The following is a 57044-nucleotide window of genomic DNA, read 5'->3' on the forward strand; positions in this document are numbered from 1 at the left end:
CCGGCAATTTTTATACAATCGGGCAATGACCCTGTAGGAAAGCAACGCCGGCCCCACTTCATGGATAGACCGAACGAAGGAATGTATGCGCGAAGACGCTGTGAGATGTGGGAGGGTTTGTCACCATGAGTATTGTGGGATGAGAAGGTGCGATCATAGCAGTGAAAATTCCCATTTTTTTCAAAAAGAGAAGGATGGCTTATTAAGTGCACCCTTCTACATTAAAATTATGCTTACACGGTCTTAAATATCGTTAATGAGTAAAAAATAAAATGAAATTCTAAGAAAAACAAAGAAAACAAGAGAAAACGTTAGTATATAGAGGGAGTTTAAAGGTTTATACTATAAGAAAAAATACGCTATTCGCCATAAGACTTGGCGACAAGCCAAGTTTTTCTAAGGATAATACTGTTTCTCGTACTAACAAGACTTTTGACGTGAAGCTCCATTCATAGAAGGTTTCTTTTATTATGTTTTTTATGAGTTATTTTTGTCTACAATAAACATAGTATTGTATTTGCATCTTCTTTAAATTCCCGTATAATAAAAGTATAGTCAAAGATAGTCAAAGTCAAAATCGTTACTCTGTACAAAAGGGGGTGGGCATATGAGTAATATATCAGATATAATTGAGAGTTATTTGAAGCAAATCCTTCAATCAAAAGGGAAGAATGTAATCGAAATTAAACGAAGTGAGATAGCTGACCAATTTCAATGTGTCCCCTCACAAATTAATTATGTAATTAATACGCGCTTTACTGCTGAAAAAGGTTATATTGTGGAAAGTAAGCGTGGTGGCGGTGGTTTTATTCGAATTATGCGGGTTATTCATCAAGAAGAGTCCAAGTTAATTGATGAAATTATTGAAATGATTAATCCATCTGTATCTCAGCAAAAAGCAGTCGGTATATTAGAAAGATTACTTGAAGAAGAGTTAATTACGGAACGCGAGGCTAAGATTATGTTAAGCGCTATTGAAAGAACGACGCTTCCATTCCAATTGCCTTTACGAGATGAAATTCGTGCACGCGTATTAACATCCATGCTTACAACGCTTAAGTATCTAAATAAATAAAGGGGAGTGTGAACATGCAATGCCAAGAATGTCACAAACGTCCTGCAACACTTCATTTCACACAAGTGATTCAAGGGCAAAAAATGGAGGTTCATGTTTGTAATGTATGTGCAAAGGAAAAAGGGTATATGAACTATTCAGAAGACGGATATTCGTTACATCATTTACTTTCTGGGTTATTTAATTTTGACACCTCCAGCTTGTCAAATCCACATACGGAAAGTTATCATCAGACAAAGGACTTACAATGCCCAAAATGCGAAATGACTTTTTCACAATTTAAGCAAGTAGGAAAATTCGGTTGTGCTATATGTTATGAAACTTTTAACGATCGTTTAGATTCAATATTTCGAAGAGTTCATGCGGGGAATGTAAAGCATAATGGGAAAATTCCTAAACGACAAGGTGGAGATTTGCATAAGAAAAAACAGCTAGAAGATTTAAAACTGCATTTGAAAAAATTAATTGAGAATGAAGAATTTGAAGAAGCAGCAAAAGTTAGAGATCAAATTAAAGCTTTAAATCAAGAAGACGGTCAGGCAGAGGCAGGTGATCAATCATGACTTTGCGGCAATTTATGAATGAAGCGATTAGCCCGTGGATGCGGAAAGACGGTCCAGATAGCGATATTGTTTTAAGTAGCCGCATTCGCCTTGCTCGAAATTTTGCTAATATACCTTATCCAATAGCTGCTGATCCAAAAGATTTAGAGGAAATAAGGAGTTTTTTTCAAGAAAAGTATGAAGGGCAAACTTATGGAGTGTATAAAGATTTAGCATTTGTATCCATTCGTGATCTATCCGCTATTGAAAAACGAGTATTAGTCGAAAAACATTTAATTAGTCCGTTGTTAGCAAAGCAATCTGAAGTTGCAGCTGTGCTTATTTCAGAAAATGAGCAAGTATCTCTTATGATCAATGAAGAAGATCATATTCGCTTGCAACTTTATTTCCCAGGCTTTCAAATAACGGAGGCTCTGCAACAAGCATTCGAATTTGATGATTGGCTAGAAGAAAAAATCAATTACGCTTTTGATGAAAAACGAGGTTACTTGACGAGTTGCCCGACGAATGTAGGAACTGGAATGCGTGCTTCTGTTATGATGCATTTGCCCGCCTTAGTTTTAACAAAACAAATCAATCGCATGATACCAGCAATTAACCAGTTAGGTCTCGTTGTACGAGGTATTTATGGCGAAGGTAGTGAAGCGCAAGGAAACATTTTTCAAATATCTAACCAGATTACGCTTGGAAAATCAGAAGAGGATATCGTTGCTGATTTGCAAAGTGTTGTAAAGCAATTAATTGAACAGGAACGTTATGCGAGACAGCGGATAATGGAGCAATCGAAAGACCAGTTGGAAGATCGAATTTTTCGTTCTTATGGTGTATTGGCATATGCAAGAATTTTAGAATCAAAAGAGGCTGCAACGTGCTTATCCAATGTAAGGTTAGGTATTGACGTAGGTTTATTGAAAAATGTATCAAGAAATATTTTAAATGAACTAATGATTTTGACTCAACCAGGATTTTTACAGCACTATGCCAAAAAAACATTAGCAGCTAGCGAACGTGACCAATTGCGAGCTTCTCTTATTCGTCAACGGTTGCAATTAGAGGAATAGATAGGAGGAAAAGGATATATGATGTCTGGACGTTTTACCGAAAGAGCACAAAAAGTTCTCGCACTCTCCCAAGAGGAGGCTGTAAGGTTAGGGCATAATAATATCGGGACAGAACATATTTTACTAGGGCTTGTCCGTGAAGGAGAAGGTATTGCTGCAAAAGCATTACAATCACTTGGGTTAGAAATATCAAAAATTCAAGAAGAAGTGGAAAAGCTGATTGGCGTAGGGAAACAGCCAATGCAGACAATTCACTATACACCACGTGCAAAAAAAGTGGTAGAACTTTGCCAAGATGAAGCACGTAAGCTTGGACATTCGTATGTTGGTACAGAGCACATACTATTAGGGCTTATCCGCGAGGGAGAGGGCGTTGCTGCTAGGGTTTTAAATAATTTAGGGGTTAGCCTAAACAAGGCTCGACAGCAAGTTTTACAGCTTTTAGGTAGTAATGAATCGCAAACAAATCGTCAGGGACGTGCGCAACAATCCAATGCGAATACCCCAACACTCGATTCCTTAGCACGTGATTTAACGGTGAGTGCAAAAGAAGGGAATATTGACCCCGTTATTGGACGTAGTAAGGAAATCGAACGGGTTATTCAAGTGTTAAGTCGCCGTACGAAAAACAACCCTGTTTTAATTGGTGAGCCGGGTGTAGGAAAAACAGCGGTTGCAGAAGGGCTTGCACAACAAATTATTCAAAATGAAGTACCAGAAACATTACGAGATAAACGCGTGATGACGCTAGATATGGGAACGGTTGTGGCAGGAACAAAATATCGTGGTGAGTTTGAAGATCGTCTGAAAAAGGTAATGGAAGAAATTCGTCAAGCTGGTAACATTATCTTATTTATTGATGAATTGCACACTTTAATTGGCGCCGGTGGGGCAGAAGGTGCAATTGATGCGTCAAATATTTTGAAGCCATCACTTGCCCGTGGTGAGTTACAGTGTATTGGTGCTACGACATTAGATGAGTATCGTAAATATATTGAAAAAGATGCAGCGCTTGAGCGAAGATTCCAGCCTATTCAAGTTGATGAACCAACGTTGGAAGAAACGATCCAAATTTTAAAAGGCTTACGTGATCGTTACGAAGCACATCATCGTGTTACGATAACAGATGAAGCAATTGAAGCAGCTGCTAATCTATCGGATCGCTATATAACTGACCGGTTCTTACCAGATAAGGCGATTGATTTAATTGATGAAGCAGGATCGAAGGTGCGTTTAAAATCCTATACTGTACCACCAAACCTGAAGAAATTAGAACATAAGTTAGAAGAGGTTCGTAAGGAAAAGGATGCAGCTGTACAAAGTCAAGAGTTTGAAAAAGCCGCATCGCTTCGTGATTCCGAGCAACGGTTACGTGAAGAAGTAGCGGAGACGAAGACAAAATGGAAAGAAAAGCAAGGACAAACCGATACGGAGGTTACAGTAGAAGACATTGCAAGTGTTGTATCTATCTGGACAGGTGTCCCTGTAGCGAAGCTAACGAAGGATGAGAGCGATCGTTTGCTTAACATGGAGGAGACCCTTCACAATCGAGTAATCGGCCAAGAAGAAGCTGTAAATGCCGTTTCTAAAGCAATCCGTAGAGCTCGAGCAGGGTTGAAAGATCCGAAACGCCCAATTGGTTCGTTTATATTTTTAGGACCAACAGGGGTTGGGAAAACGGAATTAGCTCGTGCCTTAGCGGAAGCTATGTTTGCGGATGAAGATGCCATGATTCGAATTGATATGTCGGAGTATATGGAAAAGCATGCTACTTCTCGTTTAGTCGGCTCACCTCCTGGCTATGTCGGATATGAAGAAGGCGGTCAACTAACTGAAAAAGTCCGCAGAAAGCCGTATTCCGTTGTGCTTTTGGATGAAGTAGAAAAGGCTCACCCGGAAGTGTTTAATATCTTATTACAAGTTCTTGAAGATGGTCGTTTAACCGACTCCAAAGGTCGCGTGGTAGATTTTCGTAATACGGTATTAATTATGACATCGAATGTTGGTGCAAGCGAATTAAAGCGAAATAAATATGTTGGCTTTAATTTAGGGGAAGAAGATCATGATTATAAAAATATGAAATCAAAAGTAACGGAAGAGCTAAAAAAAGCATTTCGACCAGAATTTTTAAACCGAATCGATGAAACAATCGTTTTTCATTCCTTAGAGAAAAAACATATGAAGCAGATTGTAACGCTAATGATTCAACAACTGCAAAAACGTTTAAAAGATCAAGATATCGAGTTCTCACTAACAGATAAGGCAATTGAAAAGATTGCCAATGAAGGTTTCGATCCTGAATATGGAGCAAGACCCCTTCGTCGTTCGATTCAAAAGAATGTAGAGGATTTATTGTCTGAAGAGCTTTTAAAAGGAACAATTGAAAAAGGCCAAAAAGTAAAAATTGGTTTAAACAATAAGGGAGAATTTATTATACTTCCTTAGTCTTATCTATAAGATGATAAGTAGTAACGGAAATCGGCAGCCATGGTCATGGCCAAAAAGAAGACTTGTTATAGCCAAGTTTTTCTGACAAACAATCCTTTCGTGAGGAGGTAACTTCACGAAAGGATTGTTTATTTAGAACCAAATTGATGGAGCTTTAAGAAATGTATTTATGAAAAAGAAAAGAAGTATAAGAAACAAATATGACCTAATTTGTACTGTAGGAAAGTTTAAGATTGTAAAGTTTTACCGTATAAGAAAAACGACGGCTTATGCGTAAAGACTTGCCGATAAGTAAATTAATAAAATAGATAGGTTTAGGGAAAACGTCCTGCTATGTTGCAATAATATAGATGATGAGAATCATTCTTTTAACGCCAAAATATGTTAAACTGATAAAAATAAGCAATAGAGAGCATAAAATTTTAAGGTTTATCGTATAAGAAAAACGAATGCATTTTATTTAAAAACTTGGCGATAACCAAGTTTTTCGAATAACCAAAACACTAGCTTTTACGTAAAGCGAAGCAACAAGAAGCGCTTTTCGAAAAAAGTGAAACTATTTTTAGCTTTAAGCAGTATGTAATAGGTAAGATTTGTGGCACGACTATGGAATTCCTATTCAAATTGATAGGAACCTGTAACTTTATCATTGTTAAAATCGTATATAATAGATAAGTGAAGGGGTAGTGGTAGGTTGGCGAAGCGTAAAACGAAATTTGTTTGTCAGGAATGTGGGTATGAAGTAGCAAAATGGCTTGGGAAGTGTCCCGGTTGTAACAATTGGAATACGTTTGTAGAAGAGATTGAAATTACTGGTGGGAGACAAAAGCAGTCCTTTCAAACAGGTAATAGGTCAGTAGGAAAGCCTGAAAAAATTACAGCAATTAAATCACAACAAGAACCGAGAGTGACAACAGATATGAAAGAGTTTAACCGTGTGCTCGGCGGCGGCATTGTACCAGGCTCTCTCGTTCTAGTTGGTGGGGATCCAGGTATTGGAAAGTCTACCCTATTATTGCAAATATCATCTCAATTGGCAGATAAAAGTTTGTCTGTTTTATATATTTCCGGAGAAGAATCAACGAGACAGACGAAGTTGCGTGCTGATCGTTTAGGTGTAACTTCCGACGAGTTATATGTGTTAGCAGAAACAAATTTACTTGATATAGCAAATCAAATTGAAGCAATAAAACCATCATTTGTCGTTATTGATTCTATTCAAACGGTCTATCGTGAAGAGATTACGAGTGCACCGGGCAGTGTTTCTCAAGTAAGAGAATGTACATCTGAATTAATGAAAATCGCTAAAACGAATGGAATACCCATCTTTATTGTGGGACACGTGACGAAAGAGGGGACGATTGCTGGCCCAAGACTCCTAGAGCATATGGTGGACGCTGTGCTATATTTTGAAGGGGAGCGTCATCATACGTACCGCATTTTAAGAGGTGTGAAAAATCGGTTTGGTAGTACGAATGAAATGGGCATCTTTGAGATGAAGGAGGCAGGGCTACGCGAAGTTTTAAATCCTTCAGAAATATTTTTGGAAGAACGTTCACAAGGAGCTTCGGGGTCTACCGTCGTAGCTTCTATGGAGGGAACAAGACCAGTATTGGTAGAGATACAGGCATTAATCTCTCCTACAGCGTTTGGTAACCCTCGTAGAATGGCGACAGGAGTAGATCAGAACCGTGTTCCACTACTGATGGCAGTGTTAGAAAAGCGTGTCGGTTTAATGCTGCAAAACCAAGATGCATATATTAAAGTTGCTGGTGGTGTTAGACTTGATGAACCTGCCATTGACTTAGCAATTGCTGTTAGTATTGCTTCTAGCTTCCGTGATCAACCAACAAAGCCGGAAGATATTTTTATTGGGGAAGTTGGACTGACGGGAGAGATAAGACGGGTATCTCGCATTGAACAACGTGTTCAAGAAGCTGCCAAACTAGGATTTAAACGCGTTATCTGTCCTAAAAATAATTTAGGAGGTTGGACAACGCCAAATAACATCGAAATTATCGGTGTAAACACGGTACAAGAAGCATTACAAATCGGGGTAAGTAGATAAGTTTTGTTTTTATTTCATTAGTAAGAAGTATAAATGAAAGGTTTGTAGGATAAGGGCGTTTGAAAATGCTTATTTACTCCAACGTTTAAAGGATTGTTCATTACTTGGAAGTTTATAAACTATCATATGGAAATTATTTCATTATAAATATTATTCAAGGATTATTTTTTTTCATCTTAGGCAATAATATAAGTTAGGAGGTGGCATTGCTGATGAAAAAGATTGTGCATTTGTTTTTCATTATTTTAGGAGGAACTATAGGTTATCTTTATGTTCCTTTGTTTTTAGCTTTATTAAATATTGCCGATGCTAATTGGATGTTCTCTCCCTATATAGGAATGGCGATCGGTGCTATTATTTTCTTTCTCATATCATATTGGCTTGTCGATTATATTGTAGGGTTTTTAAAATGGATAGAGGAAGCACTTATTCGTCTACCTGCTGGTGATTTATTTTCAGGGACGTTAGGTTTGATGGCTGGTTTAATTATCGCGTATTTAATCACCATACCTTTGGGAGATCTTAATGTATTAGTTTCACAAGTTCTTCCATTATTTATAACGATTATATTAGGGTATCTAGGTTTTCAAGTCGGTTTTCGCCGTCGTGAAGATATTGTCAATTTATTTAATATGAATCGTAAGGAAAAAGAAAAGCGAAAAATCCCAGAAAGTGATGTAACAAATACAACCATACAACCTAAAGCAAAGATATTGGATACAAGTGTCATTATTGATGGACGGATCGCTGACATTTGCCAGACGAACTTCTTGGAAGGAACGGTTGTTATTCCGCAATTCGTACTTGGCGAGCTGCAACATATTGCTGATTCCTCTGATGTATTAAAGAGAAACCGTGGACGTAGAGGTTTAGACGTGTTAAATCGGATTCAGAAAGATTTGCCTGTAAAAGTGGAAATCTATGAAGGCGACTTCGAAGATATTCATGAGGTGGATAGCAAATTAATCAAATTGGCTAAAGTAATTGACGGGATCGTTGTAACCAATGACTTTAACTTGAATAAAGTTTGTGACTTGCAAAGTGTGTCTGTATTAAACATTAATGATTTGGCGAATGCTGTGAAGCCTGTTGTCTTGCCTGGCGAAGAATTAACCGTACATGTTATAAAAGATGGGAAAGAACATAATCAAGGGGTCGCTTACCTTGATGATGGAACCATGATTGTTGTGGAAGAAGGTAGAGACTATATCGGCAAAACAATCGAAGTGTTAATTACGAGTGTCTTGCAAACGTCTGCTGGACGAATGATATTTGCAAAACCAAAATTACTTGAAAAAGCTCTATAAAAAGGTATAACATATAAAGGATGAACAAAAGTGATAACAATCATTGTTATCACTTTTGTTATACGAGCAAGAACCGTATAATTTAATATAGAATTTTAAAAGCAAGCCTTAGTCATACAGGAAATATCCTGTATCACATTTTAAGTTTCTAAAACATAGGAGTATGATTCATTTTCTTTTACCTTAGGAAAGTATAAAGTTTTAAGGTTTATAGTATAAGAAAAACAACAGCGTTTTTCCGCCATAAAGAGTTGGCGGTAAGCTAAATTTATCTAATTCATGTTTAATTGTAGAAAGGGGAAGGACCATGACGAATCAGGTTCGAGTACGTTATGCACCAAGTCCAACAGGTCATTTGCATATCGGAAACGCACGTACAGCATTATTTAATTACTTATATGCGAAACATTTTAATGGAAAGATGATTATTCGCATTGAAGACACAGATGATAAACGAAACGTAGAAGGCGGCGAAGAAAGTCAGCTAAAGTTTTTAAATTGGTTAGGGGTTGAATGGGATGAAGGCGCTGATGTAGGTGGGGATTACGGTCCGTACCGTCAGATGGAACGTCTTGATATTTATCAAAAATATGTGGACGAGCTGTTAGAAAGAGGCTTAGCATACAAGTGCTATATGACAGAGGAGGAGCTTGAAGCGGAAAGAGAGCAACAGCGCGCTAACGGCCAAGTTCCAAAATATTCCGGAGCCCATCGTGATTTAACGGAAGCACAAATCGCAGCCTTTGAACAGGAAGGTCGTTTACCAAGTATCCGTATGCGAGTTCCTGAAAATAAAACATATACATTTAATGATATTGTAAGAGGCGATATTACTTTTGAATCTAGTGATTTTGGTGATTGGGTTATTGTAAAGAAAAACGGTATTCCCACGTACAACTTTGCTGTAGCTATTGATGACCATCTAATGGAAATTACACACGTATTGCGGGGAGAAGAACATATTTCCAATACTCCAAAACAATTGATGATATATGATGCATTTGGTTGGCAGCCGCCAAAATTTGGCCATATGACACTGATTCTTAATGAAGAACGGAAAAAATTAAGCAAGCGTGACCAGCATATTATTCAATTTATTGAACAGTACCATGACTTAGGCTATTTGCCAGAAGCTTTGTTTAATTTTATTACGTTACTAGGTTGGTCTCCGGTTGGGGAAGAGGAAATTTTTGATAAGCCAACTTTAATTGATATCTTTGATCCAAATCGATTATCTACGTCTGCGGCCATCTTTGACCGTCATAAATTGAAATGGATGAATAATGCGTATATAAAATCTGCAGATCTTTCAGAAGTGATTGACTTGGCGCTACCACATTTAGTAAAGGCTGAAAAGCTGCCGACCGATATGGACGAAGAGACAAGAGTTTGGGTTGAGAAGGTCATTGCATTATACAAAGAGCAATTGCGTTATGGTGCAGAAATTGTAGAATTAACGGAGATGTTTTTCTCTAAAGAGCTCAGCTTTGATGACGCTGCTTGGGAAGTTCTTGAAGGAGAGCAAGTTCCAGAGGTATTACAAGTCTTCACAGATAAGCTTCTTCATTTGGATGAATTTACAGCCGATTCAATTAAAGCTCAGATTAAAGCAACACAAAAAGAAACGGGGCATCGAGGTAAGAAACTATTTATGCCGATCCGTGTAGCTACTACGGGACAAACTCATGGTCCAGAATTACCGATGGCAATTGAACTACTCGGAAAAGATACCGTCATTAGCCATTTAGACGCTGTATTAAAGAAACTTAAAGCGTAATGATTCACAACTTACGTAAAATGTAATATAGTAATATTACATAAATAAGGAACGATGACGAGGGAAAGTAAAAAGCAATAAACTAACACAGAGAGAATCACCTTGGCTGGAAGTGATTTTTAGGATTGCTTTTGAAGTGCTCCTCTGAAGTCCGTTATGGAATAGTAGTACATAACGGCGGCGCTTACCGTTATAAGTTTAAGTTGGAAGGAATTTATTTATCCTTCAAACAGAGTGGAACCGCGCATGAAAGCGTCTCTGAGTATGCATACCCAGAGGCGCTTTTTAGTTTGTTTAATTATAAAATTTAGCAGCTGTGGATAAACTTACTAAGTTATTTAGCCACGTCCGGTTCCGGCGCCAGCAACTAGGCGACTTCACTCCATTGTCCTAAGCTAAGTCATCATCGGTTCGTTCTAAATAGGAAGGCCGACTAAAGACGGGCTTGCCGGAGGGCGCCGGCATACTCCTGTTGCAGGAGCATGATTTCTAAAACTTTCGTTGATTCGTTCCAGTCGCTACGTTGCTAACCGGGCGCCCCGAGCCTTTGTTCTGGTTCATTGTTATCAATCCTTTGCTATACACCGTGAATGTAAGCCGCAACCAATGACCGTGTTATTTAGCACGAAAGGAGCTACTATTGTTAATGAAAGTAGATGTCTAACAAAGGAGATTTTGCAGAAAAAGCTTTACGGCTAAGAATGAAGCTAAATATATCGATAAGTTTTACATCCATTATGTATTACATTAATCATGGGGAAGGAGGCTGGAGGATGGGCATTTGGAAACGAATGAAAGATGATATGGATGCTGTATTCGAGCAGGACCCAGCTGCACGCTCTTATTTTGAAGTTTTCTTAACGTATTCAGGTCTTCATGCTGTTTGGTCGCACCGTATTGCCCACGCGTTATATAAGCGTAAAATGTTTTTTATTGCCCGTGTCATCTCACAAATGAACCGTTTTTTTACTGGAATTGAAATTCACCCAGGTGCGATAATTGGTAGACGTTTATTTATTGACCATGGAATGGGGGTCGTTATTGGTGAAACATGTGAAATTGGCGATAATGTAACGATTTTTCAAGGGGTAACGTTAGGCGGTACTGGAAAAGAAAAGGGGAAGCGGCATCCGACGATAAAAGATAATGTGCTAATTGCAACAGGAGCCAAAGTGCTTGGATCCATAACAATTGGGGAAAGCGCAAAAGTAGGTGGCGGGTCTGTTGTTTTAAAGGATGTGCCCGATCATGCTACCGTTGTCGGTATCCCGGGAAAAATTGTAAAGCACCGCGGGGAAAAGGTTACTAAAGACTTAAATCATCACAAACTTCCTGATCCAGTAGCAAATCGATGTGAATATTTACAGCGGGAAATTGATGCTTTAAAGGAAGAAATAGTTAAATTAAAGGAAGGGAAAAAACACGATGTCCATTAAAATATACAATACGTTAACACGTGAAAAAGAAGTGTTTAAACCAATAGAACCGGGCAAAGTGAGCATGTATGTTTGCGGACCGACTGTATATAACTATATTCATATTGGTAATGCAAGACCTGCAATTGTCTTTGATACAGTGAGACGTTATTTAGAGTACAAGGGTTTTGAAGTAGATTATGTGCTCAATTTTACGGATGTGGACGATAAGTTAATTAAAGTTGCCAATGAGCTCGGTAAGGAAGTGCCAGAGGTAGCTAACCGATTTATTTCCGCTTATTTAGAAGATGTTGGTGCTTTAGGGGTAAAAGAAGCTACGCATAACCCTCGAGTAACAGAAACAATGGCTGATATTATCGCCTTTATTGAGAAGCTTATTGAAACAGGTGTTGCTTATGAAGTACAAGGTGATGTCTATTTTAAACCTCGGGAGTTTAAAGGATATGGAAAGTTATCTCATCAATCTGTCGATGAGCTAAGGTCTGGAGCTCGAATTCAAGTTGGTGAAAAGAAAACAGATCCACTCGACTTTGCTTTATGGAAAAAGGCAAAGGATGGAGAAATTGCTTGGGATTCGCCGTGGGGAAAAGGGCGCCCCGGATGGCATATTGAGTGCTCTGCCATGGTAAAAAAATACCTTGGCGAGACAATTGATATTCATGCAGGAGGGCAAGATCTTGCTTTTCCACACCATGAGAACGAAATAGCACAATCGGAAGCTCTGACGGGAAAAACATTTGCTAACTATTGGATGCATAATGGTTATATTAATATTGATAATGAAAAAATGTCCAAATCACTAGGCAACTTTTTATTAGCTCGCGATTTAATCCAACAGTATGATCCACAAGTCATTCGTTTCTTTATGCTTAGTGTTCATTATCGTCACCCGATTAACTTTTCTGAGGAGTTATTACAAAGCGCAGAAAACAGTTTAGAGCGAATAAAAACAGCTTATTTTAATTTAGAGCACCGCAAATCTTCTAGCATGGATCTTGTAGATCATAAAGAGGATTGGTTGCAAAAGCTAGCTCAATGGAGCCAGCAATTTGAGGCGGAGATGGATGATGACTTTCATACTGCCAATGCAATTTCGGTTCTTTTTGAAGTAGCGAAAGAAGCGAATGTCTACTTGCAACAAAAACAGACATCAAGCGAGGTAATTGCAGCTTTCCAACAAGTCATACGCGCTTTCTTAAAGGTGCTTGGAATTGAATTAGAGGTGAACCAGCAGCTACTAGATGCAGAGATTGAGGCATTAATTGAAGAACGTAATACCGCAAGAAAAGCTCGTAATTTCGCTCGCGCTGATGAAATTAGAGATATACTAAAAGAAAAAAATATTGTTTTGGAAGATACGCCTCAAGGAGTACGATGGAAAAGAGGATAACCATGGAGCAAGATGTAAAACAAATGAAGAGCCTTGCCCTTGCCTATATGGGAGATGCTGTCTATGAATTGTATGTAAGAGAGCACCTCCTTCAACAAGGTCAAGTAAAACCACAGCAATTACATCAACGAGCAATCCGTTATGTGTCAGGAAAAGCGCAAGCAACTGTTGTTCGTCACTGGCTAAAGGTAGACAAGTTAACCGCAGAAGAAGTACGAGTAGTGACGAGAGGAAGAAATGCAAAGTCGGGATCTATTCCCAAAAACATACGCGTTCAAACGTATCGCTACAGTACAGCCTTTGAAGCATTAATCGGTTATCTTTATTTAGGAAATGATAAAGAACGGTTAGAACAACTTATTGATGAAGCGATACAGTTAACAGAAAGGAGTGGAACCGAATATGGATCAGGAGCTGATAATTGGTAAGAATCCTGTTATAGAAGCGATGAAGTCTGGAAGGTCGATAAATAAAGTGTTTATATCCGAACAGTTAAATTCTTCCGTACAAACAAAGTTTTTTCAATTAGGAAAAACGGCACATACTGTCGTCCAAAAAGTTCCCAAACATAAATTAGATCAGTTAGCTAAAGGAGGAAACCATCAAGGGGTGGTCGCATATGTCGCATCGTATACATATGCAACGCTAGATGACCTATTTCACCAAGCTGAAAAACGAAATGAAGCAGCATTCTTTTTGATTTTAGATGAATTAGAAGACCCGCATAATTTAGGTTCTATTTTACGGACGGCAGATGCTGTAGGGGCACACGGTGTCATTATTCCAAAGCGTCGTTCCGTAGGTTTAACTGCAACTGTAGCCAAAACAGCAGCTGGGGCAATGGAGCATGTTCCGGTTGTTCGCGTAACGAATATTGCTAATACTATTGAAGCCTTAAAGGAACGCAATATTTGGGTAGTTGGTACAGAAGCGGATGCATCAGAGGATTATCGGCAATTAGAAGGTACGCTGCCGCTTGCTATTGTAGTGGGAAACGAAGGGAAAGGGATGAGCCGTCTAGTAAAGAAAAAATGTGATTGGACAGTAAGCTTACCCATGAAGGGGAAGGTATCCTCTCTTAACGCTTCCGTTGCTTGTAGCCTTTTATTATATGAGGTGTATCGGAAAAGGAATCCTTATGGTGATTAAGCGATGATTGTTGTCATTGTAGATGGATATAACATCATTGGGGCATGGGATGAACTTCAGCGGTTAAAAGAAAAAGATATTGGGCAAGCCCGAGATCGTTTAATTGAATGGATGGCTGAATACCAAGCGTATTCAGGTTTTCGTGTTATTGTTGTATTTGATGCTTATTATGTACACGGGGTAGAAACAAAAACAACTGCATATAACGTAGAAGTTATTTATACAAAAGAAAAAGAAACAGCCGATGAATGTATTGAAAAATTAGTCAAAGAGGTAAAAGATATTCGTACGCAAGTTTATGTAGCAACATCTGATTTTGCAGAGCAACGAACAATTTTTGGAAGTGGAGCTTTAAGGAAATCGGCTCGAGAGCTCTGGATAGAAACGAATAATATACAACAGAACATTGAAAAAACGATAGAAAAGCATTATAAGAAACAAGCAAATTCAAAAATTATATTAGATGCGAAAACGTTAGAGACTTTTGAAAAATGGAGAAGAGGGAAGATATAGAACTGCTAACACTCTCACTTCTCTAATATTGACTACTTTAAAGCGCTTCCTGTATAATAAGCTTTAAATGGACTGTGTGTAGTCGGGGGGGCATCTTGGTGAATGTCAATCAAATAGAGATGAGCGATCAACGCTTAAATAAGCTGGACGATGAGAGTATTGTGCAGCTTATTCATCAGGGGAACAGTCACGCTTTAAATTATTTGATACAGAAGTATCGTAATTTTGTACGTGCAAAAGCACGGACGTATTTTTTAATTGGCGCGGATAAAGAGGACATTGTTCAAGAAGGAATGATCGGCTTATATAAGGCTATTCGCGATTATGATGGGAAAAAGCTATCCTCATTTAAAGCTTTTGCTGAATTATGTGTAACAAGGCAAATCATTACAGCGATTAAGACAGCGACAAGACAAAAACACATTCCGCTAAATTCGTATGTGTCTTTGGACAAGCCGATTTATGATGAGGAGACAGATCGCACTTTATTAGATGTCATCGCAGGATCAAAAGATATTGATCCGCAAGAACTGCTTGTAAACCAGGAAAAATATGGAGACGTCGAAGCGAAATTATCAGAATTGTTGAGCGGATTAGAGAAGAAAGTACTGCAACTTTATTTAGATGGAAGGACGTACCATGAAATATCTGTTGCACTTAATCGTCATGTTAAGTCGATCGATAATGCACTACAACGAGTAAAGCGTAAATTGGAGCAGTTAATTGCAGAGGCGGAAATTACTTCATAGGGAGGATTGACACATTTTTGCAACCATGCTAGAGTAAAATAGTATTAGAAACTCTCCGCTCGAGGTGAGGGAATGAATAAGAAAATCACTTTAGCGTGTGCAGTTTGTGCTAGTAGAAATTATACAACGAATAAAAATGTATCCACACAACCTGTACGGCTTGAAGTAAATAAGTATTGTAAACATTGTGGTAAACATACATTGCATCGGGAAACAAAATAGATTTTCGCGATGTAATGTGCGAAATAATAGCATGACTATAACAAAGTCGTCATTTTCAGGTGTAGGGGGTACAAGCATGTTTCGTTTTTTTAAAAACGTTTCAAGAGAAATGAAGAAAGTTAGCTGGCCGAATCGCAAAGAGTTAACAAGCTATACCATAACGGTTATTACAACGGTTGCTTTTATAGCATTATTCTTCTTTTTAATTGACCTTGGAATCACGCAAATTTTAAACTTACTTTGATTTTACTAATGATTGAATATTTGTGTTGGTTTTATGCTATAATGATAAGGAAATAAATAATGAGTTTCTGTGGAACCCGGTATCAATCGGGTTTTTTAGGTTGGAGCAAAAAAGCCTAACATATATAGTTTATTCGTGATATGAATTTAAAAACGTTGCATGTCTGGTGCAGAAATAAATTGGAATGAAATTCTGTATTGTATAAAAAAGGGAGGGAAGGACAAGAACTGTTGTCCAAATAAATGGAAAAAAATTGGTATGTCGTACATACGTATTCTGGTTATGAAAATAAAGTGAAAACGAACTTAGAAAAGCGTGTGGAGTCCATGGGGATGGAAGATAAAATATTTCGCGTTATTGTTCCCGAGGATGAAGAGACAGAAATAAAAAACGGCAAGAAAAAGGTAACGAAGAAGAAATTCTTCCCAGGATACGTGCTCACAGAGATGATTATGACAGATGATTCATGGTATGTCGTTCGAAATACTCCTGGAGTAACAGGGTTTATTGGTTCAAGTGGTGGTGGAACGAAGCCAACGCCGTTATTGCCAGAAGAAGTAGAAACAGTATTAAAACGTATGGGTGTTGCGGAAAATCCTGTACAATTTAATTTTGAAATTAAAGAGAATGTTCGTGTGACCGATGGGCCGTTTACTGATTTCACTGGTACTGTTGAAAGCATAGACACAGATAAGCAAAAGGTTAAAGTTCACGTAAATATGTTCGGAAGAGAAACCCCTGTAGAATTAGATTTCTCGCAAATAGAGAAGCTCAATTAGCTGAGTAAGATTTTTTGATAATACCCTGCTTTTTTCTAATAGCAGAACAGCAAGCGATAGCGCGGTTGTTGTGGGAGTTACCATTCCTGAGAAGTGGGAGTCTACAATGCATATAGCGTTAGAGGTATCATGAAATTAGTAAAGGAAAATCACGAAGTCCCTTAGAAAATGATTGCAATATCCTTGCATTTTTCTGATATTCATGCTAAAATTCTTTTGTTATTCTTGTGACTAGCCATTCGGTTAGAACAATAGGAGTGGGAGGGGAAAAACGAGTGTCCCCTATTACCACATCACGGACTTTAAGGAGGTGTGTCTCGTGGCTAAAAAAGTGATTAAACTTGTAAAATTACAAATCCCAGCTGGTAAAGCGAACCCGGCACCACCAGTAGGACCAGCACTTGGTCAAGCAGGTGTTAATATCATGGGCTTTTGTAAAGAATTTAACGCACGTACGCAAGATCAAGCGGGTATGATTATCCCTGTTGAGATAACAGTGTTTGAAGACCGTTCGTTTACGTTTATTACAAAAACTCCACCAGCAGCTGTTTTGCTTAAAAAAGCAGCAGGCATTGAAACTGCTTCTGGTGAACCAAATCGTAATAAAGTAGCAACAGTTAAGCGCGATAAAGTAAAAGAAATTGCAGAAACAAAAATGCCTGACTTAAATGCTGCTGATGTAGAAGCAGCGATGCGCATGGTTGAAGGAACAGCGCGTAGTATGGGTATTACCATCGAAGACTAATTGCGCTTCGCTTTCGTGATGTTTGTTGTGAATGATTGTATTATTTGATTTTTTGAAGTCACTAGTACGGTATAGGTTGCGGTTGGATTCCCTACGCAACCTTTTTCGTGAAGTGGATGACTTCTCTATAGTTCGTCATCCACTTTGCCTTTATAAAAGCGTGTTTGCTTTTATAAGTGGGAGGTAATACCGTTATAACCACATTTGAGGAGGAAATAAAATGGCTAAAAAAGGAAAAAAACATCAAGAAGCATTGAAGCTTGTTGATCGTTCGAAAGCGTATGAAGTATCAGAAGCAATTGCGCTTGTAAAAGAAGCTGCCAAAGCTAATTTCGATGAAACAGTTGAAGCTGCTTTTCGTTTAGGCGTTGATCCTAAGAAAGCAGATCAGCAAATCAGAGGAGCGATGGTTTTACCACATGGTACCGGTAAAACACAGCGTGTGCTTGTTTTCGCAAAAGGTGAAAAGGCGAAAGAAGCGGAAGCTGCTGGAGCTGACTATGTAGGAGATACAGATTACATTAACAAAATCAACCAAGGTTGGTTCGACTTCGATGTAGTTGTTGCAACTCCGGACATGATGGCAGAAGTAGGTAAATTAGGGCGGGTATTAGGTCCAAAAGGTCTTATGCCAAACCCTAAGACTGGAACAGTTACATTTGATGTAGAAAAGGCTATCAACGATGTCAAAGCTGGTAAAGTAGAATATCGTGTCGATAAGTCTTCCAATGTGCATGTTCCAATTGGTAAAGTTTCATTCGATAACGAGAAGTTAATTGAAAACTTTGTTGCTATTACAGAAACACTTGTAAAAGTGAAGCCGCAAGCTGCTAAAGGAACGTATATGAAGAATGCGTCTGTGTCTTCTACAATGGGACCAGGAATTCGCGTTGATGTTTCTAGCATGGTGCGCTAATAAAAAGTGTTGACTTTATCAGTATGTTTCGCTATACTGTAATCTGTATTTAATAGAATAGGATGTACCGTAGACAGTAGGAGCGTCTTTGCGCTTAATTATCCTGCCGAGGTGTTTATAGATAAATTGGATATATACGGTTTATATTCCAATCGATGAATAAGCTCTCATGTCTACGTGAGGGCTTTTTATTTGCGCTTATGTGCCAAATCGATACGGTATAATCACGATTTTTTAGGAGGTGGAAGAATGTCTAGTATTATTGAGCAAAAGAAACAATTAGTAGAAGAAATTAAAGATAAGCTTGTTTCTAGTGAAACGGTCGTAGTAGTGGATTATCGTGGTTTAGATGTTGCTGCAGTAACCGAACTACGTAAACAACTACGTGAAGAAGGTGTTGATTTCAAAGTCTACAAAAACACCATGACTCGTCGTGCAGTAGAAGCTGCTGAACTAAACGAGCTAAGTGATGTTTTAGTTGGCCCTTCTGCGCTTGCATTTAGCAAAGATGATGCTGTAGCTCCAGCTCGCATTATTAAAAAATTCGCTAAAGAAAATGAGGCACTTGAAATCAAAGGTGGCGTGATTCAAGGTAGTGTTGCTACAATCGACCAATTGCAAGAGCTTGCCGATCTTCCGAATTACGAAGGTATGGTCTCTATGCTTCTTAGCGTGCTTCAAGCACCGATCCGTAATCTTGCATATGCAGCAAAAGCGGTGGCAGAACAAAAAGAAGAACAAGGCGCATAATTTGCGTGTAGCGGTATAAAAAAACAATTTTTAGGAGGAAAAAATCATGACGAAAGAACAAATCATTGAAGCAGTAAAAGAAATGACTGTACTAGAACTAAATGATTTAGTAAAAGCAATTGAAGAAGAATTTGGAGTAACAGCTGCAGCACCTGTAGCGGTAGCTGGTGCTGCTGGTGGCGCTGAAGCTGCTGAAGAGCAAACAGAATTTGACGTTGTTCTTAACGACGCTGGTGCATCAAAAATCAAAGTTGTTAAAGCAGTACGTGAAATCACTGGTCTAGGATTAAAAGATGCGAAAGAATTAGTTGACAATGCTCCAAAACCTGTAAAAGAAGGCGTGTCTAAAGAGGATGCTGAAGAAGTTAAAGGTAAGTTAGAAGAAGCAGGCGCAACTGTAGAAGTGAAGTAATTTTGTTCAAAATGAGCTCGTCGTAATGATTGCGGCGGGCTTTCTATATACCTCAGTCTTATTTCATGGAATCATCAGTTTGCTTGAGCGTGCATACGTAGCTGATGAGCGTCTTCAATAAAAACAAAGTAGGTGCTGGAATGAGTGAGCATTACTTTTCACAAAAACCCCAAACGATAAGTTCACCAAAAACATGGCTATACAATGCGAATGGAAAAAAATACATCTTTACAAGTGATGTAGGTGTGTTCTCGAAAAATGAAGTCGATTTCGGAAGTCGCTTTTTATTGGAACAGTTTACTCCTCCTGATATAATAGGAGATTTCTTGGATCTTGGTTGTGGATATGGACCGATCGGTATAACGGTAGCAGACCGATATAAAGATCGACATATTGTAATGGTTGATATTAATGAGCGAGCATTGGAACTAGCGAAAAAAAATGCAGCGCAAAATACGGTGGAAAATATTACGTGTTTGCAAAGTGATAAATTATCAGCTGTTATGGATCGAAAGTTTGCAGCTATAATTACAAACCCGCCAATTCGAGCTGGTAAGTTGGTTGTGCATGAGATGTTTGAGCAAGCAGAGCAAGTATTATTTCAAGGTGGGGCTTTATGGGTGGTAATCCAAAAAAAGCAAGGAGCGCCTTCAGCGAAGAAAAAATTGGAGCAATTGTTCGCAGAAGTAGATACCGTCGCTAAGCGTAAAGGTTATTATATATTTCGAGCAGTTAAGGTTTGACCAAGAGGATGTCTTGTGGTAAGATAGGAAAATGCTAACATGGCGCTTATTATGTCAAGCGAATAAAGAAATAAGGCACTAGTATATTTTTAGATTGTTGGGAAACAATGGTAAAATAGGTGTTTTATTTGTTTTTTGCTAGTGTAAAGCGCAGAGTTTTTTATGTAATGTAACTTTGCATGATTATACTAATTTTGTTGATATTCGAAAAACCAAGGGGGCTTTTCGCTTCTTTAAGCATGTGTTCAAAAAGTCGTGATGTCGATCTAGATAGCATGGTCGCTTTATCGAATTTTTAGCTAGCCTGTTTTGCTTGGTTTTTCTTATTATAATAAATTTTACGTAGAATGACAATCTACGAATAAATGGATGATTTAAGGGGTGAAGCAGTTGACAGGACAACTAGTTCAATATGGGCGGCACCGCCAGCGCAGAAGCTACGCACGAATCAGCGAAGTGCTAGAATTGCCGAATTTAATTGAAATCCAAACAGCTTCTTATGATTGGTTTTTAGAGGAAGGGCTTCGAGAAATGTTTAAAGATATTTCTCCAATCGAAGACTTTACAGGCAATTTATCACTAGAGTTTGTTGACTACAGTTTAGGAGAGCCCAAATATCCTGTGGATGAATCGAAAGAGCGAGATGTTACGTATAATGCTCCGCTTCGTGTGAAGGTTCGTTTAATTAATAATGAAACCGGTGAAGTGAAAGAACAGGAAGTGTTTATGGGCGATTTTCCTTTAATGACAGATACAGGAACGTTTGTTATTAATGGAGCAGAACGTGTCATTGTATCTCAGCTCGTAAGGTCGCCAAGCGTGTATTACAATGAAAAAATTGATAAAAATGGTAAACGAGGCGTAGCTGCAACCGTTATTCCAAATCGTGGTGCATGGTTGGAATTTGAAACGGACGCAAAGGATGTTGTCCATGTCCGAATTGATCGTACACGTAAATTGCCAATCACCGTATTATTGCGAGCGCTTGGTTTTGGTGATGATCAGGAAATCATTGAACTCATTGGGGAGAATGAATACCTGAAAAACACGCTTGAAAAGGATAATACGGAAACAACAGAAAAGGCATTATTGGAAATTTATGAGCGTTTACGTCCTGGTGAGCCTCCTACCGTTGAAAATGCAAAAAGCTTGCTCGTATCTCGCTTTTTTGACCCAAAGCGTTATGACTTAGCGCATGTAGGTCGTTATAAAATGAATAAAAAGCTGCATATAAAAAACCGCTTGTTTAACCAAGTATTAGCTGAAACTATTGTCGATCCTGAAACTGGGGAAGTGTTAGCTGAAAAAGGTGATAAGCTGGAAAGAAAGCTATTAGATAAATTAATTCCTTATCTAGAACGCGAAGAAGATAAGTTAGGTTATAAGGAATTACAACCAAAAGAAGGCGTGTTGGATGAGTCCATTCATTTGCAGTCTGTAAAAATTGTTGACCCTACAGACCCAAGTGGAGAAAGAGTGTTAAATATAATCGGAAATGCTGGTGTTGATGCAAGTGTGAAAAATATTACGCCTGCTGACATATTAGCATCCATTAGTTATTTCTTTAACTTGTTGCATCAAGTAGGAGGGACAGATGATATTGATCATCTAGGTAACCGTAGACTTCGTTCTGTAGGAGAACTTTTACAGAATCAATTTCGTATCGGGTTATCTCGAATGGAGCGTGTGGTACGTGAAAGAATGTCCATTCAAGACACGTCTAGCATAACGCCACAGCAATTAATTAATATTCGTCCCGTCATTGCGTCCATCAAGGAGTTCTTTGGTAGCTCCCAATTGTCACAGTTTATGGATCAAACGAATCCGCTCGCTGAATTAACGCATAAACGACGTTTATCCGCACTAGGCCCGGGTGGTTTAACAAGAGAGCGTGCAGGGTTTGAAGTTCGTGACGTTCACTACTCTCACTATGGCCGTATGTGCCCAATTGAGACACCAGAAGGACCGAACATCGGATTAATCAACTCACTTTCCAGCTATGCGAAAGTGAATAAATTCGGATTTATTGAAACGCCTTACCGACGTGTGGACCCAGAGACAGGCAAAGTAACTGCCCACATTGATTATCTAACTGCTGACGAAGAGGATAACTATATCGTTGCGCAAGCTAACGCAAAATTGGATGATGATGGCACGTTTGCTGAAGACGAGGTAATCGCGCGTTTCCGTGGGGAAAACACGATTGTCGCTAGAGAAAAACTCGATTATATGGATGTATCACCAAAGCAGGTCGTATCTGCCGCAACAGCATGTATTCCTTTCCTTGAGAATGATGACTCTAACCGTGCATTGATGGGTGCGAACATGCAACGTCAAGCTGTTCCATTAATGCAACCAGAAGCGCCAATTGTTGGAACAGGGATGGAATATGTGAACGGGAAGGACTCTGGAGCTGCTGTTATTTGTCGCCATGAAGGTGTTGTAGAGCGTGTAGAAGCCAAACAGGTACTTGTACGCCGAACGTCCGTTGTTGATGGGCGCGAAGTAAAAGGTGACCTCGATCAGTATAAGTTACAAAAATATATACGTTCTAACCAAGGAACTTGCTATAACCAACGCCCGATTGTAAGCGAAGGCGACCGCGTTATGAAAGGAGAAATCCTTGCTGATGGCCCTTCTATGGAAGACGGAGAATTAGCACTTGGCCGAAACGTACTCGTCGGTTTTATGACGTGGGAAGGTTATAACTACGAGGATGCTATTATCATGAGTGAACGCCTTGTGAAAGATGATGTGTATACATCGATCCATATTGAAGAATATGAATCGGAGGCGCGTGATACGAAATTAGGTCCAGAAGAAATTACAAGAGATATTCCTAATGTTGGTGAAGATGCATTAAAGAACCTCAATGAGTATGGAATTATTCGCGTTGGTGCTGAAGTAACAGATGGAGATATTTTGGTTGGGAAAGTAACGCCAAAAGGTGTAACGGAGCTATCCGCTGAAGAGCGTTTGTTGCATGCTATCTTTGGTGAAAAAGCACGAGAAGTTCGTGATACTTCCCTGCGTGTGCCGCATGGTGCTGGAGGTATTGTGCTTGATGTGAAAATCTTTAACCGCGAGGATGGCGATGAACTTCCACCAGGAGTTAATGAGCTTGTACGTGTATATATCGTACAGAAACGGAAGATTCACGAAGGCGATAAGATGGCAGGACGTCACGGAAATAAGGGTGTTATCTCTAAAATTCTTCCTGAAGAAGATATGCCTTTCTTGCCTAATGGAACGCCAATTGACATTATGTTAAACCCATTAGGGGTACCATCTCGTATGAATATCGGACAGGTGTTTGAGCTCCATTTAGGAATGGCGGCGCGTGCACTAGGCATTCATGTTGCCACACCAGTATTTGATGGAGCGACAGAAGACGATGTTTGGGAAACATTAGAAGAAGCTGGTATGCCTCGTGATGCGAAAACGATTCTTTATGACGGGAGATCTGGAGAGCCATTTGACAATCGAGTATCTGTTGGTGTTATGTATATGATTAAGCTTGCTCATATGGTAGACGATAAATTACATGCTCGTTCTACTGGACCATACTCCCTTGTAACGCAACAGCCATTGGGTGGTAAAGCGCAATTTGGTGGTCAGCGTTTTGGAGAGATGGAAGTGTGGGCTTTAGAAGCTTACGGTGCAGCATATACCCTACAGGAAATTCTAACGGTTAAATCAGATGATGTAGTGGGACGTGTGAAAGCATACGAATCCATTGTCAAAGGGGATAATGTACCTGAACCAGGAGTCCCTGAATCCTTCAAGGTACTTATCAAAGAGCTGCAAAGTCTAGGTATGGATGTAAAAATGTTATCCAGTGATGAAAAAGAGATTGACATGATGGAACTAGAAGAAGAAGATACACAACAAGCTAGTAAGCTAAATATAGAAGTGGAAGAAAGCTAAATAAAGGATAAGGGCAGCTTTACATTGTAAGGCTGACCTTCAAATTCTCTTATAAATACGAGGCGACAAGTCAAGTATTTTTAATAATTTGCACCAAAAGTATTGATTACAAGAATAGTTGTTAGTTGCAGTGAACAGTAGCTTAGAGGAAATAATATAGTAGCTGTGTTTTCTTAAAGTAACCGTTGATAGCTTGGTAAAATCGGACACTAAGAGGGAGGTTGACCCCTTGCTAGATGTAAATAACTTTGAGTATATGAAAATTGGTTTAGCTTCACCAGAGAAAATTCGCTCTTGGTCACATGGTGAGGTAAAAAAACCAGAAACGATTAATTATCGAACATTGAAGCCTGAAAAAGACGGATTGTTCTGTGAGCGGATTTTTGGTCCACAAAAAGATTGGGAATGTCACTGTGGAAAATATAAGCGCGTGCGCTATAAAGGCGTGGTTTGTGATCGCTGTGGTGTTGAAGTGACAAAAGCAAAAGTTCGTCGTGAGCGGATGGGGCATATTGAACTTGCTGCACCTGTATCTCACATATGGTACTTTAAAGGTATTCCAAGTCGTATGGGGCTTGTCTTAGATATGTCACCTCGTGCGTTAGAGGAAGTCATTTACTTCGCTGCTTATATTGTTACGGAAGCAGGTGACACACCGTTAGAGAAAAAACAACTCCTATCAGAAAAAGAATACCGTGCATACTACGATAAATATGGTAAGTCTTTTAAAGCACAAATGGGAGCTGAAGCAATCCGTAAATTGCTTCAGGATATAGACTTAGAAAAAGAAGCAGGTATTTTAAAAGAAGAACTAAAAACAGCACAAGGACAACGTAGAACACGTGCGATCAAGCGTTTAGAAGTATTAGAATCGTTCCGTCATTCCGGAAACGAAACATCTTGGATGGTTTTAGACGTGTTACCAGTCATCCCACCTGAAATTCGCCCAATGGTGCAGCTCGATGGGGGGCGTTTTGCTACTTCTGACTTAAATGATTTATACCGTCGTGTAATTAATCGAAACAATCGGTTAAAACGTTTATTAGATCTTGGAGCGCCAAGCATTATCGTGCAAAACGAAAAGCGTATGCTTCAGGAAGCTGTAGATGCCCTAATTGACAATGGTCGTCGTGGCCGTCCAGTAACTGGACCAGGTAACCGTCCATTGAAATCCTTGTCTCATATGTTGAAAGGGAAGCAAGGACGTTTCCGTCAAAACCTACTAGGTAAACGTGTGGATTACTCCGGCCGTTCGGTTATCGTAGTTGGGCCGCATTTGAAAATGTACCAATGTGGACTACCAAAAGAAATGGCCTTAGAGCTATTTAAGCCATTTGTGATGAGAGAGCTAGTGGAAAAAGGAATTGCACATAATATCAAGTCTGCCAAGCGGAAAATTGAGCGTGTGCACCCTGAAGTGTGGGATGTCTTAGAAGAAGTTATTAAAGAGCATCCTGTATTGCTTAACCGTGCACCAACATTACACAGACTTGGAATCCAAGCTTTTGAACCGACACTTGTAGAAGGTCGTGCAATTCGTTTGCACCCATTAGTTTGTACGGCGTATAATGCCGACTTTGATGGGGACCAAATGGCTGTGCACGTACCGTTGTCTGGAGAAGCTCAAGCGGAAGCAAGAATTTTAATGCTTGCAGCTCAAAATATTTTAAATCCTAAAGATGGAAAACCAGTTGTAACACCATCTCAGGATATGGTATTAGGAAACTATTATCTTACTTTAGAACGAGAAAATGCTATCGGAGAAGGATCTGTCTTTAACGATACGAATGAAGCGGTGTTGGCTTATCGGAATGGGTATGTACATCTACACACTCGTGTTGCTGTACACGCATCAGGTTTAAATAACCAAACATTTACGGAAAAGCAAAAATCACAATTGCTTATTACAACAGTTGGGAAGCTGATTTTCAACGAAATCTTATCAGACTCCTTCCCTTATATAAATGAGCCAACAAAAGAGAACTTAGAGTATCATACACCAGAAAAGTATTTTGTGGAAAAGGGTGCGAATATCCCTGAGCTTATTAAGTCATTTGAGTTGGTAAAACCATTTAAGAAAGGCTTCTTAGGAGATATTATCGCTGAAGTCTTTAAACGGTTTAAAATTAGTGAAACATCTAAAATGCTTGATAGAATGAAGGATCTTGGCTTTAGCTATTCCACAAAAGCAGGTATGACAGTCGGTGTTTCTGATATTGTTGTACTTAAAGAAAAAGAAACGATCCTTGAAGAAGCACAAAATAAAGTAGATAAAGTACTAAAACAATTCCGTAGAGGATTAATTACGGATGATGAAAGGTACGACCGCGTTATTGCAATTTGGTCACAAGCCAAAGATACGATACAGGATAAGTTGATGTTATCCCTTAGCGAAAGAAACCCGATTTATATGATGAGTGATTCTGGTGCTCGTGGTAACGCCTCAAACTTTACGCAGCTTGCAGGTATGCGTGGTTTAATGGCTAACCCGGCTGGTAAGATTATTGAATTACCGATTAAATCAAGCTTCCGTGAAGGTTTAACCGTATTAGAGTACTTTATATCTACGCACGGTGCTCGTAAAGGTCTTGCGGATACAGCATTGAAAACAGCTGACTCAGGATACCTAACACGTCGTCTTGTTGATGTGGCGCAAGACGTTATCATACGAGAAGATGATTGTGGGACAGATCGTGGCTTGGCTGTAACTGCCTTACAAGATGGTACGGAAATGATCGAACCATTAGTTGATCGCTTAATCGGGCGTACGGCATTCTATGATATTAAGCATCCAGAAACGAATGAAGTCATTGTTGAAGCAAATGAAATTATTAGTGAGGACCAAGCAAAAGAAATTACCAATGCTGGTATTGAAAAAGTAACCATACGTAGTGCATTCACTTGTAATACGAAGCATGGTGTATGTCAAAAATGTTATGGAAGAAACTTGGCAACTGGTGCTGATGTAGAAGTTGGGGAAGCAGTAGGAATTATTGCAGCTCAATCCATTGGTGAGCCAGGAACACAGCTAACGATGCGTACTTTCCATACTGGTGGGGTAGCCGGGGACGATATTACACAAGGTTTGCCACGTATTCAAGAGTTGTTTGAAGCTCGTAATCCGAAAGGGCAAGCAGTTATTAGTGAAATATACGGAACCGTACTAGAAATTAAAGAAGTGAAAGATAAACAAGAGATTGTCGTTCAAGGCGATGTTGAGCAACGCTCTTACGCAGTGCCTTACAATGCTCGCATGAAGGTGAACGTTGGTGACAAGGTTATTGCTGGTCAAGAACTAACGGAAGGTTCTATTGATCCTAAGGATTTATTACGCGTTCAAGGTGTAGAAGGTGTACAAAACTACCTGTTGCGTGAAGTTCAACGCGTATACCGTATGCAAGGTGTTGAAATTGGCGATAAACACGTAGAAGTTATGGTTCGCCAAATGCTTCGTAAGATTCGCGTAATTGACTCTGGAGATACAGATGTTCTGCCAGGTTCTTTATTAGAGTTGCACCAGTTCCGTGACGCAAACCGTAAAGTACTACAAGATGGACAGCAACCAGCTATAGGTAAACCTGTGTTACTCGGTATTACAAAAGCATCACTTGAGACAGATTCCTTCTTATCTGCTGCATCTTTCCAAGAAACAACGAGAGTATTAACGGATGCAGCTATTAAAGGAAAACGGGATGAGCTTCTTGGTTTGAAAGAAAATGTTATCATTGGTAAACTTGTACCTGCTGGAACAGGTATGCAGCGTTACCGTCGTATCAAACCTGCTACATCTGAACCAATTACAACTGAGCCAATTGAAGAAACAGAAACAGTTCAGTAACTGGATGAAGTAGTTTCCCATATCAATTTTGGTGTGGGAGACTCACCAGTTCTATACAAAATAGAATAAGTTTTTAAGCGGAAGCGTAAAAAATATGTAAATCATGTTGACATAGAAAATGCAGAGTGGTAGAATATTCAAGGTGCTTCCGGTTATACTTGGTGCTTTGGAGGATATGAGATGTCTTATGAAAAAGTAATGCAAGTGAAATCTAGTGTAATTATCGGAACGAAACAAACGCTCAAAGCCATGAAAAATGGGCATATTAGTGAAGTGTTTGTTGCTGTTGATGCAGATCAACATATGGTACAAAAGGTTACACATTTAGCTGAAGAATTGGGCATTCCTTGTCATCATGTTGATTCTAAAAAGAAATTAGGAGTAGCATGTGGTATCGAGGTCGGTGCAGCCGCTGTTGGTATAAAACAGGATTAGAGTTATTATAAAAACTGTTTTTTTACCCAAAGATGAACCACCTGGATGTGTGGGATTACAAAACTCAAGCTGAATTAGTGATATATTCATGACGGAAAGGAGGAAATAGTTATGCCAACAATTAACCAATTAGTGCGTAAAGGTCGCGTGAGCAAACCAAAAAAGTCTGACTCTCCAGCTCTAAACAAGGGGTATAACAGCTTTAAGAAGACATTTACAGACCAAAATTCTCCACAAAAGCGTGGTGTATGTACACGTGTTGGAACATTAACACCGAAGAAACCAAACTCAGCACTTCGTAAATACGCTCGTGTACGTTTGTCTAACAACATGGAAGTAACAGCATACATTCCTGGAATTGGTCACAATCTTCAGGAACACAGCGTTGTACTTCTTCGTGGTGGTCGTGTAAAAGACTTACCTGGTGTTCGTTATCACATTGTTCGTGGTGCGTTGGATACAGCAGGTGTAGAAGGTAGAATGCAAGGTCGTTCTAAGTACGGTACGAAAAGACCGAAGAAGTAAGCATATATTAAAAAAGCCCAATAGGAAAGGAGGAAGGACATATGCCACGTAAAGGCCCAGTACCTAAACGGGATGTCTTACCAGATCCGCTTTACAACTCAAAACTTGTGACTCGTTTAATCAATCAAATTATGGTTGATGGAAAAAGAGGAAAAGCACAAAAAATTCTTTATAAAGCATTTGAATTGGTTGCTGAGAGAAGCGGCCAAAATGCAATGGAAGTATTTGAACAAGCGATGAAAAATGTTATGCCTGTTCTTGAAGTACGTGCACGTCGTGTTGGTGGATCAAACTACCAAGTACCAATGGAAGTACGTCCAGAACGTCGTCAAGCGCTAGGACTACGTTATATTGTTAACTACTCTCGTTTACGCGGAGAAAAAACAATGGAAGAACGTCTTGCTAATGAAATTTTAGATGCTTCTAACAATACAGGTGCTTCTGTGAAGAAACGCGAAGAACTGCATAAAATGGCAGAAGCTAACAAAGCATTTGCTCATTACCGCTGGTAAAATAATAAATCAAATTCAAGCTAGAAAGGAGAAGAATACATGGCTAGAGAGTTCTCCTTGGAAAAGACGCGAAATATTGGTATTATGGCACACATTGATGCAGGTAAAACTACTACTACGGAGCGTATTCTTTTCTATACAGGACGCATTCATAAAATTGGTGAAACGCATGAAGGTGCTTCACAGATGGACTGGATGGAGCAAGAGCAGGAAAGAGGTATTACTATTACTTCAGCTGCAACAACTGCTCAATGGAAAAACCATCGAATTAACATTATTGACACACCAGGACACGTAGATTTCACTGTTGAAGTTGAACGTTCATTACGTGTGTTAGACGGCGCCGTAACCGTTCTTGATGCGCAGTCAGGTGTGGAACCACAAACGGAAACAGTATGGCGCCAAGCTACAACATACGGTGTACCACGTATTGTTTTCATTAACAAAATGGATAAAATTGGTGCTGATTTTCTTTATGCGACAAAAACGTTAAAAGATCGTCTAGGCGCTAATGCACATCCGGTTCAACTTCCGGTAGGTGCAGAAGATAACTTTGAAGGAATTATCGACCTCATTGACATGCAAGCATTCTTCTATGAAGATGATCTTGGAACTCGTGCAGAGACTCGTGAAATTCCGGCTGATTTAATGGATAAAGCTCAAGAATGGCGTAATAGCTTAATTGAAGCTGTTGCTGAACTTGACGAAGACTTAATGATGAAATACTTAGAGGGTGAAGAAATCTCTAAGGATGAGTTAAGAGTCGCTATCCGTAAAGCTACCCTAGATGTTGAATTCTACCCAGTATATTGTGGGTCAGCATTCAAAAATAAAGGTGTACAATTAATGCTTGATGGTGTTATTGATTATCTTCCAGCACCTACGGATGTTGCTGATATTGAAGGGATTGTCCCTGGTACAGAGGAAAAAGTAACTCGTCCATCTACAGACAATGCACCATTCTCAGCATTGGCGTTTAAAGTAATGACAGATCCATATGTTGGTAAGCTTACTTTCTTCCGAGTATATTCAGGAACATTAGATGCTGGTTCTTATGTGAAAAACTCTGTAAAAGATAAGCGTGAGCGTGTTGGACGTATCCTACAAATGCATGCAAATTCAAGACAAGAGATTTCCACTGTATATGCTGGTGAAATTGCAGCTGCTGTTGGTTTAAAAGATACATCTACTGGTGATACGCTTTGTGATGAAAAGAATTTAGTTATTCTTGAATCTATGGATTTCCCAGAGCCGGTAATCGGAGTAGCTATTGAACCAAAAACAAAAGCCGATCAAGATAAGATGGGTATTGCTTTAGGGAAACTAGCTGAAGAAGATCCAACCTTTAAAACAGAAACAAATGAAGAAACAGGCCAAACGATTATTTCAGGTATGGGTGAACTTCATCTTGACGTTATCGTTGACCGCTTGAAGCGTGAATTCAAAGTAGAAGCAAACGTTGGAGCGCCACAGGTTGCATATCGTGAGACATTCCGCTCTGCTGCTGAAGTAGAAGGTAAATTTGTTCGCCAATCTGGTGGTCGTGGACAATACGGACACGTTTGGGTTAAATTTGAACCTAACGAAGAAGGCGCTGGCTTTGAATTTGTGAACAAGATTGTCGGTGGGGTTGTACCACGTGAATACATTCCATCTGTTCAAGCTGGTATTGAAGAATCAATGGAAAATGGTGTATTAGCTGGATATCCACTAATTGATATTAAAGCAACATTGTATGATGGAAGCTATCATGATGTAGACTCTAACGAAATGGCATTTAAAGTAGCGGCTTCTATGGCACTAAAAGCTGCTAAAAATAAGTGTAACCCAGTTCTTCTTGAGCCGATTGCTAAAGTAGAAATTGTTATCCCAGAAGAATATATGGGAGACATTATGGGTGATATTACTTCTCGTCGCGGACGTGTAGAAGGTATGGAAGCTAGAGGTCCTGCTCAAGTGGTAAAAGGCTTCGTTCCACTTTCTGAAATGTTCGGTTACGCTACAGCATTGCGTTCTAACACACAAGGTCGTGGTACATTTACGATGTACTTTGATCACTACGAAGAAGTACCAAAGAGTATTTCTGAAGAAATTATTAAGAAAAATGCTGGTCAATAATTGATTTTTTCATAAATCTAAAGTATAACTTGTATTAAAGGCTAAGAAGTGATGTTGACCCATTGTTTCTTGCTACTTAAACATTCTAAAATAAACTATTTCATTTATTTAAAGGAGGAACTATAAATGGCTAAAGAAAAGTTCGACCGCTCGAAAAGTCACGTTAACATTGGAACAATTGGACACGTTGACCATGGTAAAACAACGTTAACTGCTGCAATTACAATTGTAATGCATAAGAAATCTGGTAAAGGTACGCAAATGGCGTATGACCAAATTGATAATGCACCAGAAGAAAAAGAGCGTGGAATTACTATCGCTACTTCACACGTAGAATATGAAACAGATACGCGTCACTATGCACACGTTGACTGCCCAGGTCACGCTGACTATGTTAAAAACATGATCACAGGTGCTGCACAAATGGACGGAGCTATCCTAGTAGTATCTGCTGCTGATGGCCCAATGCCACAAACTCGTGAGCACATCCTATTATCTCGTAACGTTGGTGTACCTTCTATTGTAGTATTCCTTAACAAAGTAGATATGGTAGACGACGAAGAGCTATTAGAATTAGTAGAAATGGAAGTTCGCGATCTATTAACTGAGTACGACTTCCCAGGTGATGATGTTCCTGTAATTGCTGGCTCTGCTTTGAAAGCAATTGAAGGAGTAGAAGAATACGAAGCAAAAATCGTTGAATTAATGGAAGCTGTTGACGAGTACATTCCAACTCCAGACCGCGATAAAGACAAACCATTCATGATGCCTGTAGAGGACGTATTCTCTATTACAGGTCGTGGTACTGTTGCAACTGGTCGTGTTGAGCGTGGAGAAGTACGTGTTGGTGATGAAGTAGAAATCATCGGCTTAAACGAAGCAGCACAAAAAACTACAGTTACTGGTGTAGAAATGTTCCGTAAGCTTCTTGACTATGCAGAAGCTGGCGACAACATCGGTGCACTACTTCGTGGTGTAGCACGTGAAGACATTAACCGTGGTCAAGTACTAGCAAAACCAGGTTCAATCACACCTCACACAAAGTTTAAAGCTGAAGTTTATGTTCTATCTAAAGAAGAAGGTGGACGTCATACGCCATTCTTTGCTAACTATCGTCCACAGTTTTACTTCCGTACAACGGATGTAACTGGTGTTATCCAACTTCCAGAAGGAACAGAAATGGTAATGCCTGGCGATAACATTGAAATGACAGTTGAGCTTATTTCACCAATTGCAATTGAAGACGGTACTCGCTTCTCTATCCGTGAAGGTGGCCGTACAGTTGGATCTGGTGTTGTATCAGAAATTATTGAGTAAGCACCAAGTTTAGAAACACAGGTTACGTGACGACGTAACCTGTGTTTTTTACAATATAGAAAAATAAAACAAAGGCGTTTTATCAGCATGCTACTTGTTGCTAGACCCAATTTTTCTAACGCTTTTTGTAAGTTAGTCAACACGATAGCGTATCACCGTACCTCTAAACAAGAATAAAAGATAAACCTCTGTTTTTCTTTTCATCTCTATTAAGTTTGGCGATACATAGTAGCAATTGCCTTTGTATTAAAAGTCACCTAACCGTATCCCCTAAACCCTTCTTTTAACTTAAAAAAATCTCGTCCTATAAATATGGTATTATACCTTGCCACTTAAAAATCTCAATCGAAAGTTTTTAAAACTATTTACTATGATTAAAAGCAGTCTGTTTTGACTAAACTTATTAATAATTTTTTGTAAAACCCCTTGCAATCAAGTAGTAAAGTACGTATAATATGTAGATGTGCAATCATTATCCATAAAAAAGATTGCAGAAACAAATGACATTCTATATAATAAGAATGTTGCTTGCTAAAGGCGATGAAGCAGAAGGTTGTTGGCACACCCGGCCCCTTTGCCATGGCGGGAGTTACCAAGAAATTTCTGCAGAGTATGTCTATTATAAATGGGCGAATAAAGGAGGGAAAATAATGGCAAAAGAAAAGATTAGAATCCGTTTGAAAGCTTATGATCACCGTATTTTAGATCAATCAGCTGAAAAAATTGTAGATACAGCGAAACGTTCTGGTGCTAATGTATCTGGACCAATCCCACTACCTACGGAAAAATCAGTCTACACGGTTTTACGTGCGGTTCATAAATATAAGGATTCACGTGAGCAGTTTGAGATGCGTACACATAAACGTCTCATCGACATTGTTAACCCTACACCGCAAACTGTTGATTCACTAATGCGTTTAGATTTACCGTCTGGTGTAGACATTGAAATTAAACTATAAATGAAAGTTTTAAATAGGAGGTGTAACGGATGACGAAAGGAATCTTAGGTCGTAAAATCGGCATGACTCAGCTATTCTCTGAAACAGGAGAACTAATGCCTGTAACTGTAATTGAAGCTGAGCCAAACGTCGTATTACAAAAGAGAACATTAGAAAATGATGGTTATGAAGCAATCCAACTAGGTGTTGCTGACGTAAAGGAATCACGTACGAATAAAGCGGAAAAAGGTCATGCTGAAAAAGCAAACACAAACCCTAAGCGCTACGTTCGTGAAATCCGTAACGCGAAGCTTGACGAATATGAAGTTGGTCAGGAAGTGAGCGTAAACGTATTTGCTTCTGGTGATAAAATTGATGTGACAGGAACTACAAAAGGTAAAGGATTCCAAGGTTCGATTAAGCGTCACAATCAACAACGTGGACCAGAAACTCATGGTTCTCACTATCATAGAGCACCAGGTTCGTTAGGTGCGGTTGACCCAATGCGTGTATTTAAAGGAAGACCACTTCCAGGACGCATGGGTGGAGAACAAGTAACGATCCAAAACCTTGAAGTAGTAAAAGTAGACGAAGAACGTAATCTACTATTAGTAAAAGGCAATGTGCCAGGTGCAAAGAAATCATTCGTAAAAATAACGAGTGCAGTCAAGGCTAACTAATCATACAGACGAAGGGAGGATATGTCATGCCTAAAGTAGCACTACTAAAACAAGATGGAGCTCAAGCTGGTGAGTTGGAATTAAACGAAGCTGTATTTGGAATTGAACCAAATGAGCATGTATTACATGAAGCAGTAGTTATGCAACGTGCGTCTTTACGTCAAGGTACGCATGCGGTAAAAAACCGTTCTGAAGTACGCGGTGGTGGTCGTAAACCATGGCGTCAGAAAGGAACTGGTCGTGCACGTCAAGGTTCTATTCGTTCCCCACAGTGGGTTGGCGGAGGTACTGTATTTGGACCAACACCACGCAGCTATAGCTATAAATTGCCAAAGAAAGTCCGTCGCTTAGCACTTAAATCTGCGCTTTCTTCCAAAACAAAAGAAAATAATCTTGTTGTCTTGGAAAGTCTTACTTTTGCTGAACCAAAAACAAAAGAAGCAGTAAAAATGCTAGCAGCATTAAATGTAGATGCAAAAGCTTTAATTGTTGTAACTGAAAAAGAAGAGAACGTTGTTCGTTCCGTAAATAATCTTCCGGCTGTCTCTATTTTAACAGTGGAAGAAATGAATGTATTAGACTTGCTTGGCCATGACAAGCTGATCTTAACAAAAGAGGCAGCTGAAAAAGCAGGGGAGGTGCTTGCATAATGAAAGATCCACGTGATATTATAAAGCGCCCTGTCATTACAGAACACTCAGCTGATTTAATGGCAGAAAAAAAGTACACGTTTGAAGTAACTCCTCAAGCGAATAAAACAGAGATAAAAAACGCTGTAGAACAAGTTTTTGGAGTGAAAGTAATCAAAGTGAACACGTTAAACGTAAAAGGTAAGTTCAAGCGTATGGGTCGTTACGGTGGCTACCGTTCAGATCGTAAAAAAGCTGTTGTTCAGCTTTCTGAAGACAGTAAAGAATTAGATTTCTTTGAAGCATAAATTATAAAGTTCGTGAAGGAGGGAAATAAAGATGGCGATTAAAAAATTCAGACCAACGTCCAACGGTAGACGTAATATGTCCGTATCTGATTTTGCAGAAATCACTACAGATACGCCTGAGAAATCCCTTTTAGCTCCACTACACAAACGTGGTGGTCGTAACCATCAAGGGAAGTTAACCGTTCGTCATCAAGGTGGCGGTCACAAGCGTCAATACCGTATCATCGATTTCAAGCGTGATAAAGATGGTATACCAGGACGCGTTGCTACTATTGAGTATGATCCAAACCGTTCAGCAAACATCGCATTAATTCATTATGTTGATGGTGAAAAACGTTATATATTAGCTCCAAAAGGTATAAAAGTGGGGCAAGAAATTATTTCTGGTGAAGATGCGGATATTAAAATGGGAAATGCATTACCATTAGTAAATATCCCAGTAGGTACAGTTATTCATAATGTTGAGTTGAAGCCAGGACGTGGCGGACAGCTTGTTCGTTCAGCCGGTGCAGAAGCACAAGTCCTTGGTCGTGACGGTAAATATACGTTAGTTCGTTTATCTTCAGGAGAAGTTCGTTTGATTCTTTCTTCTTGTCGTGCAACTGTCGGTCAAGTCGGTAATATCGAACATGAGCTTATCCGTGTAGGTAAAGCAGGTCGTTCTCGTTGGTTAGGCATTCGCCCAACTGTTCGTGGGTCTGTTATGAACCCGAATGATCACCCACACGGTGGTGGTGAAGGACGCGCACCAATCGGTCGTAAATCACCAATGTCACCTTGGGGTAAGCCAACTCTTGGTTACAAGACACGTCAACGCAACAAGCCATCTGATAAGTATATCGTTCGTAAACGTAAAAAATAACCAAAAATAGTGGCGGGAAGATAAGCCCGTCTCTCCAATGCGAAAGGAGGTTTATCCATGGGTCGTAGTTTGAAAAAAGGACCTTTTGCAGATGACCATCTTATGTCAAAAATCGAAGCATTAAACGAAAGTGATAAAAAACAAGTAATTAAAACTTGGTCACGTCGTTCAACTATATTTCCTAATTTTGTAGGACATACAATAGCGGTATATGACGGACGTAAGCATGTACCAGTCTACGTTACAGAAGACATGGTCGGACATAAATTAGGTGAATTCGCGCCAACACGTACCTTTAAAGGGCACGGTGGCGATGATAAGAAAACAAAACGCTAATAGGAGAGGAGGCACACAACATGCAAGCTAAAGCCGTTGCAAAATCGGTTCGTATTGCTCCTCGTAAAGTACGATTAGTCGTTGATCTTATTCGAGGAAAAAATGTAGGTGAAGCAATTGCGATTTTACGCCATACACAACGCGGTGCTTCTCCAGTCGTAGAAAAAGTATTAAACTCTGCGATTGCTAATGCAGAGCACAATTATGAAATGGATACAGATAACCTGGTCATTTCAGAAGCATATGTAAACGAAGGCGCTACTTTGAAACGTTTCCGTCCACGTGCACAAGGTCGTGCAAGTAGAATTAATAAACGCACAAGCCACATTACAGTAGTGGTAACAGAAAAAAAGGAGGGTTAGTCAGTGGGTCAAAAAGTAAATCCAACTGGTCTTCGCGTTGGCATCATTAAAGACTGGGAGTCAAAATGGTATGCCGGCAAGGACTATGCAGACTTATTACATGAAGACATTAAGATTAGAGAATACTTGGAAAACCGCTTGAAAATAGCTGCTGTTTCATCTATTGATATTGAGCGTGCAGCAAACCGAGTGAATATTACGATTCACACTGGAAAACCAGGTATGGTTATCGGTAAAGGCGGTTCTGAAGTGGAATCTTTGCGTAAAGCTTTAAATAGCTTAACTGGCAAGCGAGTTCACATCAATATTGTAGAAATTAAAAAAGTAGATCTTGATGCAACATTAGTTGCTGAAAATATTGCTCGTCAATTAGAAAATCGTATTTCTTTCCGTCGTGCACAAAAGCAATCCATTCAACGTGCGATGCGTGCTGGCGCAAAAGGAATTAAAACACAAGTATCCGGACGTCTTGGTGGCGCAGACATCGCTCGTGCGGAACATTATAGTGAAGGGACAGTACCACTACACACATTAAGAGCTGATATCGATTATGGTACAGCAGAAGCAGACACTACGTATGGTAAGTTAGGTGTCAAAGTGTGGGTATACCGTGGAGAAGTCCTTCCAACGAAAACTGACAAATAAGGAAGGGGGCACTGCATTATGTTAATGCCTAAACGTGTGAAATATCGTAGACAACATCGTGGTAAAATGAGAGGCCAAGCCAAAGGTGGCACAAGTGTTGCTTTCGGTGAATATGGTCTACAAGCAGTAGAAGCGTCGTGGATTACTAGCCGTCAAATCGAGGCTGCTCGTATTGCAATGACTCGTTACATGAAACGTGGCGGTAAAGTTTGGATAAAAATCTTTCCTGACAAACCATATACTGCAAAACCCCTAGAGGTTCGTATGGGTTCTGGTAAAGGTGCTCCAGAAGGATGGGTAGCAGTAGTAAAACCAGGAAAAATTATGTTTGAAATCGCTGGTGTACCAGAAGAAGTTGCTCGTGAAGCGTTACGTCTTGCTTCTCACAAACTTCCGATTAAAACAAAATTTGTAAAACGTGAAGAAATTGGTGGTGAAAGCAATGAAGGCTAATGAGATTAGAGAACTAACCACTGCCGAAATTGAACAAAAAGTAAAAGACTTAAAAGAAGAGCTATTCAACTTACGCTTCCAGCTTGCAACTGGCCAACTAGAAAACACTGCACGTATTCGTCAGGTAAGAAAGTCAATTGCTCGCATGAAAACTGTTGTTCGTCAACGTGAATTAAGCGTAAATAACTAGAATCTCGAGAGGAGGTAAACCTCAAAATGACAGAACGTAATGATCGTAAAGTTTACACTGGACGTGTTGTCTCTGACAAAATGGATAAAACCATTTCTGTTCTAGTGGAAACATATAAATTCCACAAGCTATACGGCAAGCGTGTTAAATATTCAAAAAAATTCAAAGCACATGATGAGAATAACCAAGCAAAAGTTGGCGATATCGTAAGCATCATGGAAACTCGTCCGCTATCAGCTACAAAACATTTTCGCCTCGTTGAGATTGTTGAAGAAGCGGTAATTATATAATAAAGTTCGCTCGGAAGGTATCCGAAGGGAGGTTACAGCGATATGATTCAACAGGAAACACGTTTAAAAGTTGCAGATAACTCTGGTGCACGTGAACTATTAACTATTAAAGTATTGGGCGGATCCGGACGAAAAACCGCTAATATTGGCGACGTTGTTGTTTGTACGGTAAAAGAAGCAACACCAGGCGGCGTTGTCAAAAAAGGTGATGTTGTAAGAGCTGTTATTGTACGTTCGAAATCTGGTGCACGTCGTAAAGATGGTTCATATATTCGTTTTGATGAAAATGCAGCGGTAATTGTTCGTGATGATAAGAGTCCAAGAGGAACTCGTATTTTTGGACCAGTTGCACGTGAATTGCGTGATGCAAAATTCATGAAAATCGTATCTCTTGCTCCAGAAGTATTATAAGTGTGTGTTCAAAAAGAGGATGATTGAATTTTGATTTTCAACAGGCTTTTAAAGTCAACCAGAATTTCAAGATGCCTTCTTCCTATAAATTTTGAACAGCCTTTATAAGCTAAAATTTAGCCTTGTTAGGAGGTGCGTTAAGCATGCATGTAAAAAAAGGTGATAAAGTAAAAGTTATTTCCGGCAAAGACCGCGGAAAAGAAGGCACTATCTTAGAAGCATACCCGAAAAAAGAGCGTGTGCTTGTAGAAGGAATTAACATGATTAAAAAACATGCCAAACCTTCCCAAGAAAATCCACAAGGTGGAATTCTTAATCAGGAGGCACCAATTCATGTTTCTAACGTGATGCCAATAGATCGTAAAACCGGAGAGCCAACCCGTGTTGGTTACGAAGTACGTGATGGAAAGAAAGTCCGTATCGCTAAGAAATCCGGAGAAGCGTTAGATAAATAGGTTCAGCGAAAGGAGGGCGACATGATGAATCAATTAAAGAAAAAATATCAAGATGAAGTACTACCATCTTTAATGAATAAATTTAACTATGAGTCTGTAATGCAAGTACCAGCTATTGAAAAAATAGTAGTGAACATGGGTGTTGGTGATGCTGTTCAGAACTCAAAAGCTTTAGATAATGCTGTCGAAGAGTTGGCGTTAATTTCTGGACAAAAGCCAATGATTACTCGTGCAAAAAAATCAATTGCTGGATTCCGCCTACGTGAAGGAATGCCGATTGGTGCTAAAGTAACCCTTCGCGGTGAGCGTATGTACGAATTTTTACAAAAACTAGTAGCTGTATCACTTCCGCGTGTACGTGACTTCCGTGGTGTGTCTAAAAAGGCATTTGATGGTCGTGGAAACTACACTTTAGGAGTGAAAGAACAGCTTATTTTCCCAGAAATTAACTATGATAAAGTGAGTAAGATTCGTGGAATGGACATTGTTATCGTAACAACATCTAACACGGATGAAGAAGCTCGTGAACTTCTTACTCAGTTAGGCATGCCTTTCCAAAAGTAAGCAAAAGAGCGAATACAAGGAGGGAAAATAGTGGCTAAAAAATCAATGATTGCAAAGCAAAAACGTCCGCAAAAATACCAAGTACGTGAATATACACGCTGTGAGCGCTGTGGACGTCCGCATTCTGTAATCCGTAAATTTAAACTTTGCCGTATTTGTTTCCGTGAACTTGCCTATAAAGGTCAAATTCCTGGTGTCAAAAAAGCAAGCTGGTAAAACCCGATTTTGGGAAGGAGGTAATGATGAATGGTTATGACAGATCCAATTGCAGATATGCTTACTCGCATTCGTAATGCGAATATGGTAAGACATGAAAAGTTAGAGCTTCCAGCATCAAAGATGAAAAAAGAGATCGCTGATATTCTTAAACGAGAAGGTTTCGTTACAGATTATGAGCTTGTAGAAGATAACAAGCAAGGTGTTCTTCGCATCTTCCTTAAATATGGAGCAAACGAAGAGCGTGTAATTACAGGTATTAAACGTATAAGTAAACCAGGATTACGTGTTTATGCGAAAGCTGATGAAGTACCACGTGTACTTAACGGTTTAGGAATTGCTATCGTTTCAACTTCAAAAGGTGTGCTTTCTGACAAAGAAGCGCGTTCTCAAGCTGTTGGCGGCGAAGTATTAGCATACGTGTGGTAATAGAGTAGTTAAAGAAGAGGAGGTGCATGAAATGTCTCGTATAGGACTGAAGCCAATCGAAGTTCCTGAAGGAGTAGAAGTCAAATTCGATGGAACTGTCGTTACAGTTAAAGGACCTAAAGGTGAATTAACAAGAAATTTACATCAAGATATTAAAGTTAACATGGAAGGCAACGTGATTAAGCTAGAGCGCCCAAGCGATCATAAGGATCATCGCGCATTACACGGTACGACACGTAGCCTCATTAACAATATGGTTGAAGGTGTAAGTAAAGGGTTTGAAAAAACGCTCGAAATCATCGGTGTTGGTTACCGTGCGCAGAAGCAGGGAAATAAAGTAATCGTCAACGCTGGTTACTCACACCCTGTAGAAATCGATCCAATTGACGGGATTGAAATTGACGTACCAAAAAACACACAACTTATTGTTAAAGGTATTGATAAGGAGCTTGTTGGAGCTGTTGCCTCTAAAATTAGAGCAATTCGCCCACCAGAGCCTTATAAAGGTAAAGGAATCCGTTACGAAGGTGAATATGTACGTCGTAAAGAAGGTAAAACTGCCAAGTAAGATTAGGTAGCAGAAAGGAGTGACCTAAGTGATTACAAAACCTGATAAAAATATGGTGCGTAAGAGAAGGCACGCTCGTGTACGTAAAACCGTTCACGGAACAGCACAGCGTCCTCGTCTAAACGTCTACCGTTCAAATAAACACATCTATGTACAGCTTATTGATGATACAAGTGGAAACACAGTGGTTAGTGCCTCTACAAAAGATAACGAGTTGAACTTAACAGGTGCAACTGGTAATGTAGAAGCAGCAAGACAAGTCGGAGAAGCAATAGCTAAACGTGCTCAGGATAAAGGTTACAAATCGGTTGTCTTTGACCGCGGTGGCTACCTTTATCATGGACGTGTGAAAGCTTTAGCAGAGGCTGCAAGAGAAGCAGGTCTTGAATTTTAAACGATAAAGGAGGGACATACATGAATAAAAACATTGATCCGAACAAATTAGATCTTGAAGAACGTGTTGTTGCGGTAAACCGTGTTGCAAAAGTTGTTAAAGGTGGTCGTAATTTCCGCTTTGCAGCTCTAGTTGTTGTCGGAGACAAGAATGGTCATGTAGGTTTTGGTACAGGAAAAGCACAAGAAGTACCAGAAGCAATTAAAAAAGCAGTAGATGATGCGAAGAAAAATTTAATTACAGTACCTATTGTTGGAACTACCATCCCACATGCAATTCATGGTCGATTCGGCTCAGGTAATGTATTGTTGAAACCAGCTACGGAAGGTACAGGAGTTATCTCTGGTGGCCCAGTACGTGCGATTTTAGAGCTTGCTGGTGTTGGTGATATACTAACAAAATCATTAGGTTCTAATACGCCGATTAATATGATTCGTGCAACAATCAATGGTTTAACAAACTTAAAGCGCGCAGAAGATGTAGCAAAACTACGTGGAAAGTCTGTAGAAGAACTGTTAGGATAAGGAGGGAACTGTTATGTCTAAAAAACTAGAAATAACCCTCACGCGCAGTGTTATTGGTGGAACAGAAGTTCAAAGAAAAACTGTTCAAGCATTGGGATTAAAGAAAATTCGTCAATCGGTTGTTCATGAAGATACTCCAGCTCTTCGCGGCATGGTCAATAAAGTATCTCATTTACTAACGGTTAAAGAGGTTTAAATAAGAAATAAGCGTAAGAGGAGGTGCTCGCATGAAACTTCATGAATTGAAGGCTGCAGAAGGTACACGTAAAAACCGTAATCGTGTAGGTCGTGGAATGTCATCTGGCAACGGGAAAACATCAGGACGTGGACATAAAGGTCAAAAAGCGCGCTCTGGTGGCGGTACTCGTCCAGGGTTTGAAGGTGGTCAGTTACCACTATTCCAACGCTTACCAAAACGTGGGTTTACAAACATTCATCGTAAAGAGTTTGCTATTGTAAATGTAGAAACGTTAAATCGGTTTGAAGAAGGCACAGAAATAACACCTGAGCTATTACTGGAAGAAGGCGTAGTTAGCAAGTTGAAAGCAGGTATTAAAGTACTTGGCAACGGCTCGATCGAGAAAAAACTAACAGTAAAAGCTCACAAGTTCTCTGCTTCCGCTAAAGAAGCAATCGAGGCAGCGGGCGGTCAAACAGAGGTGATTTAATGTTCCGTACAATCTCCAATTTTATGCGCGTAGGTGATATAAGACGGAAAATAATTTTCACGTTATTAATGTTGGTTGTCTTCCGTCTTGGCACATTTATACCTGTGCCATTTACTGATAAACAGGCAATTGACTTTATGAATTCCCAAAATGTGTTTGGCTTTTTAAACACATTTGGTGGTGGCGCATTGCAAAATTTCTCCATCTTTGCGATGGGGATTATGCCTTATATTACGGCGTCTATTATTATGCAATTGCTACAAATGGATGTCGTACCTAAATTTGCTGAGTGGAAAAAACAAGGTGATGCAGGTAGGAAAAAGCTTGCCCAAGTTACGCGTTATGGTACCATTGTCCTTGCCTTTATCCAAGCGATTGCTATGTCAGTAGGATTTAATGCTATGGCTGGTGGTATGTTAATTGCTGATCCTGGTCCCATGAAATTTATTGTTATTGCCATTGTTTTAACGAGTGGGACAGCATTTTTAATGTGGCTTGGAGAACAAATTACTGCGAATGGAGTCGGTAATGGAATTTCGATTATCATTTTTGCAGGTATTGTTGCAGCAGTACCAAATGGCGTACAACAGCTATACAGCCAGTATTTTATTAACCCTGGCGATGAACTGTTCATTAATATTGTTATTGTTGCGTTGATTGCTTTGGTTGTGGTTGCCGTAACCGTTGGAGTTATTTTTATTCAACAAGCGTTACGTAAAATACCCGTTCAATATGCAAAAAAACTTGTCAATCGTTCTCCAGTAGGTGGTCAGTCAACACACTTACCTTTAAAAGTGAACGCTGCTGGTGTTATTCCAGTTATCTTTGCCATAGCGTTTATTATGGCGCCAAGTACAATTGCGACATTCTTTGAAGGAAACGATATTGCTGCAACCATCCAACGTATCTTTGATTATACACAGCCAATAGGTATGGTTATCTATGTTGCGTTAATTATCGCTTTTACGTACTTCTATACGTTTGTTCAAGTAAACCCAGAGCAAATGGCTGAGAATTTACAAAAACAAGGTGGTTATGTACCTGGGATTCGTCCAGGTAAAAACACAGAGGCCTATTTGACTAGAGTACTGTACCGTCTCACATTCGTAGGTGCACTATTCTTAGCTGCTGTATCTGTCTTACCGCTTGCTTTAAGCGGAGTTGCTAACTTGCCGCAGTCCATACAAATTGGCGGAACTAGTTTACTGATTGTTGTTGGAGTAGCACTTCAGACGATGAAGCAATTGGAAAGTCAATTGGTAAAACGTCACTATAAAGGATTTATTAAGTAATTTTGCTGAAGACGAGAGCGAGGAGAAATCTGTTGAACTTAATTTTAATGGGCCTGCCCGGTGCTGGAAAAGGCACACAGGCAGAGAAAATAAACGAAAAATATGATATCCCTCATATTTCAACAGGAGATATGTTCCGTTTAGCTATTAAAGAGGGAACAGACTTAGGTAAAAAAGCAAAAGCGTACATGGACCGAGGAGAACTTGTTCCAGATGAAGTTACGAATGGTATTGTTAAAGAACGCTTGAGTAAAAATGATTGTAAACATGGATTTTTATTGGATGGTTTCCCAAGGACTATTGCTCAAGCAGAAGCATTACAAAGTCTATTGCAGGATATCAATCAATCCATTGATTACGTCATTCATGTAGATGTACCAGAAGAAAAATTAGTGGAGCGTCTAACTGGTCGTAGAATTTGTCCAACATGCGGAACAACGTACCATGTAGTTTATAATCCGCCAAAAGAAGACGGGGTCTGTGATAAAGATGGCTCAACCTTAATCCAACGTGATGACGATAAGCCAGCTACGGTGAAAAAGCGTCTATCTGTAAATATAGAACAGACGAAGCCGTTATTAGACTTTTATAATGAAAAAGGATATCTAGTAACAGTTAATGGCGATCAGGATATTGATCAAGTGTTTCAAGATATTCAAGCTAAAGTACAATAATAGCCTTAGAATTGTATGAAGTGCATTTCTAGTAATGAAAAGTTATAATAAGTCGTGAAGTACAGTGCGGCATATTTCTATATAGATAATAAGGTGACACAGGATAAAAGTGAGTAATTCTTTTCAATAAACAGGCATTGATATAAACTATAGCCTAAGTGAAGGTGATCGTTGTTGAACGAAGATGATTCGATACCGCGGATAGGTCAAGTTGTTCGAATTATGCAAGGTCGTGAAGCGGGTCAATATGCAGTCGTTATTAAATCTGTCGATGATAAGTATGTCTTGCTTGCAGATGGGGAAAAACGTAAATATGATCGACCAAAGAAAAAGAATCTTCATCATATCGAGTTAATGGATTATATTTCTCCAGAAGTCCAAAACAGCCTTCTAGAAACTGGTCGTGTCACAAATGGTAAACTGCGGTTTGCCATAGCTAAATTTATCAATGAAGTTGTGACTGATTTGAAGAAGGGAGATCAACACGATGGCGAAAGACGATGTAATTGAAGTGGAAGGAACCGTAACGGAAACATTGCCGAATGCGATGTTTAAAGTCGAATTGGAAAACGGTCATACTGTATTAGCCCACGTATCCGGGAAAATTCGTATGCACTTTATTCGCATTCTTCCTGGCGACAAAGTAACGGTTGAACTTTCTCCGTATGATTTAACTAGAGGACGAATTACGTACCGTTATAAATAAGTGAGCTCCGATATTAAAGGAGGTAAAGATGATGAAAGTAAGAGCATCTGTAAAACCCATTTGCGAAAAATGTAAAGTCATTAAACGAAATGGTAAAGTAATGGTTATTTGTGAAAATCCAAAGCATAAACAAAAACAAGGATAACAAACAGGAGGTGTTAAAGCTTTATGGCACGTATTGCAGGTATTGATGTCCCACGTGATAAACGCGTAGTCATTTCCCTAACGTATATTTACGGTATTGGAAAAACTACTGCTCAAAAAATCCTTAAAGAAGCAGGCGTTTCTGAAGACACTCGTGTACGCGACCTTACTGAGGACGAATTAGGAAGAATTCGTAAAGCTACAGACGAGTATACCATTGAAGGAGACCTTCGTCGTGAAGTATCTCTAAATATTAAACGTCTTATCGAGATCGGCTCATATCGCGGAATCCGCCATCGTCGTGGACTTCCTCTTCGTGGACAAAAAACAAAAAATAATTCACGTACTCGTAAAGGGCCGCGTCGCGCGATCGCTGGAAAGAAAAAATAAATGTTAAAGGAGGTTAAAAGGTAATGGCACAAAAGTCAAGCGCACGTAAACGTCGTGTGAAAAAAAATATTGAGTCAGGTATATCCCATATCCGTTCAACATTTAATAACACCATCGTTACGATTACAGATACGCAAGGAAATGTTCTTGGATGGAGTTCTGCTGGTGCATTGGGCTTTAAAGGTTCAAAGAAATCTACTCCATTTGCTGCCCAAATGGCAGCTGAAACTGCTGCTAAATCTGCAATTGACCATGGTATGAAAACTCTTGAAGTAACCGTTAAAGGACCAGGAGCCGGCCGTGAAGCAGCTATTCGTTCTCTTCAGGCAGCAGGTTTGGAAGTTACAGCTATTCGTGATGTAACGCCAGTACCACATAACGGTTGCCGCCCACCAAAACGTCGTCGTGTATAATTATACCGTATATAATTTGTCACCCTGTCTATAATGGGTTATGATAGCTAAAAGTCTAAAGGTTGGTTTTCCTTTAGGAATAGAGCTTCCAGAAGACAAGAACGTACGAAAGATTTACAAGTAGTGCAGAAACGCCAACTGCATTTTTGAGGAATTTCGGTTAGACCGCTGTCTAACCGGGGTTTCGACGTTTTAAAGGAGGGTTTTATGGAATGATCGAAATTGAAAAACCAAAAATTGAGACGGTAGAAATCAGCGATGATGCTACATTTGGAAAATTCGTAGTCGAACCGCTTGAACGTGGATATGGTACCACTCTAGGAAACTCCTTGCGTCGTATCCTACTATCCTCACTTCCAGGTGCTGCTGTGACTTCAGTTCAAATTGATGGAGCGCTACATGAATTTTCAACGATTGATGGTGTTGTTGAAGATGTAACAACAATTATTTTGAACTTGAAAAAATTAGCGCTAAAAATCTACTCAGATGAAGAAAAGACATTGGAGATTGATGTGCAGGGAGAAGGAAAAGTTACGGCTGCAGATCTAACCTATGATAGTGATGTAGAGGTCCTAAATCCGGATTTGTTAATTGCTACATTGAATAACAAAGGCAGCTTGTTTATGAAAATTACTGCAGAACGTGGACGTGGGTATCGACCTGCTGAAGCAAACAAACGTGATGATCAGCCAATCGGGATAATTCCAGTTGACTCCATTTTTACTCCAGTATCACGTGTAACCTACCAAGTAGAGAATACACGTGTTGGTCAAGTAGCTAACTTTGATAAATTAACATTAGATGTACGTACAGATGGCAGTATTCGTCCAGAAGAAGCTGTTTCTTTAGGTGCGAAAGTCTTTACAGAGCATCTTAATATTTTTGTAGGTTTAACAGATGAAGCGAAAAACGCTGAAGTGATGGTTGAGAAGGAAGAAGACCAAAAAGAAAAAGTGATGGAAATGACGATTGAAGAACTCGATCTTTCTGTCAGGTCCTATAACTGTCTAAAGCGTGCTGGGATTAACACCGTACAAGAACTAGCAAATAAATCTGAAGAAGATATGATGAAGGTACGCAATCTTGGACGTAAGTCGTTAGAAGAAGTAAAAGTGAAGCTTAACGATTTAGGTCTTGGCTTGCGAGACGATGACTAAACATATCATATAGACATCATTAGAAAATTACGGCACACGGATAAATAGTGCTTGCATATACGAATTACTCCATTCAGTATTTTTAGTTTGCTTTCGTTCGTTGCATCACTTTTTTGCGTTTTGGAAAAGGAGCTGTCATCGCTTTTTTCCGAAGAGTAGAGGATGTGCGTAGGAAAAGATAAAACAAGGTAGACCTAATGTGAGTATACAAGGTCGTTTGAATGGAAGTTTTTAAAAGTCATCAAAGAAAGGGAGGGATAGTCCATGGCTAGAAAATTAGGTCGTACATCGGATCAACGCATGGCGCTACTTCGTAATCTTGCTTCTGATTTAATTATTCATGAGCGGATTGAAACAACAGAAGCAAAAGCGAAGGAGTTAAAATCCGTTGTTGATAAAATGATTACATTAGGCAAACGTGGGGATCTGCACGCACGCCGTCAAGCAGCCTCATTTCTATATAATCAAGAAGCTAATGAAGATCAAAACGTTATTCAGAAGCTTTTCAATGATGTGGCTCCGCGTTACGAAGACCGTCAAGGTGGGTACACACGTGTTCTTAAACTGGGCGCTCGTCAAGGTGATGGTGCGAAAATGGCAATCATTGAACTAGTTTAATGTAACCACAGGCGACAAGGGCAGGACTGAATCTCTTCTACGAGGTACATCCAAGCCCTTTTTTTGTCTATAGGAAAGTATAAAGTTTCTAGGATTATAGTATTAGCAAACCAACGGCTTCCACCATAAGATGCGGCGACAAGCCAAGTTTTTCTAATACTATAATTTGCGTTTTGTAACAAGTACCCTTTTTGGCAAGAGGAGGAGTTTAGATGAGTAGCAATGAAAAATTGGTAGAGTTTAGAAATGTATCATTTCGATATGGAGCAGAGCAGCCATGGGTACTGAAAAACTGTAGCTTTGAGATCGATCGCGAAGAATGGGTTGCCATTATTGGTCATAATGGTTCGGGGAAATCTACCATAGCTAAATTAATGAATGGACTTTTATTTCCGCAAGAAGGGGAAATTTATGTAGCTGGGAAAAAAGTGCAGGAAGATACCATTTGGGATGTACGTAAAGATGTCGGCATGGTGTTTCAAAATCCAGATAATCAATTTGTAGGTACAACGGTACAAGACGATGTTGCATTTGGCATGGAGAATAGAGGTTTTCCAAGAGAGGAAATGTTACAGCGACTTGATGATGTGTTACATGCAGTTGGCATGGTGGATTATCGCTTAACGGAGCCTCATCGTCTATCTGGGGGACAAAAGCAACGTATAGCTATTGCAAGCGTACTAGCTGTATCTCCCAAAGTGCTTATTTTAGATGAAGCAACGGCGATGTTAGACCCAAGAGGAAGAAGAGATATTATGCAAACCGTCGCTCATTTGCAAGCAAATAAGGATGTATCCTTACTAACAATTACACACGACCTGCAAGAAATTGTCCAAGCAGATCGGGTTATTGTAATGAATGAAGGTCAAGTTTGGGACGAGTCTCATCCGAGAGAACTTTTTTCTAAGCAAGATGATCTACTTGCAATTGGATTAGATGTTCCGTTTATTGCTTCCTTAGCAAAAGCTTTAAAACAGACGGGCATTCCCATCACAAAAGAACCATTAAATCATGAAGAACTGTTGGAGGAACTATGGACATTACATTCGAGAACGTAAGCTATATCTATCAACAGCACTCCCCATTTGCTCATAAAGCGATTGACCAATTAAGTTTTCATATCCCTTCTGGAACATTTGTAGCCATTGTAGGTCATACGGGTTCAGGAAAATCAACTTTAATTCAGCATTTAAATGGTCTTGTTCAGCCGACAGCAGGAAAAGTAAAGATAGGAGACTTTGAGCTCACGGCAGAAAAAAAGCCGAAACATTTGAAACAGCTAAGAAGCAAGGTCGGTGTCGTATTTCAATATCCGGAGCATCAACTATTTGAAGAGACGGTTGCGAAGGATATTAGCTTTGGACCTAAAAATTTTGGTGTTGGGGATAGCGAAATACAACGGCGAGTGACAGAAGCATTACAAGCTGTTGGTTTATCAGCAGATTATGTAGAGCGCTCCCCCTTTGATTTAAGTGGTGGGCAAATGCGCAGGGTCGCTATTGCTGGTGTTTTAGCTACAAAACCAAACGTCCTTGTCTTAGATGAACCGACTGCAGGACTTGATCCAAGAGGGCAAAAAGAAATGATGGAGATGTTTTATGAACGCCATCGGTCTGAACAGCTTACAACGATACTCGTCACACATAGCATGGAAGATGCCGTTACGTATGCGGATCATGTCATTATTTTAAATAAAGGTAGTAAATATATGGAAGGGAAACCAGAGGAAGTGTTTGTGCAAAAGGAAGCATTGCAACAAGTTCAACTGGATGTTCCTGAAATGGTAGCCTTTATTAATCGTTGGAATGAAAAATTTCACACCAAACTTCCTTTTACGAAGCAGTCTGAGCGCGAATTAGCAACCGCTATTACCGCCGTGCTTAAAGGAGGGAAAAGCCATGAATAATGCCATGGTTATTGGTCAGTACGTACCAGGGAACTCTGTTGTTCACCGATTAGACCCACGAACGAAGATTACAATTATATTTATCTTTGTGTTTGTCGTCTTTTTAGCGAACAATGTGTGGAGCTATACAATATTAACTGTTTTTGCACTTTTAAGTATGATAACATCTCGTGTACCATTACGATTTGTTTTAAAGGGTTTAACGCCTGTTTGGTTTTTAATTATTTTTACCTTTCTACTCCATGTAATTATTACAAAAGAAGGTGATGTCGTATTCGAGATTTTTACCTTTCAAGTATACTCTGGTGGGTTAATTCAAGGTTTTGCTATTTCCATGCGATTCTTTCTACTTATTTTAGTCACGTCGCTACTAACATTGACAACAACACCGATAGAAATAACGGATGCGATTGAAAGCATGTTGCAACCATTAAAAAAAGTGAAATTTCCGGTTCATGAATTGGCGTTAATGATGTCGATATCACTCCGTTTCATTCCAACGTTGTTACAAGAAACAGATAAAATTTCAAAAGCGCAAGCGTCACGTGGCGTTGACTTTCGAACAGGGAAGCTCAAAGATCGCATACAAGCCGTCGTGCCATTGCTCGTTCCATTATTCGTCAGTGCTTTCAAACGAGCAGAAGAGCTAGCTATGGCGATGGAAGCGAGAGGCTATCAAGGTGGCGAAGGTCGTACCAAGTTACGAGAATTAAAATTTACGAAGCTAGACGTAGGAATATACATTTTATTTATATTCGTCATCTTAGGACTATTTTTTACAAGGAACTAGATAGAAAGGCTGCAAAAACATGGAACGACTAAAATGTACACTTCAATATGACGGCTCTCATTTCTCGGGCTTTCAAATCCAACCTGGAAAAAGAACCGTACAAGGAATACTAGAAAAAGCATTACAAAAAATGCATAAAGGTGAACCTGTACGCATTCATCCTTCAGGGAGAACCGATACAGGCGTTCATGCGAAAGGACAGACGATTCACTTTGATTCTCCATACAACATCCCTATGTACAATTGGAAGCAAGCATTAAACACCTTGCTCCCTGATGACATTTATGTTAAGCAGGTAGAAGTGGTTCCTAATACGTTCCACGCTAGGTATGATGTAGTAGAGAAGGAATATCGCTATTATGTATATCATGCAAAGGAACCGGATGTATTTAGACGCCATTATGCTTATTTTTTCCCGTATGCATTAGACGTTGCTTCCATGCAAGTAGCATGCCGTTATTTGGAAGGAACGCATGATTTTACAACCTTTTCCTCTGCTAAAGCAACAACAAGAGGGAGCAAACAGCGTACGCTTTATCAAGTAACCTGTGAACAAAGAGGCGCCGAAATCGAATTTATTTTTCGCGGCAGCGGATTTTTATATAATATGGTGCGCATCATCGTTGGTGTAATATTAGACATAGGTCAAGGAAGGCGAGAAGCGTCTGATATAGCTGTTTTACTGTCAAAAAGGGATAGACGAGCAGTAGGAGAAACAGTGCCCGCACAAGGCCTCTATTTGTGTCGTGTGAAGTACTAATTATTCTTGCAAGTGATAAGGGTAGTGATTTGCGGCAACACAAACCATTTGGAAGAGTGTAACTACTAATCCAAACGGAATAAATAGGGCGGTGCGCACTTGGGTAGAACATGGTAAAGAGCCTATATTAAAGCATTCTTTGCTCTATGGATGAAAAAAGGCGATCTCGTAAAGTTGAAGAGGAATAAACCTTGACATAATAGTGATATTTGGTGTATTATGATTAATGGCATTTTATTTCTAAACCATGATTAGCCCCGGAAACTAATTATGTTGAAATAGACGAACGAATAGAAATTTGAATTTAATTATTTTGGAGGGAAAGACACATGCGCACAACTTTCATGGCAAATGAAAATAATATCGAACGCAAATGGCTAGTTGTTGATGCAGAAGGCAAACGATTAGGTCGTTTAGCAAGTGAAGTTGCTGCGATCCTTCGTGGAAAGCATAAACCAACTTACACGCCACATGCAGATACAGGTGACCATGTCATCATCATTAACGCAGAGAAAATTGAATTAACTGGTAATAAACTAACAGATAAAAAATACTACCGTCATACAAACCACCCTGGTGGTTTAAAAGAACGTAATGCAGAGGAAATGCGTACAAAATATCCTGAGCGTATGCTAGAGTTGGCAGTTAAAGGCATGCTTCCAAACGGTCCTCTAGGTCGCAGAATGGCTAAGAAGCTTCATGTATTCAGAGGCGCTGAACACAATCATCAAGCACAAAAACCAGAAGTTTATGAGCTTCGTGGGTAATTAAAAGGAGGTAAATCATTTTGGCACAAGTACAATACTATGGCACAGGTCGTCGTAAAAAATCAACTGCGCGCGTACGTTTAGTACCTGGTACGGGCAACATTACAATTAACGGTCGTAATGCAGCTGATTATTTCCCATATGAAACACAGTTGTTAATTTTAAACCAACCACTTGTAGCAACAGAAACACAAGGAACATATGACATTATTGTCAACGTTCATGGTGGTGGCTTCACTGGTCAAGCAGGAGCTATCCGTCACGGAGTTGCACGTGCATTGCTAGAAGCTGATCCTGAGTATCGTAGCGCTCTAAAATCAGAGGGTTACCTAACTCGTGATGCTCGTATGAAAGAACGTTATAAATACGGTCTTAAAAAAGCACGTCGTGCACCACAGTTCTCAAAACGTTAATAGGAACATTGATATACCAAGGTTTTGCCCTCTTTGCTCTAATGAAGCAGAGAGGGTTTTTATATTCTAATTTGGAATTGATTACCCCGAGCTAAAAAGTCATGTACTTCTGGAACATCTCCGCTGTTTTCTCTTTCGCTTCATCGGTCACATGCGTGTAAATATCCATCGTGGTTTGAATATCGGTGTGGCCGAGTCGAGATTGTACATCTTTAAAGCCACGGCTGCAAACAACAAACTGGCATGTGTATGCCGGAATTCGTGAACTTTTAATTGGAAGTCCACGTCGGACCAATGCAGGGCATATGGTTCTCCCTTGTGTGCTCCTGTGAAGGCGAGCAACGAAACATGGTATAAGCCATGTCACCCTCCTGAATCGACTCTAAAAAGTTCCTGAGCTCTTCACGGGTATAGTAATGCTTCTTTCCTTCCAGTTCCGCATTATATTCTATCTCATGTTTTGGTTTCGGCAACGTGACAAAATCCATCGGGTTGCGCTTAATCATGTCCATTTTTATGGTGTATCGGAAGACCTGGTTTGCTTGTATCTTATAATTCTTGAAGCTTTTAACCTACAAATGCGTGGTTTAACTCCATCGTCTTTAGACGGTATTCGCTTTTAGTCTTATCCTTTTTGTCCATACGAAGTGAAGAGGTGAAAGTATGGAAGGATATAGAAAAATTAGTCATGCTGTGTATGATATCAAATATCATGTCATATGGGTGACAAAGTATAGATATAAGGTTTTGGGCGGGCACATAGCGGTGAGAGTGCGTGATTTGATAAGACAAGGTTGTGAAGCCAGAGGAATTACCATATTGCAAGGAAGTGTTGGAAAAGATCACATGCATTTATTATTATCTTGTCCTCCAAGTATTGCTCCAAGTAAAATATTGCAGTATCTAAAAGGAAGATCATCGAAATTATTGCAGGATGAGTTTCCAGAACTAAAAAAAAGATATTGGGAGCAACACCTGTGGGCAAGAGGATATTTTTGTGCCACCGTAGAAACGGTAACGGAAGAAATAATAAGAAATTATATAGCAAATCATCAATGAAGGTAAGGACGAAATATTTAGAATAGAAGAATGAGTTTAGTCTAGCTTTGAAAATGCTTCAGCTAAGGCCTTTGAGCAGAACTTTAGCCTGCGAAACGACTTTAGTCGTCGACATTATGTCTAAATCCACCTGCTTTTAGCAGGTGGTCGTTTAAAAAACAAAATTTCTATTCGTAATTGTAGAGTGGCATCTAGCAACCAGAGATCCCTTTTTTGGCAGGAGCATGTGGAAACTTCCCTTTCTCATTTTAAACTTACTTATAAGTTAACTTCTTAAGTGTTTGTGTTGTACCCCAAAATAAAAAACGATATATAATTGCAATAAGAAAAAATATATAAATAAATTCGAAAAGATGGAAGGGCTTATAATCAATTAAATAAGAATTAACAAATATTAATATTAAAGATAAAAGTTCCATTAAAGATTTATTAAATCCGTTCTTTTCGTATAATTTCTTTGCTTTTTGGAAATTAAAAATATCCTTTATTTCCTCGCTAAAAAACCCTTTTACAAGGCTTAAACCTATTATATAAATTCCCATAGCATATTCATAAGAAATATTCAAAGTCTGTGTTATAACACAATAAATTATGGTAAATAAAAGTAAATACATTTTTACCACCCCCTTTTTTATTATTCTTAATATTATAATAAGTGTAACACCATGTACATACTTCTGTGTTAAAAATTAATTAGGAGGGTTCATGTGCTTAAAAAATTCTTTTCTGTATTATGCGTTGTTGCTGTTGTTTTAGTTCTTTCTTTTCCAATAAGTAGTCATGCTAGCGAAGTTAATTATGGTGTAAATGAAAAACCAATTGATTGGAATTATGGCACATATGTTATTGTAGATAAGAATCAGGTCCAAATGGCAGAAAAACTGTCTACTTATTTTGAAGAAAATACAGATGGTACTGTTGATTTTAATGCCGATAAAGAAACTCTTATGGATATTGGAATTTCAGAAAATGATGCTGAATTAATGGCTTCAATTAATTCAGATGATTTATCTTTTAACGAAGAAAAACAAGAGCAACAAATTCAAGGCTTTGTAGGCTTTTACTTGAAGTTAGGGCCAAAAGTTAGAGCAATGAATGCTATAGTAGCTGGCGCATTTGCTGCAGGGTACGTTGGTTGGCATGTAAAGAAAATTGCTGCTGCAGGGCCTTGGGGCGCTGGTGCGGCTGCAGTCATCACCGCTTCAACAGCCGGGGTAGTTGGATGGGTAGTCAAAAATAAGTTATAAAAGGTTAACGTAGGAATAAATATTGCCCGTGTAAGTTTATCATACACTGTAAGAATACCATAAATAGTTGCCATAAGGCAGTCTTTAATTGTTGGCCCATGGAAGCGAAAATTCCTAGGAATTTTTTTCACATTCCATAAAGAAAACCCAAAGATTCGGGTTTCTAAAGAAAGTATCAAACGCTTTAAACAGCGTGTCAGATAACTAACTTCAAGAAAGAAGTCTATGAATATGCAGGATAGAATCGCAAAGCTAAATAGATATTTAGTAGTTGGCTACGGAACCGTACGTACGGTGGTGTGAGAGGTCGGGGGTTAGCCGCCCCCTCCTACTCGATTATGAATATAAATTTATCTAGCTTTCTACATTCTTATTAGTTGCATTATACTGTTTCTTTAAATCTATTAGCCCCGTAATAAAGTAAATTAACCCTATAATCATAGCAATAATACTTAGTATCATTAAACTACTTGGTACATATGATAAATGCGCCATAAATTCTTCTTTAGACCAACTTTTAGCGTTTGCTCCTGAAATTGCTGCGCTAATGTATCGAGTACAATATAGAATTGTAGAAATTAGAATGAAAATGGACCCTATAATTTTTTTGTTCATAAAATTCTCCTAGCATTAAAATTTCACTACTCTATAATTTCGTTCAATCCATCTTTTAGGATATACATACTTAGTTGCATACACCCTACCTCTAGGATGATAAGCTTGAACTTGTTTTACTTTATACTTTTTGTAAACGTGTCTGTATTGTAATCTGTACCTACCAGATGGATATGAGGGGCTTGAATAACTAACTGTTTTCGACCAAGACTTAGTAGTGTTGAATCCTATATAAGCATTTAAATCCCTCTTCGTAACATTTAATGATCCAGAATATGAATTAGCAACAGTTGATGAGTGAGATGCATGTAACACGCCACCACTGATTGTTGAAGCTCCTGCGTATCTCCATGATCCGTAACTCAGACCAACATATTTCTTACCACCTTTAAGGTACCATTTTTTTCTCCTGCTCATTGGTGACACAGATTCACCTTCAATAGATTCATTCTCAGTAAGCGCTTCTTTTGGAAGTACTTCATTTTCGTAAATTAATTCATCTTCTGATACTGGTTCATAATAAAAATCCACAACTGTTTCACCGGGTTTTAAACCCTCGTAAAGGAAATCTTTTTCTTCTTCACTACCAATTTCATCAGCATAGACGGTTACGTTAAAAATACTCAGCAATAAAAATAAAAAAAGACCAAAAAAATTTTTTTCATAATTTTTCCTCCAATTAATTCTATTATCAATAATCTAACATTTTAATTGGAAAATTACAACAAATATTTAGAATTAAAAAGACGTTATATACGTAATAGCCTCTCCTCATGATTTAACACCAACCAAATGTCCTGGTATTATTCTTTCCACAACAAAACCACCTCCTGTAACTATAATTGAAATGAGTTACGGAAGGTGGTTTATTGTAAGGTAATGTATCGATCTGAAAATTACTTTGAGTTCAAAGCATTATAGATGGTTTGTTTTCATACTCTATACACCATACTATAGAATCTATAATAGTATACTCTTGTATTTCTTCCTCAGAAATATCATTAATTTTATTTACTTTTACTAATTGCTCCATTAATTTGCTTTTATCTGTGTCAGATAATGAGTTTATTTCATCTTCTAACCAGACTGAGCATTGGTAGTAAGGGATCCACTCTTTTTTACAAAATTCAATTACCCAATCTGGCTTTGGAA

70 protein-coding genes and 2 other annotated features (1 of these 72 running past the window's edge) are annotated in these 57044 nt (G+C 39.2%); of the genes, 66 read left to right on the forward strand and 4 right to left on the reverse strand.

Annotation, left to right across the window (positions count from 1 at the left end; all coding sequences use genetic code 11):
* The first annotated feature begins 607 nt into the window (after nt 1-607).
* The 65 genes from BUB45_RS16815 to tnpA all read left to right on the forward strand — a co-directional run bounded on the left by BUB45_RS16815 (nt 608) and on the right by tnpA (nt 54030).
* Nucleotides 608-1075: a CtsR family transcriptional regulator gene (locus BUB45_RS16815; RefSeq protein WP_073012498.1), complete on the forward strand. Its 468-nt coding sequence runs from the start codon at nt 608-610 to the stop codon at nt 1073-1075.
* A gap of 14 nt (nt 1076-1089) precedes the next feature.
* Entirely contained in the window at nt 1090-1638 is a 549-nt protein-coding gene (mcsA, locus tag BUB45_RS16820; RefSeq protein ID WP_073012500.1) for a protein-arginine kinase activator protein McsA, read from the forward strand.
* Nucleotides 1635-2699, forward strand: a complete 1065-nt coding sequence (mcsB, locus tag BUB45_RS16825) for a protein-arginine kinase McsB (protein ID WP_073012502.1) — start codon at nt 1635-1637, stop codon at nt 2697-2699. Before mcsA ends, mcsB begins: the two co-directional genes overlap by 4 nt.
* 18 nt (nt 2700-2717) lie before the next feature.
* Nucleotides 2718-5144 (forward strand): ATP-dependent protease ATP-binding subunit ClpC, encoded by a 2427-nt coding sequence (clpC, locus tag BUB45_RS16830; protein ID WP_073012503.1) that lies wholly within the window; start codon nt 2718-2720, stop codon nt 5142-5144.
* A 697-nt stretch (nt 5145-5841) separates the two neighbouring features.
* Nucleotides 5842-7215 carry a DNA repair protein RadA gene (gene radA / locus BUB45_RS16835; RefSeq protein ID WP_073012506.1) on the forward strand — a complete coding sequence of 458 codons (1374 nt, stop codon included), beginning with the start codon at nt 5842-5844 and terminating at the stop codon, nt 7213-7215.
* A gap of 209 nt (nt 7216-7424) precedes the next feature.
* On the forward strand, nt 7425-8522 hold the full coding sequence (locus tag BUB45_RS16840) for a PIN/TRAM domain-containing protein (RefSeq protein WP_073012680.1): 1098 nt from the start codon (nt 7425-7427) through the stop codon (nt 8520-8522).
* A 307-nt stretch (nt 8523-8829) separates the two neighbouring features.
* Nucleotides 8830-10299, forward strand: a complete 1470-nt coding sequence (gene gltX / locus BUB45_RS16845) for a glutamate--tRNA ligase (protein ID WP_073012508.1) — start codon at nt 8830-8832, stop codon at nt 10297-10299.
* 45 nt (nt 10300-10344) lie between these two features.
* Nucleotides 10345-10562, forward strand: a binding site (T-box leader).
* A gap of 510 nt (nt 10563-11072) precedes the next feature.
* Nucleotides 11073-11735 carry a serine O-acetyltransferase gene (gene cysE, locus BUB45_RS16850; RefSeq protein ID WP_073012511.1) on the forward strand — a complete coding sequence of 221 codons (663 nt, stop codon included), beginning with the start codon at nt 11073-11075 and terminating at the stop codon, nt 11733-11735.
* A complete protein-coding gene (gene cysS / locus BUB45_RS16855) occupies nt 11725-13125 on the forward strand; it encodes a cysteine--tRNA ligase (RefSeq protein ID WP_073012514.1) in 1401 nt (466 codons plus the stop codon). The genes cysE and cysS overlap by 11 nt, the downstream gene beginning before the upstream one ends.
* Before the next feature lie 2 nt (nt 13126-13127).
* The gene (locus BUB45_RS16860) at nt 13128-13553 is read left to right on the forward strand and encodes a Mini-ribonuclease 3 (protein WP_073012517.1); all 426 of its coding nucleotides are present in this window, start codon (nt 13128-13130) and stop codon (nt 13551-13553) included.
* Nucleotides 13528-14274, forward strand: a complete 747-nt coding sequence (gene rlmB / locus BUB45_RS16865; RefSeq protein ID WP_073012520.1) for a 23S rRNA (guanosine(2251)-2'-O)-methyltransferase RlmB — start codon at nt 13528-13530, stop codon at nt 14272-14274. The genes BUB45_RS16860 and rlmB overlap by 26 nt, the downstream gene beginning before the upstream one ends.
* 3 nt (nt 14275-14277) lie before the next feature.
* The gene (locus tag BUB45_RS16870; RefSeq protein WP_073012522.1) at nt 14278-14787 is read left to right on the forward strand and encodes an NYN domain-containing protein; all 510 of its coding nucleotides are present in this window, start codon (nt 14278-14280) and stop codon (nt 14785-14787) included.
* Between the two features lie 119 nt (nt 14788-14906).
* Entirely contained in the window at nt 14907-15536 is a 630-nt protein-coding gene (gene sigH / locus BUB45_RS16875) for an RNA polymerase sporulation sigma factor SigH (protein ID WP_084723783.1), read from the forward strand.
* A 72-nt stretch (nt 15537-15608) separates the two neighbouring features.
* The gene (gene rpmG / locus BUB45_RS16880) at nt 15609-15758 is read left to right on the forward strand and encodes a 50S ribosomal protein L33 (protein ID WP_073012526.1); all 150 of its coding nucleotides are present in this window, start codon (nt 15609-15611) and stop codon (nt 15756-15758) included.
* A gap of 76 nt (nt 15759-15834) precedes the next feature.
* Nucleotides 15835-16002 carry a preprotein translocase subunit SecE gene (secE, locus tag BUB45_RS16885; RefSeq protein ID WP_073012528.1) on the forward strand — a complete coding sequence of 56 codons (168 nt, stop codon included), beginning with the start codon at nt 15835-15837 and terminating at the stop codon, nt 16000-16002.
* Between the two features lie 242 nt (nt 16003-16244).
* Entirely contained in the window at nt 16245-16781 is a 537-nt protein-coding gene (nusG, locus tag BUB45_RS16890; RefSeq protein WP_073012531.1) for a transcription termination/antitermination protein NusG, read from the forward strand.
* A gap of 319 nt (nt 16782-17100) precedes the next feature.
* Nucleotides 17101-17526, forward strand: a complete 426-nt coding sequence (gene rplK / locus BUB45_RS16895; RefSeq protein ID WP_019375547.1) for a 50S ribosomal protein L11 — start codon at nt 17101-17103, stop codon at nt 17524-17526.
* A 220-nt stretch (nt 17527-17746) separates the two neighbouring features.
* A complete protein-coding gene (gene rplA, locus BUB45_RS16900; protein ID WP_073012537.1) occupies nt 17747-18442 on the forward strand; it encodes a 50S ribosomal protein L1 in 696 nt (231 codons plus the stop codon).
* Between the two features lie 49 nt (nt 18443-18491).
* Nucleotides 18492-18642 (forward strand) — a sequence feature (ribosomal protein L10 leader region).
* Between the two features lie 49 nt (nt 18643-18691).
* Nucleotides 18692-19192 carry a 50S ribosomal protein L10 gene (rplJ, locus tag BUB45_RS16905; RefSeq protein ID WP_073012540.1) on the forward strand — a complete coding sequence of 167 codons (501 nt, stop codon included), beginning with the start codon at nt 18692-18694 and terminating at the stop codon, nt 19190-19192.
* Between the two features lie 46 nt (nt 19193-19238).
* Entirely contained in the window at nt 19239-19604 is a 366-nt protein-coding gene (rplL, locus tag BUB45_RS16910; RefSeq protein WP_073012543.1) for a 50S ribosomal protein L7/L12, read from the forward strand.
* A gap of 140 nt (nt 19605-19744) precedes the next feature.
* A complete protein-coding gene (locus BUB45_RS16915; protein ID WP_073012546.1) occupies nt 19745-20347 on the forward strand; it encodes a class I SAM-dependent methyltransferase in 603 nt (200 codons plus the stop codon).
* Nucleotides 20348-20737: 390 nt separating this feature from the next.
* Nucleotides 20738-24274, forward strand: a complete 3537-nt coding sequence (gene rpoB, locus BUB45_RS16920) for a DNA-directed RNA polymerase subunit beta (protein WP_073012549.1) — start codon at nt 20738-20740, stop codon at nt 24272-24274.
* 229 nt (nt 24275-24503) lie between these two features.
* A complete protein-coding gene (gene rpoC / locus BUB45_RS16925) occupies nt 24504-28112 on the forward strand; it encodes a DNA-directed RNA polymerase subunit beta' (RefSeq protein ID WP_073012552.1) in 3609 nt (1202 codons plus the stop codon).
* Between the two features lie 180 nt (nt 28113-28292).
* Nucleotides 28293-28547, forward strand: a complete 255-nt coding sequence (locus BUB45_RS16930) for a 50S ribosomal protein L7ae-like protein (protein ID WP_073012554.1) — start codon at nt 28293-28295, stop codon at nt 28545-28547.
* 111 nt (nt 28548-28658) lie between these two features.
* The gene (gene rpsL / locus BUB45_RS16935; RefSeq protein ID WP_073012557.1) at nt 28659-29072 is read left to right on the forward strand and encodes a 30S ribosomal protein S12; all 414 of its coding nucleotides are present in this window, start codon (nt 28659-28661) and stop codon (nt 29070-29072) included.
* A gap of 41 nt (nt 29073-29113) precedes the next feature.
* Nucleotides 29114-29584, forward strand: a complete 471-nt coding sequence (gene rpsG / locus BUB45_RS16940; RefSeq protein WP_073012561.1) for a 30S ribosomal protein S7 — start codon at nt 29114-29116, stop codon at nt 29582-29584.
* 39 nt (nt 29585-29623) lie between these two features.
* On the forward strand, nt 29624-31702 hold the full coding sequence (gene fusA, locus BUB45_RS16945) for an elongation factor G (protein ID WP_073012564.1): 2079 nt from the start codon (nt 29624-29626) through the stop codon (nt 31700-31702).
* A 126-nt stretch (nt 31703-31828) separates the two neighbouring features.
* Nucleotides 31829-33019, forward strand: a complete 1191-nt coding sequence (tuf, locus tag BUB45_RS16950; protein WP_073012567.1) for an elongation factor Tu — start codon at nt 31829-31831, stop codon at nt 33017-33019.
* A gap of 650 nt (nt 33020-33669) precedes the next feature.
* On the forward strand, nt 33670-33978 hold the full coding sequence (gene rpsJ, locus BUB45_RS16955; RefSeq protein ID WP_021292712.1) for a 30S ribosomal protein S10: 309 nt from the start codon (nt 33670-33672) through the stop codon (nt 33976-33978).
* Between the two features lie 29 nt (nt 33979-34007).
* Nucleotides 34008-34637, forward strand: coding sequence for a 50S ribosomal protein L3 (gene rplC, locus BUB45_RS16960; RefSeq protein ID WP_073012570.1), 630 nt, complete (start codon nt 34008-34010; stop codon nt 34635-34637).
* A 26-nt stretch (nt 34638-34663) separates the two neighbouring features.
* Nucleotides 34664-35287: a 50S ribosomal protein L4 gene (gene rplD, locus BUB45_RS16965; RefSeq protein ID WP_073012573.1), complete on the forward strand. Its 624-nt coding sequence runs from the start codon at nt 34664-34666 to the stop codon at nt 35285-35287.
* Nucleotides 35287-35574, forward strand: coding sequence for a 50S ribosomal protein L23 (gene rplW / locus BUB45_RS16970; protein ID WP_073012576.1), 288 nt, complete (start codon nt 35287-35289; stop codon nt 35572-35574). Before rplD ends, rplW begins: the two co-directional genes overlap by 1 nt.
* A gap of 31 nt (nt 35575-35605) precedes the next feature.
* Nucleotides 35606-36436 (forward strand): 50S ribosomal protein L2, encoded by an 831-nt coding sequence (gene rplB / locus BUB45_RS16975; protein WP_073012579.1) that lies wholly within the window; start codon nt 35606-35608, stop codon nt 36434-36436.
* A gap of 57 nt (nt 36437-36493) precedes the next feature.
* A complete protein-coding gene (gene rpsS, locus BUB45_RS16980; protein WP_073012582.1) occupies nt 36494-36772 on the forward strand; it encodes a 30S ribosomal protein S19 in 279 nt (92 codons plus the stop codon).
* A 20-nt stretch (nt 36773-36792) separates the two neighbouring features.
* Nucleotides 36793-37134, forward strand: a complete 342-nt coding sequence (rplV, locus tag BUB45_RS16985) for a 50S ribosomal protein L22 (protein ID WP_073012585.1) — start codon at nt 36793-36795, stop codon at nt 37132-37134.
* 3 nt (nt 37135-37137) lie between these two features.
* Entirely contained in the window at nt 37138-37779 is a 642-nt protein-coding gene (gene rpsC, locus BUB45_RS16990) for a 30S ribosomal protein S3 (protein ID WP_073012588.1), read from the forward strand.
* Nucleotides 37780-37797: 18 nt separating this feature from the next.
* Nucleotides 37798-38232 carry a 50S ribosomal protein L16 gene (gene rplP, locus BUB45_RS16995; RefSeq protein WP_073012590.1) on the forward strand — a complete coding sequence of 145 codons (435 nt, stop codon included), beginning with the start codon at nt 37798-37800 and terminating at the stop codon, nt 38230-38232.
* Nucleotides 38222-38422, forward strand: coding sequence for a 50S ribosomal protein L29 (rpmC, locus tag BUB45_RS17000; protein ID WP_073012592.1), 201 nt, complete (start codon nt 38222-38224; stop codon nt 38420-38422). Before rplP ends, rpmC begins: the two co-directional genes overlap by 11 nt.
* A gap of 26 nt (nt 38423-38448) precedes the next feature.
* Nucleotides 38449-38712 carry a 30S ribosomal protein S17 gene (gene rpsQ / locus BUB45_RS17005; protein WP_050349629.1) on the forward strand — a complete coding sequence of 88 codons (264 nt, stop codon included), beginning with the start codon at nt 38449-38451 and terminating at the stop codon, nt 38710-38712.
* A 42-nt stretch (nt 38713-38754) separates the two neighbouring features.
* Entirely contained in the window at nt 38755-39123 is a 369-nt protein-coding gene (rplN, locus tag BUB45_RS17010; RefSeq protein ID WP_073012595.1) for a 50S ribosomal protein L14, read from the forward strand.
* A 143-nt stretch (nt 39124-39266) separates the two neighbouring features.
* A complete protein-coding gene (rplX, locus tag BUB45_RS17015; protein WP_073012598.1) occupies nt 39267-39578 on the forward strand; it encodes a 50S ribosomal protein L24 in 312 nt (103 codons plus the stop codon).
* A gap of 24 nt (nt 39579-39602) precedes the next feature.
* Complete coding sequence (gene rplE / locus BUB45_RS17020; RefSeq protein ID WP_073012600.1) at nt 39603-40142, forward strand: 50S ribosomal protein L5; 540 nt, start codon at nt 39603-39605, stop codon at nt 40140-40142.
* A gap of 30 nt (nt 40143-40172) precedes the next feature.
* Nucleotides 40173-40358: a type Z 30S ribosomal protein S14 gene (locus tag BUB45_RS17025; protein WP_019375521.1), complete on the forward strand. Its 186-nt coding sequence runs from the start codon at nt 40173-40175 to the stop codon at nt 40356-40358.
* A gap of 30 nt (nt 40359-40388) precedes the next feature.
* Nucleotides 40389-40787 carry a 30S ribosomal protein S8 gene (rpsH, locus tag BUB45_RS17030; protein WP_073012603.1) on the forward strand — a complete coding sequence of 133 codons (399 nt, stop codon included), beginning with the start codon at nt 40389-40391 and terminating at the stop codon, nt 40785-40787.
* Between the two features lie 31 nt (nt 40788-40818).
* Nucleotides 40819-41355 (forward strand): 50S ribosomal protein L6, encoded by a 537-nt coding sequence (gene rplF, locus BUB45_RS17035; RefSeq protein ID WP_073012606.1) that lies wholly within the window; start codon nt 40819-40821, stop codon nt 41353-41355.
* 28 nt (nt 41356-41383) lie between these two features.
* Nucleotides 41384-41749 carry a 50S ribosomal protein L18 gene (rplR, locus tag BUB45_RS17040; RefSeq protein ID WP_073012609.1) on the forward strand — a complete coding sequence of 122 codons (366 nt, stop codon included), beginning with the start codon at nt 41384-41386 and terminating at the stop codon, nt 41747-41749.
* Between the two features lie 20 nt (nt 41750-41769).
* Nucleotides 41770-42273 carry a 30S ribosomal protein S5 gene (gene rpsE, locus BUB45_RS17045; protein ID WP_073012612.1) on the forward strand — a complete coding sequence of 168 codons (504 nt, stop codon included), beginning with the start codon at nt 41770-41772 and terminating at the stop codon, nt 42271-42273.
* A gap of 13 nt (nt 42274-42286) precedes the next feature.
* A complete protein-coding gene (rpmD, locus tag BUB45_RS17050) occupies nt 42287-42469 on the forward strand; it encodes a 50S ribosomal protein L30 (RefSeq protein WP_073012615.1) in 183 nt (60 codons plus the stop codon).
* A 31-nt stretch (nt 42470-42500) separates the two neighbouring features.
* The gene (rplO, locus tag BUB45_RS17055; RefSeq protein ID WP_073012618.1) at nt 42501-42941 is read left to right on the forward strand and encodes a 50S ribosomal protein L15; all 441 of its coding nucleotides are present in this window, start codon (nt 42501-42503) and stop codon (nt 42939-42941) included.
* Nucleotides 42941-44233, forward strand: a complete 1293-nt coding sequence (secY, locus tag BUB45_RS17060; protein ID WP_073012621.1) for a preprotein translocase subunit SecY — start codon at nt 42941-42943, stop codon at nt 44231-44233. Before rplO ends, secY begins: the two co-directional genes overlap by 1 nt.
* Before the next feature lie 32 nt (nt 44234-44265).
* Complete coding sequence (locus BUB45_RS17065; RefSeq protein WP_073012624.1) at nt 44266-44907, forward strand: adenylate kinase; 642 nt, start codon at nt 44266-44268, stop codon at nt 44905-44907.
* A gap of 174 nt (nt 44908-45081) precedes the next feature.
* Nucleotides 45082-45417, forward strand: a complete 336-nt coding sequence (locus tag BUB45_RS17070; RefSeq protein WP_073012626.1) for a KOW domain-containing RNA-binding protein — start codon at nt 45082-45084, stop codon at nt 45415-45417.
* Complete coding sequence (gene infA, locus BUB45_RS17075) at nt 45395-45613, forward strand: translation initiation factor IF-1 (protein ID WP_003354757.1); 219 nt, start codon at nt 45395-45397, stop codon at nt 45611-45613. The genes BUB45_RS17070 and infA overlap by 23 nt, the downstream gene beginning before the upstream one ends.
* A gap of 31 nt (nt 45614-45644) precedes the next feature.
* Nucleotides 45645-45758, forward strand: coding sequence for a 50S ribosomal protein L36 (gene rpmJ, locus BUB45_RS17080; protein ID WP_005999442.1), 114 nt, complete (start codon nt 45645-45647; stop codon nt 45756-45758).
* A 23-nt stretch (nt 45759-45781) separates the two neighbouring features.
* Complete coding sequence (rpsM, locus tag BUB45_RS17085; RefSeq protein WP_073012629.1) at nt 45782-46147, forward strand: 30S ribosomal protein S13; 366 nt, start codon at nt 45782-45784, stop codon at nt 46145-46147.
* Nucleotides 46148-46170: 23 nt separating this feature from the next.
* Complete coding sequence (gene rpsK / locus BUB45_RS17090; protein ID WP_073012631.1) at nt 46171-46560, forward strand: 30S ribosomal protein S11; 390 nt, start codon at nt 46171-46173, stop codon at nt 46558-46560.
* Between the two features lie 212 nt (nt 46561-46772).
* Nucleotides 46773-47717, forward strand: coding sequence for a DNA-directed RNA polymerase subunit alpha (locus BUB45_RS17095; protein ID WP_073012634.1), 945 nt, complete (start codon nt 46773-46775; stop codon nt 47715-47717).
* A 264-nt stretch (nt 47718-47981) separates the two neighbouring features.
* The gene (rplQ, locus tag BUB45_RS17100; RefSeq protein ID WP_073012637.1) at nt 47982-48335 is read left to right on the forward strand and encodes a 50S ribosomal protein L17; all 354 of its coding nucleotides are present in this window, start codon (nt 47982-47984) and stop codon (nt 48333-48335) included.
* Nucleotides 48336-48547: 212 nt separating this feature from the next.
* On the forward strand, nt 48548-49393 hold the full coding sequence (locus BUB45_RS17105) for an energy-coupling factor ABC transporter ATP-binding protein (RefSeq protein ID WP_073012640.1): 846 nt from the start codon (nt 48548-48550) through the stop codon (nt 49391-49393).
* Nucleotides 49369-50241 carry an energy-coupling factor ABC transporter ATP-binding protein gene (locus BUB45_RS17110; protein WP_073012642.1) on the forward strand — a complete coding sequence of 291 codons (873 nt, stop codon included), beginning with the start codon at nt 49369-49371 and terminating at the stop codon, nt 50239-50241. The genes BUB45_RS17105 and BUB45_RS17110 overlap by 25 nt, the downstream gene beginning before the upstream one ends.
* Nucleotides 50234-51031: an energy-coupling factor transporter transmembrane component T family protein gene (locus BUB45_RS17115; protein ID WP_073012644.1), complete on the forward strand. Its 798-nt coding sequence runs from the start codon at nt 50234-50236 to the stop codon at nt 51029-51031. Before BUB45_RS17110 ends, BUB45_RS17115 begins: the two co-directional genes overlap by 8 nt.
* 19 nt (nt 51032-51050) lie before the next feature.
* On the forward strand, nt 51051-51791 hold the full coding sequence (gene truA, locus BUB45_RS17120) for a tRNA pseudouridine(38-40) synthase TruA (protein ID WP_073012647.1): 741 nt from the start codon (nt 51051-51053) through the stop codon (nt 51789-51791).
* Nucleotides 51792-52120: 329 nt separating this feature from the next.
* Nucleotides 52121-52558: a 50S ribosomal protein L13 gene (gene rplM / locus BUB45_RS17125; RefSeq protein ID WP_073012650.1), complete on the forward strand. Its 438-nt coding sequence runs from the start codon at nt 52121-52123 to the stop codon at nt 52556-52558.
* Nucleotides 52559-52578: 20 nt separating this feature from the next.
* Nucleotides 52579-52971, forward strand: coding sequence for a 30S ribosomal protein S9 (rpsI, locus tag BUB45_RS17130; protein ID WP_073012653.1), 393 nt, complete (start codon nt 52579-52581; stop codon nt 52969-52971).
* Between the two features lie 663 nt (nt 52972-53634).
* Entirely contained in the window at nt 53635-54030 is a 396-nt protein-coding gene (tnpA, locus tag BUB45_RS17140) for an IS200/IS605 family transposase (RefSeq protein WP_073012659.1), read from the forward strand.
* Nucleotides 54031-54284: 254 nt separating this feature from the next.
* Here tnpA and BUB45_RS17145 read toward each other — a convergent pair whose 3' ends face one another.
* Nucleotides 54285-54644 carry a hypothetical protein gene (locus BUB45_RS17145; RefSeq protein WP_073012662.1) on the reverse strand — a complete coding sequence of 120 codons (360 nt, stop codon included), beginning with the start codon at nt 54642-54644 and terminating at the stop codon, nt 54285-54287.
* A 93-nt stretch (nt 54645-54737) separates the two neighbouring features.
* Between BUB45_RS17145 and BUB45_RS17150 the strand changes: the two genes are divergently transcribed.
* Nucleotides 54738-55277: a hypothetical protein gene (locus BUB45_RS17150; RefSeq protein ID WP_084723779.1), complete on the forward strand. Its 540-nt coding sequence runs from the start codon at nt 54738-54740 to the stop codon at nt 55275-55277.
* A 354-nt stretch (nt 55278-55631) separates the two neighbouring features.
* On the opposite strand, the gene BUB45_RS20265 is transcribed toward BUB45_RS17150, so the two are convergent.
* The 3 genes from BUB45_RS20265 to BUB45_RS17170 all read right to left on the reverse strand — a co-directional run.
* Entirely contained in the window at nt 55632-55772 is a 141-nt protein-coding gene (locus BUB45_RS20265) for a hypothetical protein (RefSeq protein WP_212590790.1), read from the reverse strand.
* Between the two features lie 135 nt (nt 55773-55907).
* Nucleotides 55908-56522 (reverse strand): hypothetical protein, encoded by a 615-nt coding sequence (locus BUB45_RS17165; RefSeq protein ID WP_073012667.1) that lies wholly within the window; start codon nt 56520-56522, stop codon nt 55908-55910.
* A gap of 277 nt (nt 56523-56799) precedes the next feature.
* Nucleotides 56800-57044, reverse strand: partial view of a hypothetical protein gene (locus BUB45_RS17170; protein ID WP_084723781.1) — the 3' end only. 352 nt of this gene lie beyond the right edge of the window; only the last 245 of its 597 coding nucleotides appear in the window; its start codon lies off the right edge, out of view; its stop codon occupies nt 56800-56802.

The organism is Virgibacillus chiguensis (assembly GCF_900129865.1).
Taxonomy (GTDB): Bacteria; Bacillota; Bacilli; order Bacillales; family Amphibacillaceae; genus Virgibacillus; species Virgibacillus chiguensis.

Bases quoted from the DNA above. Each gene is read 5' to 3' on its own strand.
- BUB45_RS16815 (WP_073012498.1), top strand. From the start codon at position 608: ATGAGTAATATATCAGATATAATTGAGAGTTATTTGAAGCAAATCCTT.
- mcsA (WP_073012500.1), top strand. From the start codon at position 1,090: ATGCAATGCCAAGAATGTCACAAACGTCCTGCAACACTTCATTTCACA.
- mcsB (WP_073012502.1), top strand. From the start codon at position 1,635: ATGACTTTGCGGCAATTTATGAATGAAGCGATTAGCCCGTGGATGCGG.
- clpC (WP_073012503.1), top strand. From the start codon at position 2,718: ATGATGTCTGGACGTTTTACCGAAAGAGCACAAAAAGTTCTCGCACTC.
- gltX (WP_073012508.1), top strand. From the start codon at position 8,830: ATGACGAATCAGGTTCGAGTACGTTATGCACCAAGTCCAACAGGTCAT.
- cysE (WP_073012511.1), top strand. From the start codon at position 11,073: ATGGGCATTTGGAAACGAATGAAAGATGATATGGATGCTGTATTCGAG.
- cysS (WP_073012514.1), top strand. From the start codon at position 11,725: ATGTCCATTAAAATATACAATACGTTAACACGTGAAAAAGAAGTGTTT.
- BUB45_RS16860 (WP_073012517.1), top strand. From the start codon at position 13,128: ATGGAGCAAGATGTAAAACAAATGAAGAGCCTTGCCCTTGCCTATATG.
- rlmB (WP_073012520.1), top strand. From the start codon at position 13,528: ATGGATCAGGAGCTGATAATTGGTAAGAATCCTGTTATAGAAGCGATG.
- BUB45_RS16870 (WP_073012522.1), top strand. From the start codon at position 14,278: ATGATTGTTGTCATTGTAGATGGATATAACATCATTGGGGCATGGGAT.
- sigH (WP_084723783.1), top strand. From the start codon at position 14,907: ATGAGCGATCAACGCTTAAATAAGCTGGACGATGAGAGTATTGTGCAG.
- rpmG (WP_073012526.1), top strand. From the start codon at position 15,609: ATGAATAAGAAAATCACTTTAGCGTGTGCAGTTTGTGCTAGTAGAAAT.
- secE (WP_073012528.1), top strand. From the start codon at position 15,835: ATGTTTCGTTTTTTTAAAAACGTTTCAAGAGAAATGAAGAAAGTTAGC.
- nusG (WP_073012531.1), top strand. From the start codon at position 16,245: ATGGAAAAAAATTGGTATGTCGTACATACGTATTCTGGTTATGAAAAT.
- rplA (WP_073012537.1), top strand. From the start codon at position 17,747: ATGGCTAAAAAAGGAAAAAAACATCAAGAAGCATTGAAGCTTGTTGAT.
- rplJ (WP_073012540.1), top strand. From the start codon at position 18,692: ATGTCTAGTATTATTGAGCAAAAGAAACAATTAGTAGAAGAAATTAAA.
- rplL (WP_073012543.1), top strand. From the start codon at position 19,239: ATGACGAAAGAACAAATCATTGAAGCAGTAAAAGAAATGACTGTACTA.
- BUB45_RS16915 (WP_073012546.1), top strand. From the start codon at position 19,745: ATGAGTGAGCATTACTTTTCACAAAAACCCCAAACGATAAGTTCACCA.
- BUB45_RS16930 (WP_073012554.1), top strand. From the start codon at position 28,293: ATGTCTTATGAAAAAGTAATGCAAGTGAAATCTAGTGTAATTATCGGA.
- rpsL (WP_073012557.1), top strand. From the start codon at position 28,659: ATGCCAACAATTAACCAATTAGTGCGTAAAGGTCGCGTGAGCAAACCA.
- rpsG (WP_073012561.1), top strand. From the start codon at position 29,114: ATGCCACGTAAAGGCCCAGTACCTAAACGGGATGTCTTACCAGATCCG.
- fusA (WP_073012564.1), top strand. From the start codon at position 29,624: ATGGCTAGAGAGTTCTCCTTGGAAAAGACGCGAAATATTGGTATTATG.
- tuf (WP_073012567.1), top strand. From the start codon at position 31,829: ATGGCTAAAGAAAAGTTCGACCGCTCGAAAAGTCACGTTAACATTGGA.
- rpsJ (WP_021292712.1), top strand. From the start codon at position 33,670: ATGGCAAAAGAAAAGATTAGAATCCGTTTGAAAGCTTATGATCACCGT.
- rplC (WP_073012570.1), top strand. From the start codon at position 34,008: ATGACGAAAGGAATCTTAGGTCGTAAAATCGGCATGACTCAGCTATTC.
- rplD (WP_073012573.1), top strand. From the start codon at position 34,664: ATGCCTAAAGTAGCACTACTAAAACAAGATGGAGCTCAAGCTGGTGAG.
- rplW (WP_073012576.1), top strand. From the start codon at position 35,287: ATGAAAGATCCACGTGATATTATAAAGCGCCCTGTCATTACAGAACAC.
- rplB (WP_073012579.1), top strand. From the start codon at position 35,606: ATGGCGATTAAAAAATTCAGACCAACGTCCAACGGTAGACGTAATATG.
- rpsS (WP_073012582.1), top strand. From the start codon at position 36,494: ATGGGTCGTAGTTTGAAAAAAGGACCTTTTGCAGATGACCATCTTATG.
- rplV (WP_073012585.1), top strand. From the start codon at position 36,793: ATGCAAGCTAAAGCCGTTGCAAAATCGGTTCGTATTGCTCCTCGTAAA.
- rplP (WP_073012590.1), top strand. From the start codon at position 37,798: ATGTTAATGCCTAAACGTGTGAAATATCGTAGACAACATCGTGGTAAA.
- rpmC (WP_073012592.1), top strand. From the start codon at position 38,222: ATGAAGGCTAATGAGATTAGAGAACTAACCACTGCCGAAATTGAACAA.
- rpsQ (WP_050349629.1), top strand. From the start codon at position 38,449: ATGACAGAACGTAATGATCGTAAAGTTTACACTGGACGTGTTGTCTCT.
- rplN (WP_073012595.1), top strand. From the start codon at position 38,755: ATGATTCAACAGGAAACACGTTTAAAAGTTGCAGATAACTCTGGTGCA.
- rplX (WP_073012598.1), top strand. From the start codon at position 39,267: ATGCATGTAAAAAAAGGTGATAAAGTAAAAGTTATTTCCGGCAAAGAC.
- rplE (WP_073012600.1), top strand. From the start codon at position 39,603: ATGAATCAATTAAAGAAAAAATATCAAGATGAAGTACTACCATCTTTA.
- rpsH (WP_073012603.1), top strand. From the start codon at position 40,389: ATGGTTATGACAGATCCAATTGCAGATATGCTTACTCGCATTCGTAAT.
- rplF (WP_073012606.1), top strand. From the start codon at position 40,819: ATGTCTCGTATAGGACTGAAGCCAATCGAAGTTCCTGAAGGAGTAGAA.
- rpsE (WP_073012612.1), top strand. From the start codon at position 41,770: ATGAATAAAAACATTGATCCGAACAAATTAGATCTTGAAGAACGTGTT.
- rpmD (WP_073012615.1), top strand. From the start codon at position 42,287: ATGTCTAAAAAACTAGAAATAACCCTCACGCGCAGTGTTATTGGTGGA.
- rplO (WP_073012618.1), top strand. From the start codon at position 42,501: ATGAAACTTCATGAATTGAAGGCTGCAGAAGGTACACGTAAAAACCGT.
- secY (WP_073012621.1), top strand. From the start codon at position 42,941: ATGTTCCGTACAATCTCCAATTTTATGCGCGTAGGTGATATAAGACGG.
- infA (WP_003354757.1), top strand. From the start codon at position 45,395: ATGGCGAAAGACGATGTAATTGAAGTGGAAGGAACCGTAACGGAAACA.
- rpmJ (WP_005999442.1), top strand. From the start codon at position 45,645: ATGAAAGTAAGAGCATCTGTAAAACCCATTTGCGAAAAATGTAAAGTC.
- rpsM (WP_073012629.1), top strand. From the start codon at position 45,782: ATGGCACGTATTGCAGGTATTGATGTCCCACGTGATAAACGCGTAGTC.
- rpsK (WP_073012631.1), top strand. From the start codon at position 46,171: ATGGCACAAAAGTCAAGCGCACGTAAACGTCGTGTGAAAAAAAATATT.
- BUB45_RS17095 (WP_073012634.1), top strand. From the start codon at position 46,773: ATGATCGAAATTGAAAAACCAAAAATTGAGACGGTAGAAATCAGCGAT.
- rplQ (WP_073012637.1), top strand. From the start codon at position 47,982: ATGGCTAGAAAATTAGGTCGTACATCGGATCAACGCATGGCGCTACTT.
- BUB45_RS17105 (WP_073012640.1), top strand. From the start codon at position 48,548: ATGAGTAGCAATGAAAAATTGGTAGAGTTTAGAAATGTATCATTTCGA.
- BUB45_RS17110 (WP_073012642.1), top strand. From the start codon at position 49,369: ATGGACATTACATTCGAGAACGTAAGCTATATCTATCAACAGCACTCC.
- BUB45_RS17115 (WP_073012644.1), top strand. From the start codon at position 50,234: ATGAATAATGCCATGGTTATTGGTCAGTACGTACCAGGGAACTCTGTT.
- truA (WP_073012647.1), top strand. From the start codon at position 51,051: ATGGAACGACTAAAATGTACACTTCAATATGACGGCTCTCATTTCTCG.
- rplM (WP_073012650.1), top strand. From the start codon at position 52,121: ATGCGCACAACTTTCATGGCAAATGAAAATAATATCGAACGCAAATGG.
- tnpA (WP_073012659.1), top strand. From the start codon at position 53,635: ATGGAAGGATATAGAAAAATTAGTCATGCTGTGTATGATATCAAATAT.
- BUB45_RS17145 (WP_073012662.1), bottom strand. From the start codon at position 54,644: ATGTATTTACTTTTATTTACCATAATTTATTGTGTTATAACACAGACT.
- BUB45_RS20265 (WP_212590790.1), bottom strand. From the start codon at position 55,772: ATGGCGCATTTATCATATGTACCAAGTAGTTTAATGATACTAAGTATT.